The organism is Blastococcus sp. SYSU D00669, assembly GCF_054050715.1.
The window spans coordinates 1-57671 of record NZ_JBJGZV010000008.1; the positions used below are offsets into that span (position 1 = coordinate 1).

A 57671-nucleotide genomic window follows, 5' to 3' on the forward strand; every position below is an offset into this window, starting at 1 on the left:
GGCGGCGGCGGGGGGGGGGGGGGCGGCGGCCCGCGGGGGGGGGGCCCCGCCCCCCCCCCCCCCCCCCCCCCCCCCCCCCCCCCCCCCCCCCCCCCCCCCCCCCCCCCCCCCCCCCCTCGACCGCAGTAGCGGGGACAGGATTCGAACCTGCGACCTCTGGGTTATGAGCCCAGCGAGCTACCGAGCTGCTCCACCCCGCGTCGGTGAACACCACGGTACACGCCCTGTCGGGGAGGCGGCGGGCGGGCACCCGTGTGACTGCCGTGGCGCGGCGGTCCGCGGCGGCGCGCGCCTGCCGGGACGGCGTCCCGGGGCGACCTAGAGTCCCCGCCGTGACGGGGGACTCGGCGGCGCACTGGTTCGCCGGGGAACCCCAGCCGGTGGAGGTCTTCCACCGCGGCACCTGGTACTCCGGCGAGCTGCTGGGCTGGCGGTTCGCCGAGTCGGGGCTCGCCGTCGCGCGGGTCCGCTGCGTGGTCGACGGGCTGCGCCACAAGGCGTGGAAGCCGCTGACCGACCTCCGGCTGCCGCTGTCGGAGCCGCCGGTGGTCCTGTGGGCGCCGCTCCCCCGGCACGAGTCCGCCGCACCGGCCCGCACACTGCCGGCTGAGGACGACGAGACCCGCCCGCACGCGCTGCTGATCGGCTCCGAGCGGCCCCGCCGCCCGGCGGTCCCCCGCCCGCGCACCGCCGAGCAGCCGCGGTGGATGCCCGCTCACCGGTGGGCGCCCACGACCTCCCGCACCTGACGGCGGATCTCGAGGTCCTCGCGCGCGGTGACGACGACGGTGCGCACCGCGGCCCCGGCCGCGCTGACATCGCCGTCCCCGCTCGTCGCCGCGTTGCGGTCCGGGTCGACGGCGACGCCGAGGTACCCCAGCGCGGCGGCCGCGGCGGCGCGGACGGGGGCGGCGTGCTCCCCCACTCCCCCGGTCAGCACGAGCAGGTCCAGCCCGCCGGTGGCGGCGGTCATCGCGGCGATCTCGCGGCACAGGCGGTGCACGTAGACGTCGAAGGCCAGGACGCAGTCCGGATCGCCGTCCGCCCGGCCGGCGAGCACCTCCCGCAGGTCGCCCGACGTGCCGGACAGCCCCTTGAGCCCGGCCGAGTGCTCCAGCACGTCGGCCAGCTCGGGCTCCGGCACGCCGCCGTGCTCGAGCAGCCAGAGCAGCAGTCCGGGGTCGAGGGTGCCCGGGCGGGTGTTCATCACCAACCCGGCCAGCGGGGTGAAGCCCATCGTCGTGTCGACCGACCGGCCGTCCCGCACGGCGGCGAGGGAGGCACCGGCCCCGAGGTGGCAGGAGACGATGCGCAGCTCCCCGGCCGGCCGGCCGACGAGCTCCGCGCCGCGGCGGACCGCCCACGCGTGCGAGAGCCCGTGGAACCCGTAGCGGCGCAGCCCCCACCGCGCGTTCCAGTCGCGGGGCAGCGCGTAGGTCCGCGCGGCCGGCGGCAGCGACGCGTGGAACGTCGTGTCGAAGCAGGCCACCTGGACGACGCCGGGCAGCAGCTCCCGCGTCGCCCGGATCCCGGCCAGCGCCCGCGGGTTGTGCAGCGGGGCGAGGTGGGCGATCGACCGCAGGTAGCCGGTGAGCGCGTCGTCCACCACCGCCGGGCCGCCGTGCTCCGGCCCGCCGTGCACCACCCGGTGCCCGACGGCGTCGACCTCCCCGCAGCCGGCCAGGAACGCCCGCAGCGGGGCCAGGTCGCCCTCGCCCGTCCACCGCTGCACGGTGTCCGCCGCGGTCACCGCGCCGTCGCCGTCCAGGACCGACAGCTTCAGGCTGCTGGACCCGGCGTTGACGACCAGCAGCCTCACGCCGACTCCGGCTCCACCAGCGGACCGGGCGGGTGCGTGACCGGCCCGGCGCCGGCGCCCCACTGCCAGTGCCGGACCTCCGGCAGGTCCTCGCCGTGCGTGCGGACGTACCGCCGGTGCTCGATGAGCTGGTTGCGCAGCCGGTCGCGCAGGTGGGCGCCGCGCGCGCCCAGCCCGGGCACCCGGTCGATCACGTCGATGACGAGGTCGAAGCGGTCCAGCCGGTTCATCACGCACATGTCGAAGGGCGTGGTCGTCGTCCCCTCCTCGACGTAGCCGCGCACGTGGAAGTTCTCGTGGTTGGTGCGCCGGTAGGTCAGCCGGTGGATGAGCCACGGGTAGCCGTGGTAGGCGAAGATCACCGGCCGGTCGCGGGTGAAGTAGGAGTCGAACTCGGCGTCGGAGAGACCGTGCGGGTGCTCCCGGTCGTCCTGCAGCCGCATGAGGTCGACCACGTTGACCACCCGGACCTTCAGGTCGGGGAAGGCCTCGCGGAGGATCTCGGCGGCCGCCAGGACCTCCATCGTCGGGACGTCGCCGGCACAGCCCAGGACGACGTCGGGCTCGGCGCCGGCGTCGGTGCTGGCCCACTCCCAGATGCCGATGCCCTTGGTGCAGTGCTCGATCGCGGAGTCCATGTCGAGGTACTGGAGGGCCGGCTGCTTGCCGGCGACGACGACGTTGACGTACTGCCGGGTGCCCAAGCAGTGGTCGGCGACCGAGAGCAGGGTGTTGGCGTCCGGCGGCAGGTAGACCCGGATGACGTCGGCCTTCTTGTTGACCACGTGGTCGATGAACCCGGGGTCCTGGTGGCTGAAGCCGTTGTGGTCCTGGCGCCACACGTGCGAGGTCAGCAGGTAGTTCAGCGAGGCGATCGGCTGCCGCCAGGGGATGCCGTTCGTCGTCTTCAGCCACTTGGCGTGCTGGTTGAACATCGAGTCGACGATGTGGATGAACGCCTCGTAGCAGGAGAAGAACCCGTGCCGGCCGGTGAGCAGGTAGCCCTCCAGCCAGCCCTGGCACAGGTGCTCGGAGAGCACCTCCATGACCCGGCCGTCGGGGGCGAGGTGGTCGTCGTCGGGCTCCCGGCGGGCCAGCCACGTGCGGTCGGTCACCTCCAGCACCGCGCCCAGCCGGTTGGAGTTGTTCTCGTCCGGGGCGAACACCCGGAAGGTCGACGCGTTCTGCCGCATCACGTCGCGCAGGAACGTGCCCAGCACCCGGGTCGCCTCGACGGCGCCGGTGCCGGGCTCGGTCACGGGGACGGCGTAGTCGCGGAAGTCGGGCATCCGCAGCGGCTGCAGCAGGGTCCCGCCGTTGGCGTGCGGGTTGGCGCTCATCCGGCGCTGCCCGCGGGGGTGCAGGTCGCGGACGGCGGCCACCGGGGCGCCGTCGGCGTCGAAGAGCTCCTCCGGCCGGTAGCTGCGCAGCCACTCCTCGAGCACCTTGCGGTGGCCGTCGTCGCCGCGGGCGTTGGCGAAGGGCACCTGGTGCGAGCGCCAGGTGCCCTCGACCCGGAGGCCGTCGACCTCCTTCGGGCCGGTCCAGCCCTTGGGCGAGCGCAGCACGATCATCGGCCAGCGCGGCCGGGTGGTACCGCCGTCCTCCCGGGCCCGGCGCCGGATCGCGGCGATCTCGTCGAGGCAGGCGTCCAGCGCCGCGGCGAACTGCTGGTGCATGAGCGCCGGGTCGTCGCCGGCGACGACGTACGGGGTGTACCCGTAGCCGCGGAAGAGGTCGGTGAGCTCGTCGGGCTCGATCCGGGCCAGCACCGTGGGGTTGGCGATCTTGTAGCCGTTGAGGTGCAGGATCGGCAGGACGGCGCCGTCGCGGGCCGGGTCGAGGAACTTGTTGGCGTGCCAGCTGGTGGCCAGCGGTCCGGTCTCGGCCTCGCCGTCGCCGACGACGGCGGCGACCACCAGCTCGGGGTTGTCGAAGGCCGCGCCGTAGGCGTGCGCCAGCGCGTAGCCGAGCTCGCCGCCCTCGTGGATCGACCCCGGGGTCTCCGGCGCGACGTGGCTGGGGATCCCGCCGGGGAAGCTGAACTGGGTGAACAGCCGGCGCATCCCGGCCTCGTCGGCAGAGACCTCGGGGTAGACCTCGCTGTAGGTGCCCTCCAGCCAGGCCGCGGCGACCGGCCCGGGACCGCCGTGGCCCGGGCCCATCACGTAGATCATGTCGAGGTCGCGCGCCGCGATCGCGCGGTTGAGGTGCGCGTAGACGAAGTTCAGGCCCGGGGTGGTGCCCCAGTGGCCGAGCAGCCGCGGCTTCACGTGCTCGGCCTGCAGCGGTTCGCGCAGCAGCGGGTTGTCCATCAGGTAGATCTGGCCGACCGACAGGTAGTTCGCCGCGCGCCACCAGGCGTCGATCGCGGCGAGCTCCTCGTCGGCCAGCGGCCCGGCCGGGTCGGTCACCGGCCCCTCCCTCCGTCGTCGTTCCCGCGGACTCCCGCCCGCGCGGCCAGCTCCACCAGGACGGCGGCCGGCGCACCGATGGCGCCCGCGAGCAGCAGCGCCGTCGGCGACAGCTGCAGCAGGACGACGTCCTCGGCCAGCGACGGGATCGCCAGCACGAGGACGACGATGCCCACCATGGCCGACAGCAGCGCGACCTTCCAGACCCGCAGCGGCCGCGCGAGGATGAACAACGTCCACAGGGCCACGACCAGGACGACCAGCGTCGCCGTCGTGCGCGCGCCGGCCACCCCCGCGCCGGGGTCCATCGCGCGGGTGACGGCGTAGGCGGTGTACGCGGCTGCGCCGGTGATCACGCCGGTGGGGATCGAGAAGCGCAGCACCCGGGAGAGGAAGCCCGGCAGGTAGCGCCGCCGGTTGGGCCCGAGCGCGAGGAAGAAGCCGGGGATGCCGATCGTGACGGCCGAGATGAGCGTCAGCTGGACCGGCTCCAGGGGGTACGCCGCGGCGGTGACCACGGTGATCAGCGCGAGCACCAGCGAGTAGATGTTCTTGGTCAGGAAGAGGTTCGCGGCGCGCTCGATGTTGGCGATCACCCGGCGGCCCTCGGCCACGGCGTCCGGCAGGTGCGCGAAGCGGCCGTCGAGCAGCACCAGCTGCGCCACCGCCCGCGTGGCCGGCGAGCCGTTGCCCATGGCGACGCCGATGTCGGCGTCCTTGAGCGCCAGCGCGTCGTTGACGCCGTCCCCGGTCATCGCGACGACGTGGCCGCGTCGCCGGAGGGCGCGGACCATCGCCCGCTTCTGGTACGGCGTCACCCGCCCGAAGACGCTGGCGTCGTCCACCGCCGCGGCGAGCGCGTCCTCGTCCTCGGGCAGCGTGCGGGCGTCCACCGCCTCGGCTGCCCCGTGCACGCCGGGGACCCCCACGGCGGCGGCGACCGCGGCGACGGTGCGCGGGTTGTCGCCGGAGATGACCTTGAGCGCGACCCCCTGCTCGGTGAAGTACCGCAGCACCTCGGCGGCGTCGGCGCGGATCCGCTCGGCGAGCACCGCCAGCGCGACCGGCTCGAGCCCGGCCGGCAGCGCGGCGTCGTCGCCGTCGACGACCGGCGCGGCGGGTGAGCGGGCGAGCAGGAGCACCCGGCGGCCCTCGGCGGCGAGGGCGTCGGCGCGGCCCCGCGCGGCGGCCGCGCGGCCCGGCGCGGGGTCGGGCAGCACCATCTCCGGCGCCCCCAGCACCCAGGTCACCCCGTCGGCGGTGCGGGCCGCCGACCACTTGCGCGCGGAGGAGAACGGCACGACCTGGACCGGCGGGCGGCCGGGCGGGGGCGGGAACGCGGCCGCCAGCGCCGCCGCGGTCGCGTTGGCCTCGTCGGCGGCGGCCAGCAGGCCCAGCGCCTCCCCGGCGCCGTCCACCCCCGGGCCGAGCGGCTCCAGCCGGTCGAAGCGCACGTCACCGTGGGTCAGCGTCCCCGTCTTGTCCAGGCAGACGACGTCGACGCGGGCCAGCCCCTCGACCGCCGGCAGCTCCTGCACCAGCGTCTGCCGGCGGGCCAGCGTCAGCGTGGCGACCATGAACGCCAGCGTGGTGAGCAGGACCAGGCCCTCGGGGATCATCCCGACCAGAGCGGCCACGGTGCCGGTGACGGCGTCGCGCCAGTCGACGTTGTCGGAACTGCGGAACTGGCTCCACAGCACCAGCGGCCCGACGACGACCAGCACGACGGCGATCCACCGCAGCAGCCGGTTGGTCGCCGCGATCAGCTCGGAGAACGTCGTGGTGAACCGGCGGGCCTCGGTGGCCAGCCGGGCGGCGTAGGCGTCGTCCCCCACGGCGGTCGCCTGCACCCGGCCGGTGCCCGCCACCACGATCGAGCCCGACCAGACCGGGTCGCCCACGGCCTTCGCCACCGGCTCGGCCTCACCGGTGAGCAGCGACTCGTCGACCGCCAGGCCGCCGTCGGCCCGGACGACGCCGTCGGCCGGCACCTGGTCGCCGGCGGCGATGACCAGCAGGTCGTCGAGCACGACGTCGCCGACGGCGACCTCCCCCTCGGCACCGTCCCGCGCGACGCGGGCCCGTGGCGCGTTGAGCACGGCCAGCCGGTCGAGGGTCCGCTTGGCCCGGACCTCCTGGACGATGCCGATCGCGGCGTTCGCCACGACCACACCGCCGAACAGCGCGTTCTGCCAGCGGCCGGTCATCGCCGCGACCACCCACAGCGCGGCCAGCAGCCCGTTGAAGAAGGTGAAGACGTTGGCCCGGACGATCTCGCCGACCGTGCGGCTGGTGCGGACCGTCGAGGTGTTGGTCCGCCCGGCCGCGACCCGCTCGGCGACGGCGTCGGCCGTCAGCCCCGACGGCGGTGTCACCGGTCGGTCGTCGACCGGCACGAGGTGGGCCGGCACCGGCCGGGTCGCGACCTCCGCGGCAGCCCTGGACACGCCGTCCAGCACACTGCCCGGCCCCCGGCACCGGACAGGGACCTACGTCCTCTCCGAACACTCCCGGTGACCGACGCGCTGACGCGCGACCTCCGTTACGGGAACGTGACGTTCCGGAGGTGCTTCCCTTGCCACGATGCGGCCACGCGTAACGGGGTGACGCGCCGAGCAGGTCCGATGCCCAGGTGTCTGGGCTCTCCAGCACGGGAGTCCGGATGCCGACCCGACGCGCACGACTGTGGATCGCCCCTGGTGTCACCTCCGCCCTCCTGCTGGCGGGGTGCGCCCCCGGGAACAGCGGGTGGATGGCGACGGTCGCCTCGTCGACGGCGCCCCCCTCCCCGGCGGGCTGGATGGAGGAGGTGGCGTCGGCGCCGGCGACGGGATCCTCGGCCGGCTGGATCGAGGCGATGTCCGCACCGGCTCCCCCGCCGGCGCCGGTGGAGCCGTCCTCCGCGGCTCCACCGGCGGAGGGCGCGTCGCCCGCGCCCCCGCCTGCGGCCGTCGCCGGGGAGGAGGCCGAGGTCGTCGGGATCCCGCCACTGCTCGAACCCCCGTCGCTCGCAGGCCTCGTCCCGCACCACGAGAGCACCTCCGAGCCCCACGACCGGCGCGGGATCGCGACGGTGACCGTCCCGGGCGTGGACTCGTTCGACGAGGCGCTGGCCGGACTCGTGGACGCCGAGGTCGACCGCTACGAGGCCGGCCGCCGCGAGGGCGTCCCCAACGTGCTGGGCATCGGGTGGGGGCTGGTGCTGGCGACCGGCGACGTGCTGGGTGTGCAGGTGACGTCGCGGAGCTACACCGGCTCCCCCCTGGGGACGACCACGACGACGAGCACCCTGTACACCGACGTGGCCGACGCGACGACGTGGACGTCGGCGGACCTCGTCGCCGAGCCCCGGCAGCTCGCCCGATGGGTGTCCTCGGCGCTCGAGCGGGCCGACGTGACCCACGTCCTGCCCGCCGCCGACGTGGTCGGCACCGACGTGCGGTTCGGTGAGGACGGGTCGATCACCGTCGTCCTCGACCGGCACGAGGCGGGCCTGACGTCGCTCGACGCCGTCGCCGTCCGCATCCCGGCCGGTGATGCCGCCGACGTCCTCACCGAGCCGGGCCGGCGCATCCGGGACGCGGCCGTGGCGGCCGCCGCCTTCACCGGTGTCCCGGGACGGCCCGCCGGGTCCTCGGCCGCCCCCGCCGGGCCCTCGGCCGCTCCCGTCGGCCACCCGACCGGCCCGGAGGGCACGGCGGTCGACTGCGCGCGGGTGGCCTGCATCGCGCTCACCTTCGACGACGGGCCGGGCCCCTACACCGCCCAGCTGCTCCGCGAGCTGGCCGACGCCGACGTGGACGCCACGTTCTTCGTGGTCGGCGGCAACGCCGCGGCGATGCCCGACCTGGTCGGCCGCATGGCGGCGGAGGGCCACGCGGTGGGCAACCACACCTGGGACCACCCGCGCCTGCCGGCGCTCGCCCCGGAGCAGATCGCCGACGAGATCGACCGGACGACGTCGGCGCTCGCGGATGCCGGCGTCACCACCGACCTGCTGCGCCCGCCCTACGGCGAGACCGACGGCACCGTCGCCGCCGTGGCCGGCGCCCGTGGCTACGCGCAGGTGCTCTGGGACGTCGACACGCAGGACTGGCTCAACCGCGACGTCGCCACCACCACCCAGCGGGCGCTCGACGGCGCCTTCCCCGGGGCGATCGTGCTGCTGCACGACATCCACCCGACCACCGTGCAGGCCGTGCCCGGCATCATCGCCGGGCTGCGAGCCCGGGGCTACGTCTTCGTGACCGTTCCCGAGCTGGTGGGCACCGTCGAGCCGGGTGCCCGGTACGGCGGCCTCTGACCGGACGGCCCGGAGCGACTCAGTCCGGCCGGACGTTCTGGTTCAGCCGGAACACGTTGGCGGGGTCGTACGCGCGCTTCAGCGCACGCAGCCGTTCGTACTTCGCGTCCCCGTACGCCTCCCGGACGCGCTGCGCCCCCTCCTCCATGAGGAAGTTGACGTAGACGCTGGTGTGGAAGGGCTCGAGCGCCGTCCAGTAGTCGCGCGCCCACCGCCGCTGCTCGTCGAAGCCGTCGGCGGTGGCGGTGTTGCCGTTGATGTTGAAGGTGAAGCCGGCCCCGCGCCCGTTGAACGCCGTCTCGTCCTCGCCGACCCGCGCGACGGCGCCGCCCATCTGCCAGAGCGCGATGCTGCTCAGCGGCGAGCTGATCCGGCGCCCGTGCTCGACGACGACGTCGACGACCGCGTCGCTCAGCTCGGCGACGTCGCAGGAGCGGACGTAGTACGAGCAGCCGTGCCGGAACGACGGGTCGAACATCTGCTGGTGGGCCACGAACGGCTTGGGCGCGAAGAGGTCCAGCACCGGGGAGCCGAAGCCGCGCATCGGCCGCAGGACCCGCTCACCCTCCTCCACGTCGCCGGCGTAGCAGGCGGCCACCGCGATCACCGGCCGCCCGACCAGCTCGGCCGGCACGGCGGGGAGCGGCGGGGCCAGCCGCTGCACGACCAGGGTCATCAACTGGTCCGGGCATCCCCCGATCCAGTCCCGGTAGCGGCGCAGCACGGACGCCGCCTGGTCGATGGGCCAGAACACCGCCCCGGCCATGACCTGCGGCCCGAGCGGGACGACGCGGAACCGGAAGTCGGTGACGATCCCGAAGTTGCCTCCCCCGCCGCGGAGACCCCAGAACAGGTCGGCGTTCTCGTCCTCGGAGGCGCGCACGAAGCTGCCGTCGGCGGTCACCACGTCGGCCGACACCAGCGAGTCCACGGTGAGCCCGTGGGCACGCTGGATCCACCCGAGCCCCCCGCCGAGCGTGAGGCCGGCCAGTCCCGTGTGCGAGACGATGCCCGCCGGGACGGCCAGTCCGTGCGCCTGGGTGGCTGCGTCCAGTTCCCCCAGGAGGACCCCGGCCTGGACACCGGCCGTCCGGGCGTCGGGGTCGACACGGATCCCGTCCATCTGACGCAGGTCGATGACCAAGCCGTCGTCGCACGTGGACAGGCCGGGGAAGCTGTGACCGCCGCTCCGGACGGCGATCGGCAGCTGCTGGTCGCGTCCGAAGCGGAGGGCGGCACGGACGTCGTCGACCCCCCGGCACCGGGCGACGAGGGCCGGACGGCGGTCGATCGAGCCGTTCCAGACGCGGCGGTGCACGTCGTAGCCGTCGTCGGCCGGACCGATCACCTCCCCGGCGAGCGCGCGGCGCAGGCCGGCGACCGCGGTCGCGTCGAGCCGCCGCGTGGAGGTGGACCCCGCATTCCTCGTGATCGTCATGTCCGGCAGCGTGCGCTCACCGCCCGGACCTGGCAGGAACCGAGGTTCCACCCTGCTCCCGGCTGAGCCGGATGGGGTCGACGACGTCGATGTGGTCGGCGTACGTGCGGACCACGCCCTCCTCCCGCAGGTCGCGGAGCACCCGCACGACCACCTCGCGCACCGTGCCGACGGCCTCGGCGAGCTGCCTCTGGGTGACCGGCACCGTCAGCACGGGCAGCGCCTCCCCCGCCACCCGGGCCTCGTCGGCCGCCAGGTCCAGGAGGTGGCGCGCCACCCGTTGGCGGACGCTCGTGAACGCGCTCCCGGCGATCTCGTGGATGTAGCTGAGCGCCCGGTCGGCGAGCTCCCGCAGGAGGACGTCGGCGACGAGGGCGTCCTCGGCGACCATCCGGCGCACCACGTCGGGCGACAGCCGCAGCAGCTCGGCGTCCACGACGGCCGCGATGCCGGCGGGCATCCGGTACCCGGTCGCGTACATCGAGACCGCGCCGATGAGCGCTCCCCGCCGGCAGTAGCGCATGGTCAGGGTGCGGCCGTCGGGAGCGGTCACGAAGGCCCGCACGAGGCCGTCGACGACGAGCTCCAGGTGCTCGGCGGTCTCCCCTTCCCGATGGGTCACCGAGCCGGCCGGGATGCGGACCAGGCGGGCGCGCGTGAGCAACCGCTGGGTTGCCGGAACGGGCAGGCCGGCCAGGCTCGATGCGGCCAGCGCGGCCCGAAGGCCGTCGTCCACCGGGCAACCGTAGGGCCGTCCGCGCCCCGGCAGAGGGGTCGACGGCGCGGCCGGCGGCACGACCCGGGGGCGGGAACGACGACGGCCCCTCCGCCAGTGGCGGAGGGGCCGTCGTCGTGTCGTAGCGGGGGCAGGATTCGAACCTGCGACCTCTGGGTTATGAGCCCAGCGAGCTACCGAGCTGCTCCACCCCGCGTCGGTGGCACCACCCTACCAGGGTTCGCCGGGCGGGCGGCGGGGCGTCTCGCCGCCCGCCCGTGGATCAGCCGGTCGGCGAGGCCGCGGCCTGCGCCGCCTGGTAGGCCTCGACGGCGGCCTCCAGCTGCTCGAGCGCCTGCCCGGTGGCGGCGAAGTCGCCGCTCTGCAGGGCCTGCTGGTAGGCCTCCAGCGCCTCGTTCATCTCCTGGACCGCCGCGTCGAGGTCCGGGTTGCTGCCGGTGCCGCCGCTCCCGTCGTCCGGCGGTGTCGTGGTCGGGCTCGGCGACGTCGTCGGTGAGGACGGCGACGTCGGGCTCGACGTCCCCTCGTCGGCCGGCGGGGTCTCCTCGCCGTCCACCGCGGACTCGCCGGCCCCCTCGCCGAACACCTGGTCCAGCGCCTCGGCGAGGGTGTTGGCGTAGCCCACCTCGCCGCCGTAGTTGACGAGCACCTTCTGCAGCGTCGGGAAGGTGTTCTCGCCGCGGCCCTGCACGTACAGCGGTTCGACGTAGAGCAGGCCGTTCTCGCCGATCGGCAGGGTCAGCAGGTTGCCGAACACGGCCCTGGACTCCTGGCTGTTGAACAGCGTCAGGTCGGGTCTGACCTGGTTGTTCGTGATGAACGACTGCTGCACCTGCCGGGGCCCGCGGAACGGCGTGGTGCCCGGCAACCGCAGCACCTGGATCTCGCCGTAGCTGTCCGGGTCGCTGGACGCCGAGATGAACGCCGACAGGTTGTCCCGCCGGAAGGCGTTCAGCGCGCTGGTGAGCTGGAAGCTCGCCTGCTGGTCGCCGGGCCGCTGGGCCAGGATGTAGTACGGCGGCTGCGCGTCCTGGGTGTCCTGGGTCGGGTCGTCGGGCACCTGCCAGCGGTCGTTCTGGTTGTAGAAGTCCTGCGGGTCGGTCACGTGGTACCGGGTCAGGATGTCCCGCTGCAGCTTGAACAGGTCCTCGGGGTACCGGACGTGGCTGCGCAGCTCGTCGCTCATCTCGTCCTGCGACCGGATGGTGCCCGGGAAGGACTTCCGGTAGGTCTCCAGGACCGGGTCGTCCTCGTCCCAGGCGTAGAGGGTCACGGTGCCGTCGTAGGCGTCGACGGTCGCCTTGACCGAGTTGCGGATGTAGTTGAACTGCTCGTCCGGCAGCGCCGTGGTGCCGGCGCCGGTCAGGGAGTCCTGGGCGGCCTGGCCCAGCTCCATCAGCTCGGCGTACGGGTACGAGTCCGACGTCGTGTAGCCGTCGAGGATCCACACGATGCGACCGTCGATGACCGCCGGGTAGGGGTCGCCGTCCACCTCGAGGTAGGGCGCCACCTTCTCGACCCGCTGCCGCGGGTCGCGGACGTAGAGCACCCGCGACTCGTCGTTGACCGCGTCGGAGAGCAGGAAGTTCCGCTCGCGGTAGTAGATCGCGAAGGTCAGCTGGCGGAAGAAGCTGCCGATCGCGACCCCGCCCTCGCCGTCGTAGGTGTTGTTGATCTGCCCCTCGTCCGTGCCCTCCTGGGGCCGGTCGAACTCCCGCGGGTCGGTGCCCGCGGGTGCGCCCACGACCGAGTAGTCGTTGATCAGCTCGCCGTAGTAGATCCGGCTCTGGTCGACCTCGATGTTGCCCGTGGTCGGCAGGTCGCGGGTGGTGAAGTTCGGCTCGCCGCCCTCGGCCCCGGTGACCACCTCGTTGGCCGGGGCGGCCACGAACCCGTTGCCGTGGGTGTAGACGGTGTGCCGGTTGATCCAGCTGTCCTGGTTCTCCGACAGGCTGGCGCTGTCCAGTTCGCGGACGGCGACCACGTAGTCCCGCGTCTCGCCGTCGATCGTGTACCGGTCGATGTCGAGCTTCTCCGGGAAGCCGTAGACGTTGCGGATCTGCTGGCGCGCGGTGAACGTGTCGGAGAGGACGTTGGGGTCCAGCAGCCGCGCGTTCGGGATGGTCTCGGTGTCGTTGCGCAGCTCGGCCAGGGCGGCCTCGGTGTCGACCGAGTCGCCGGTGGTGTCGGTGGCGTAGTCGACGTAGTCGACGTCGGACAGGCCGTAGGCCTCCAGGGTCGACGCGATCGCCCGTTCGATGTAGGGCGCCTCGCGCTGGTCGGCGCTCGGCTTGACCACGAACTGCTGCACGATCGCCGGGTAGGCCACACCGATCACCAGGCTGGAGATCAGCAGCAGGACCAGCGCCGCCGCGGGCAGCAGGAAGTTGCGGACGACGATGTTGGCGAAGAACGCGATCGCGCAGACGACCGCGACGAACACCAGGATCGTCTTGGGCACCAGCAGCGCGTTGACGTCGGTGTAGCTGGCGCCGGTGAAGACCTCGCCGCGGTCGGAGTAGACCAGGCCGTAGCGGTCGAGCCAGTAGGCCACCGCCTTGAGCGCGACGAACAGGCCCAGCAGCACCGAGATCTGCACCCGCGCGGCGGCGGTGAGCTTCTGCCCCGGGGTCTGCAGCCGCAGCCCGCCGAAGACGTAGTGGGTGAGCAGCGAGCCGATCAGCGCCAGCAGCACGATCGCGAAGCCGAAGCCCAGGACCAGCCGCCAGAACGGGTAGTCGAAGACGAAGAAGGACAGGTCGATGCCGAACTCGGGGTCGACCTGCCCGAAGTCGGTGGAGTTGCGGAAGGTCAGCCAGGTCTCCCAGCTGCCCTGCGCGGTGAAGCCGGCGAACAGGCCGAGGACCACCGCGATCACGGACAGCACCAGGGTCCGGCGGGGCTCCAGCGACTGCCGGTAGCGCTCGAGGTTCTGCTGCTCGAGCGACATCGGCCGGAACGTGGGCCGGAACCGGTAGGCGAGGTACACGGCGAGCGCGACGAGGCCACCGGTGGCCACGCCCGCGACCGCGAACAGCAGCGCGCGGGTCTGCAGCTCGGTCCAGAAGACCTCGGTGTAGCCGGTCTCGTCGAACCACAGGTAGTCGACGTAGACGTTGGTCAACGTCCCGATGGCCGTGAACAGCACCAGCAGCACGGCGATGGCCCCGATGACCAGCTTCGCGCGCCGCGAGAGCGTGGGCACCGACACGGGGGGCCGCATGGCCACGAGCGGTCTCCTTCAGTTGCAGGGTGGCCGGGGCCACGGGTGGGGCTGGGAAGCCCCTGTGGTTCAGGTCAGAGTCATCTCAGGACAACGCACCGGGCGGTCCCGGGTTCCCGCGCCCGCCGGGGTTGGCCGACAGCTTCCTCCACGCGGGGCGGGACCGGTCGCACGGGGCTCAGCACGTCGGCGGGGTGCGGCCGGCACGGTGGTCGGCGAGCGCGTCGAGGGCGTCGTCGAGGGTCGCCACCTCGGCCAGCACCAGCCCCGGTTGAGGGGCCTGCAGCGCCTCGTCGCAGTTGCCCTCGGGGACGAGGAACAAGGTGGCGCCGATCTCGCGCGCGGACACCATCTTCAGCTGCACGCCGCCGATGGGCCCGACGGTGCCGTCGAGGTCGATCGTGCCCGTCCCGGCGATCACGTCGCCGGCGGTGAGGTCGTCCTCGCCGACCAGCGCCAGGATGCCCAGGGTCAGCATCAGGCCGGCCGAGGGGCCGCCGACCTCGCGGCCCCGGGCGTCCTTGACCGAGATGTCGACGTCGAACGGGGCCGACGGCTGCTCGCGGACGAGCACGCCCAGCAGCGAGCCCTCCCGGTCCTCGGCCGCCCGTGTCGTGACCGTCGTCGTCCCTGCCTCGCCCAGCCGCGTGTAGGCGACCTCGACCGCCGTCCCGCCGGGGATCGAGGTGAGGACCTCGTCCAGGGCGTCGGTGTCGGGGACCGGGCGGCCGTCGACCGACTCGATGGCGTCGCCCTCCTCCAGCCGGCCGTCGGACGGCGAGTCGTCCGACAGCCCCTGGACGACGACCTTGTCCGGGTACCCGAGGCGGTCCAGGGCGACGGTCTCGGCGGTCTCCTCGGAGGTCAGGAACGCCTCGCGGTTCTGCTGCCGGGTCTCCTCGGGGGACTGGTCCGGCGGGTACACCGACTCCTCCGGGACGACGGTGACCTCGTCGTCGAACCAGCCGCGGACCGCCTCGACCAGGCTCAGGCCCGCGCCGCTGACGCCCACCGTCGTGAGGTTGAGGTTGCCCTCGACGTCGTTGGCCTCGCGGCCCTCGACCGTGATGATCGGCGTGCCGTCGATGTCGCCGATGGTGTTGTAGGTCGGCCCGGGCACCTCCGCCACGTACGGCACCGGCACCGCAGCCCCCAGCAGCCCGAAGACCACCAGGAGGACGGCACCGACCAGGACGACGGCGCTCCGACGAGTCACGTCGCGCGAGGATAGGCGAAGGGCCCCCTGCCCCCCGCCACTCGCAGGCTCGCGGCGGGCCCCTGCCGGGGGCCGGCCTGTCCGCTGAGGGCGGACAGGGAGCTCCGCCGGCGGAAGATCACGCGTCTACCGTGGGGGCATGAGCGACCTGCCGTTCGGCTTCGGGCTCCCCGACCGCGACCCCGAGGGCAACGACCCGGCGAAGCGCAACCAGCCGCCGTCCGGGGCGGACCCCTTCGGCTTCGCCGCGCTCTTCGGCGGTGCCGGTGGCGCCGGTGGCGCCGGCTCGCCCGAGGACCTGCTCGGCAAGATGCCGCTGTTCGCCGAGCTGCAGAAGCTGATGAACTGGTCCGGCGGCCCGGTCAACTGGGACCTCGCCCGGCAGGGTGCGATCAGCCAGCTCGCCGCCGGGCACCAGCCGACGTCGGAGGCGGAGCGGGCGGCGGTGGCCGAGTCCCTGCGGCTGGCCGACCTCTGGCTGGACCAGGTGACCGACCTGCCCTCGGGCGTCGACCGGGCGCTGGCCTGGTCGCGGGTCGAGTGGGTGGAGCAGACGCTGCCGGCGTGGAGCGCCCTCATCGACCCGCTGGCCGAGCGCGTGGTGGCCGCGATGACCAGCGCGCTGCCCCAGGAGGCGGCCAGCATGCTCGGCCCGATCGCCGGGATCATGGGCCGGATGGGCGGCATGATGTTCGGCGCCCAGGTCGGCCAGGCCCTCGGCCGGCTCGCCGACGAGGTCGTCACCAGCACCGACGTCGGGCTGCCGCTGGCCCCGGCCGGCGCCGGGGTCCTCGTCCCGCAGAACGTCGCCGAGTTCGCCGCCGGCCTCGACCGGCCGGCCGACGAGGTGCGGCTGTTCCTCGCGCTGCGCGAGGCCGCGTCGCAGCGGCTGTTCGCGCACGTGCCGTGGCTGCGCCAGCAGCTCACCGACGCCGTCCACGCCTACGCGCGCGGCATCAAGGTCGACCGCGAGGCGATCGAGCGGGGCATCGCCGAGGCGATGGGCGGCATGGAGGGCGGCCTGGACCCCAGCGACCCCGAGGCGATCCAGCGGCTGCTGGGCAGCGGCGTGCTCGAGCCCGAGGAGACCCCCGAGCAGCAGATGGCCCTGCGCCGGCTGGAGACCCTGCTCGCCCTGGTCGAGGGGTGGGTCGACACCGTGGTCGCCGCCGCCGCGGGCGACCGGCTGCCCGGCCACCAGGCGCTGGCCGAGACGATGCGCCGGCGGCGGGCCTCCGGCGGTCCGGCCGAGCAGACGTTCGCCACCCTCGTGGGGCTGCAGCTGCGCCCGCGCCGGCTCCGCGACGCCGCCACCGTCTGGGCGGCGATGGGCGCGCAGCACGGCACCGACGCGCGCGACCGGCTGTGGTCGCACCCCGACCTGCTGCCGACGTCGGACGACCTGGACGAGCCGCTGGACTTCGTCGCCCGCCAGGGGCTGGACGACGAGCTCGCCGCGCTGACCGCCGACGACGCGCAGGAGCCGGCCGGCGAGGAGCCCGACGGCGGGCCGGCCGAGCGGGACGACCACGAGGACGGCCCGGCGACCGGCTGAGCCCTGGGGTCCCGACCGGCGGGACGGGTCACACCGTCTGGGCGGCCGATCGCACGGCGTCCCGCATGACGTCGAGGACCTGGTCCTGCTCGGCCGTGGCCGGCCGGCCGGCGGCCCGGGAGATGCCGTCGGTGTGCGCGATCAGCGGGATGTCGGGTTCGTCGGCCTCGTCCGAGACGCGCGCCATGGCCCAGCGGCCGAAGACCCGGCGCTCGACCGGCTCGGTCTGCAGGAGGCTGACCCGCTCGTGCCGGACGTCGCGCTCGATCCGGGCGTAGAGGGCCCGCACCGCGGCCTCGTCCCCTTCGAGGACCTGCACGAACCAGTCGCCGTGCACGGGCAGGGCGCCGGTGACCTGCCGCTCCTTGTTGTTCCGGCGCGCCTGGGTGAACAGGCCGCCCAGCTCCTGCTTGGGCACCGGCGCGGGGATGCGGTTGCGGCTGCGGTACATCAGCCGGAACACCGGTCCGGCGCCCTGCCCCTGAGCGATCTCTGGCATGACCGTCTCCCTCGGGCGTCGGCCGAGGACACGAGGACCGTGGTGCGGCCGCGCCGCAGGGAAGCCTGCCCACGGGTTCGCCGGTCGTGCTGTCTCGCTTCGCGACGGCGCGGACCTCAGTCGACGAGCTCGCCGTCGGCCATGTGGCCCGCGGCGTTGGCCAGCTCCACGCCCTCGAGGAAGCCGCGCGCCCGCTCGGCCTTGGGGTAGCGGGCGACCAGGGCCCAGAAGCGCTCGTCGTGACCGGGCTCGAGCAGGTGCACGAGCTCGTGCACCAGCACGTAGTCGACGACGTACTCGGGCATCGTGCGCAGCCGCGTCGACAGCCGGATGCTGCCGTCGGCAGGGGTGCACGACCCCCACCGGCGGTGCTGGTTGTCCACCCACCGGACGCTGGCCGGCTGGGGGATGCCGTCGAGGTGGGCGGCCGAGAGCGCCCGTGCCCGGGCCATGAGCTCCGTGTCGCCGCCCAGGGACCGGCGCCGCCGCTCCTCCCGCGTCTGCAGCTTGGCGACCATCTGGGCCACCCAGCGCCGCTCCTCCGCCGGGCTGAAGGCCGCCGGGATGAGCACGACGGTGCGGCCCAGCTCCCGGTAGGCGGTGACGGTCCGCCGACGGCGGGCGCTGCGCCGGACCTCGACGTCGGCCGGCAGCTCCTCGGTCGCGCCCCGGCTGCTCCGGGCAGCAGGCAGCGATCGGCCGCCCGAGCGGGCGGCCGAGGGACGAGAGCTGTCGGGAGCGTCGGGGATCGAGCCGGGCACGGCTGCACCGTATCCAGTGGCGACCCGTTCCGCGCGCACGACGTCCACCGGTCGGGGACGGTTCGTCCGACCGGTGGACACCGCCCGCGGCGGCACTCCCCCGATGGGCTGGCACCGATGTCGTTCCACAACCCCCCGAGGCCCCGTCCCCGCTGGTGAAGCCCCTGTTCGGGGCGGTCGACCGGGGTCGTGGTCGGCGCGTCGTGCGCAGGTTCCGCACAGGGACACGCCGGTGCGTCAACACCCCGTCCACATCGTTGTCCACAGGGTGGGGACGGCGCCGGCCGTCCGGCGGCCCCGGCCGCCCACCCCACCAGCGAGAACGTCGGGCCCGCTCCGAGTACCGTCCCCCGCAGCGGCGCCCCGACCGGCCAGTGGGACGCCTTGGACACCGAGGAGAGACCGTGGCGGAGAGCTACAACGGCTACTGCGTGAAGTGCAAGGAGAAGCGGGACTTCGACGGCGAGGTCAAGGTCAGCGAGTCCGGTCGCCGGATGGCCCAGGGCACCTGCCCCGTCTGCGGCACCAAGATGAACCGGATCCTCGGCAAGGCCTGAGACAGGACCGCACTGCCCCCGACGGCGGCGTCCCGCAGCAGCGGGACGCCGCCGTCGGCGTCTGCGGGGCCTGTGGACGGCGGCAGCACCGGCGCCCGCCCGCTGCGACGCTCGACCGCGTGACGCACCCGCTGCTCCCCTCCGCCGTCCCCGTGCTCCGCGACGGGCCCGACGCGGTGCGGGTCGGTGGCGTGGACTCCGCCGACGGGCTGCTGGTGGCGGCCGGCGGCGGCTGGGTGCGCGAGCTGCTGCGCTCGCTGGACGGGCGGCGGGCCCAGCGGGCGGTGCTGGCCGACGCCGCCCGCGACGGGCTCGACCCGGTCGCGGTCGGCGCACTGCTCGGCGGGCTGCGCTCGGCCGGCCTGCTGGTCGACCTCGACCCGGCCGACCTGCTCGCCGCCGACGCCGGTCCGGCCGCCGAGGCGCGCACCGCCACCGAGCTGCCGGCCGCGCTGGCCGGCGGCCCGCTGGGCTGGCGGTCGCGCCGGGCGGCGGCGGTGGTCGTCGACGGCGCCACACGCGTGGGCGTGCCGCTCGCCGCCGTGCTCGCGGCCAGCGGGGTCGGCCGGGTGAGCGTCCGCGACGACGCCCCCACCACGGCGGCCGACGCCGTGGTCGGCGGGCTCACCGCCGCCGACGAGGGGCGGCCGCGCTCCCTGGCCGCCGCCGACGCGGTGCGCCGCGCCAGCCCCCTGACCGACCTGCGGCCGATCGCGGGCGGCGCGGCCGACCTCGTCGTCCTGGCCCGGCCCTGGGCCGCCTCCGACCCGCTGGCCGCGGGCGTGCACCGGGCCGGCGTCCCGCACCTGGTGGCCACCGTCCGCGGTCAGACCGGCGTGGTCGGCCCCTTCGTGGTCCCCGGCGTGACGAGCTGCCTGCGCTGCGCCGACCTGCACCGCCGCGACGCCGACCCCCGCTGGCCCGGGCTGGCCGCGCAGCTGACCGCCGGCGAGGCCCCGGCCGCAGGCGCCACGGTCACCTGCCTGCTGACCGCGGTGGTGGCGGCGGTGCAGGTGCTCGCCTTCCTCGACGGCGCCGCGGCCCCGGTGGCGCTGGAGGCGACGGTGGAGCTCACCCCGCCCGATCTGCTCCCCCGCGTGCGGCGGTGGCCGGCCCACCCGGCGTGCGGCTGCCGCGCGGCACCGGCGGAGGCGGCCCGGCCCCTTTCGGATGAGCCTCCCGGGGCGCCCGTCGGCGCTCGCGCGGGACGGCAGGGACAATAGGACGGTGAGCGAGCTTGCGAGCTCACCCGAGGGCACAGCAGCGCCGCGAACGCGGCCGACGAGCGCCAGCGAGGAGCGCCACGTGAGCGAAGACGCACGGGGGATCCCGGGAGGTTCGATCTCGCGGACCGCCCGGCTGGCCTCGCTCCCGCTGGGCGCGGCGGGGCGGGCGACTCTCGGGATCGGCAAGCGGCTCTCGGGGCGCCCGGCCGAGGCGGTGCAGGCCGAGCTGCAGCAGCGCACGGCCGAGCAGCTCTTCGCCGTCCTCGGGCAGCTCAAGGGCGGGGCGATGAAGCTCGGCCAGACGCTGTCGGTGTTCGAGGCCGCGGTGCCCGAGGAGATCGCCGCCCCCTACCGCGAGGCGCTGGTCAAGCTGCAGGCCGAGGCGCCGCCGATGCCGGCCCGCACGGTGCACGCCGTGCTGGCCCAGCAGCTGGGCGGGCGCTGGCGCGAGCGCTTCAAGGACTTCGACGACGCCCCCGCCGCGGCGGCCAGCATCGGCCAGGTCCACCGGGCCACCTGGCGCGACGGCCGCGACGTCGCCGTCAAGATCCAGTACCCGGGCGCGGCCACGGCGCTGATCGCCGACCTCAACCAGCTCGCCCGCTTCGGCCGGCTGTTCGCCGCCCTGTTCCCCGGCATGGACGTCAAGCCGCTGATCGCCGAGCTCAAGGCGCGGGCGGTCGAGGAGCTCGACTACGGCCTGGAGGCCGACGCGCAGCGCGCGTTCGCCGCCGCCTACGCGGGCGACCCGCAGATCGCCGTCCCCCGGGTCGTGGCGAGCGCGCCCAAGGTGATCGTGTCCGAGTGGCTCGAGGGCACCCCGCTGTCGCGGATCATCAGCGGCGGCACCAGGGAGGAGCGCGACCACGCCGGCCACCTGCTGGCCGTGCTGCACTTCTCCGGCCCCGAGCGGGCCGGCCTGCTGCACGCCGACCCGCACCCCGGCAACTTCCGGCTGCTCGCCGACGGCCGCATGGGCGTCATCGACTTCGGCGCGACCGCCCGGCTGCCCGACGGCCACCCCGAGCCCATCGGACGGATGCTGCGCTGGGCGCTGGAGGACCGGGCCGAGGAGGTGCTCTCCGACCTGCGGGTCGAGGGGTTCGTCCGGCCGAACGTGGAGGTCGACGCCCACGCGGTGCTGGACTACCTGCGGCCGCTGCTGGCGCCCATCGAGGGCAACCACTTCCACTTCACCCGCGCCTGGATGCAGGAGCAGGCGGCACGGATCGCCGACCCGCGCAACGAGGCCAGCCGGCTGGGCCGCCAGCTGAACCTGCCGCCGGCCTACCTGCTCATCCACCGCGTGACGATGGGGTCGATCGGGGTGCTGTGCCAGCTCGACGCGGCCGGCGACTTCCGCGGCGTCCTCGAGGACTGGCTGCCCGGCTTCGTCGACGGCAACTAGCGCCCTCCCGGCGACCGTCACGGGTCGAGGCGGGCCTCCAGGGCGCGCACGTGGTGGCGGGCGCAGTCGGGGCACAGCGCCGTCGTCCGCGACTCCGCGTCCGTGCGCGGCCCGGTGCGACCGGTGGCGCGAGGCGGGCGGCTCAGCGACCAGCCGGTCGCGAGGGCGGCGGCGCCGGCGGTGTGCCCGCAACCGGCGCAGGTCAGCTCGTCGGGGACCACGGCCCCACTCTGCCCCGCCCCGGGGCCGGCGGGAAGGACGAGGACGAGGAGGGGCCGGGTCCGGACGCACCGGGAGCGTCCGGACCCGGCCCGGCGGGGTGCGGGGGAACTCGTCGTCACCCGCGGGGTGGTCGCCGTCAGCGGACGGCGGCGCTGGCCCGGGCGGCGCGCCGCGACGCGGACTCCGCGCGGCGGGCCCACCGACGGGCGGCACGCATCCGGCGCACGCGGGCCGCGGCGTCGGCGGAGGCCTGCAGGTCACGGATGTGGCTGCGGACCAGGTCCTGCTCGAGGAAGCTCATGATCGTTCCTTCGGTCTCGAAACTCCGGCCCCCGCCCGCCGGGCGGGGAATGTCCTGCGGATCGGTTCGGTGGGTCGCTGTCGCCTCACGCGGCCACCTCCTTGCGGGGACGACCCCGCGGGCGCTTGCGCGCGATGACGACGCCGCGCTCGAAGATCTCGCCGCCCCAGACGCCCCAGGGCTCGCCGCGGTCCAGGGCGCCGGCCAGGCAGGCCGCGCGCACGGGGCACTCGGCGCAGAAGACCTTGGCCTGCTCCAGCTGGGCCGGGCTCTCGGCGAACCACAGCTCCGGGTCCTCGACCCGGCACGGCAGGGGGCGCCGCACCGGTGCCGGGGACAGCGGCGACCGCGGTCGTCTCGGGGTGGGGCCACCTGACCGGGGGAGCCCGGTACGGCGGTGGGCGATCGTCTGCATCACTGCCGCTCTGCTCCTCGTGCTCGATGTGCGCCGGCCGGCGGGGGCCCGCCGACCGGTGGTCGGGGCCGGGAACCGCGGACATCGAAAAGGCCGCGGATCCCGGGTCTCGGGTTCCGCGGCCTCGGAGGAGGACCGGCGAGCGGCTAGCTCTTCGGTCTCCCCGGGGAGTGGATCCCGAGGGGGGTGGTGCCGTCGTTCGGGGTGGTGCCGTCGTTCGGGGTGGTGCCGTCGTGCTTCTGGATGGGCCGCAGGGCCTGCTCGAAGCCCATGACCGGGCCGCGGCGCCGCGTCGGGGCGACGGAGGGCACACCGGTCCCCTGCGCAGCGGCGAGGGCGCCGAGCAGGGACGGGCGGACGGCGGCGCAGGCGTACGGACGCGCGACGACGCTCCCCGTGCCGGGAACCCAGGCGGGAGCGAACGAGATGGTGGTGCTGATCATCGGTGCCCCCTCCTTCCCGGGGTCGGAGCGCGGCCCGCCGGCCGTCTCAGGTCTGGACGCCCCAGGGGTTCCCTCGAGCGCAGACAGGACAGTAGGGGGGTGCCGCTGTGACGGTCAACGCAATTAACGAAGAGTTCCCCGATGGGGTCGGGGAACCGGCTCCGGCCCGTCTCGCCGTCGCTCTGCGAGGTCAGCCGCTCACCGTGGCGAGCACGTCCTCGCCGTAGAGCTCCAGCTTCTTCGCACCGATGCCGGGCAGGTCGGAGAGCTCGCGCATGCTGGCCGGCCGGCTCTCGGCGATCGCCTGCAGCGTGGCGTCGCTGAACACCACGTAGGCGGGGACCGAGGCCGACTGCGCGGCCTGGCTGCGCCAGGCGCGCAGCTTCTCGAACAGCTCCCCCGCCTCGCCCTCGAGCACGACCTTCGGCTTCCTCGCGGTGCGCCGGGCCGGGGGTGCGGTCGGCGCGGACTCCGGCGCCAGCCCGGTGAGGAAGCGGCTGCGCGGCCGGGACCGCCGTCCCCCCGGGTTGCGCGACAGCGACCACGACAGCGTCAGCTGCTCCCGCGCCCGGGTGACCGCGACGTAGAGCAGCCGTCGCTCCTCCTCGACCGCGTCCGGGCGGGACAGGGACTGGGCGATCGGGAGGACGCCGTCGACCAGCCCGACGACGAAGACGACGTCCCACTCCAGGCCCTTGGCGGCGTGCATCGAGGCGAGCGTGACGCCCTGCACGGTCGGCGCGTGCTGGGCGTCGGCCCGCTCCGCCAGGTGCGCGACGAAGCCGGCGAGGTCGAGCGAGCGGTTCTCGGCGACCAGGTCGACGGCGAGGTCGACCAGCGCGGCCAGCGACTGCCAGCGGTCGCGGGCGGCCCCGCCGGGCGGCGGCCGGTGCTCGGCCCAGCCCATCGAGGCCAGCACGTCGCGCACCGCGGGCACGAGCATCCCCGGCTCGTTGCCCCCCGCGGCGGCCCCGCGGAGCAGCACGATCGCCTCGCGGACCTCCGGCCGCTCGAAGAAGCGCTCGCCGCCCTTGAGCACGTACGGGACGCCGGCGTCGGTGAGCGCGTTCTCGTAGACCTCCGACTGCGCGTTGATCCGGAACAGCACGGCGATCTCCGACGCCGGGGTGCCCGCGTCGATGAGCGCCCGGCAGCGGGCGGCCACGGCCGCCGCCTCGGCCGGCTCGTCGGGGTGCTCGCGGAACACCGGCTCGGGGCCCTCGGCGCGCTGACCGAGCAGCCGCAGCCCGGGCAGGCCGCGGCGCCGCGGCGCCTGGCCGATCAGCTTGTTGGCCAGTCCGACCACCTGGGGGGTGGAGCGGTAGTCGCGCTCGAGCTTGACCACCTCGGCGTCGGGATAGCGGTCGGCGAAGCCCAGCAGGTAGTCGGGGTCGGCGCCGGTGAAGGAGTAGATGGTCTGGTTCGGGTCGCCGACGACGCAGACCTCGGCCCGCCCGCCCAACCAGGCGTCGAGCAGCCGCTGCTGCAGCGGGTTGACGTCCTGGTACTCGTCGACGACGAAGTGCCGGTACTGCCCGCGCACCTGGCGGGCGACGTCGTCGTGCTCCTCCAGTGCGTAGGCGGTGACCAGCAGCAGGTCCTCGAAGTCGAGCACGCCCTCGCGCTGCTTGGCCGACTCGTAGCTCTCGTACACCCGGGCGACGGCGGCGGCCTCGAACGGCGGCTCCCGGCCGGCGGCCTGGGCGCGGGCCGGGTAGTCCTCGGCGGTGGCGAGCGTCGTCTTGGCCCACTCGATCTCGCTGGCCAGGTCGCGCAGGCTCGTGCGGTCGGTCGACAGCCGCGCCCGCGACGCGGCCGAGGCGACCAGCCGCAGCTTGTTCTCGACGAGGGAGGGCATCGGGCCGCCCAGCACGCGCGGCGCGAAGTACCGCAGCTGGCGCATGGCCGCCGCGTGGAAGGTGCGCGCCTGGACGCCGCCCACACCCAGGCCGGCCAGCCGGCCGCGCAGCTCCCCCGCGGCTCGCGCGGTGAAGGTGACGGCGAGCACCTGCTCGGGCACGAAGGCGCCGGTGTGCACGCCGTAGGCGATGCGGTGGGTGATGGTGCGGGTCTTGCCGGTGCCCGCACCGGCCAGGATGCAGACCGGCCCGGTGACCGCCTGCGCCGCGGTGCGCTGCTCGTCGTCCAGACCGGCCAGCACCGCCTCCGCGCCGGAGACCGTCCCCGTCGCCCCGCCGCTCCCCGGCATCCCGGCTCCCCTCTGCTCGCACCTGCCGGACCGATCCTCCCAGCCGCCGGGGACGTTCTCCGGGAAGCATCCCCAGGAGCCCCGCGTTCCCCTCGCGGACACACAGGGACACCCCCGGGGTGGACCTGCGCCGACGCATCGAGGAGGATCCCGACCGATGACTGCCGCTGCCGCTGCCGTGACCATGTACACCACCACGTGGTGCGGCTACTGCGTCCGGCTCAAGAAGCTGATGCAGCGCGAGGGCATCGAGTACGCGGAGGTCGACATCGAGCGCGACGAGCAGGCGGCGGACGTGGTGATGGCGGCGAACGGCGGCAACCGCACCGTGCCCACGCTCGTCTTCCCCGATGGCACCGCGCTCACCAACCCGAGCATCGACCAGGTCAAGAACGCTCTCGCTCAGTCATCGAGGTTGAACGGCGCGTGATCCCCGGACCACGGCCCCCCAGGGGGCATGATCGCCCCGTGGCGGGCCGTGACCGCGGCCGCGCCCCGGTCCGGCCGCTGCGGCCGGGTTCTCCCGCGGAGGTTCCCGGAGTGGGAGTGCGCAGCGAACGCACGGGCGCCCTTCCGCCACGCCCTGAAACGGTCCACCTCCCCGAGCTCGCGGGCGACGGCGAGGCGGTCGTGGCGGTCGTGCGCACCCCGCGCGGCTGGTCGGTGATCTGCCCCGGCGGCGCGGCCCCGGTGACCTCGCTCGTGGAGGGCCTCTCCCTCGCCGACCTGCTCGGCGAGGAGTTCGGCGTGCCCTGCGAGCCCGACCGCACCACGCGCCGGTCCGCCCGCGGCGCCGCCGACGGCGAGGCCGAGGACCCGCGCGACGCCCGCATCGCCGCGCTGGAGCGCACCGTGGCGCAGCTGGAGCACGCCCTCGCGGCCCGGGTCTCCACCGAGCGCGCGATCGGTGTGCTGGCCGAGCGCCAGGGGATCGACCCGCGGACGGCGTTCGAAGACCTGCGCCGCGCGGCCCGCTCCTCCGGCCGGCCCGTGCACGAGCTCGCCCGCGAGGTCCTCGACAGCCTGGAGGTCCGCGCCGCCGAGCCGGCCGACCGCCGTCCCGACGAGCAGCCGGCCGCCGTGGTGCGGACCGGTGCCCCGTCCGCTCCCCCGCGGCCGCGGCCGCCGTTCGGCCGCCGCGCGGAGCCCGCGCGCACCCGGTCCGGTGCCGCTCCCGGCGCCACCGGGGACGGCCGGTCCTGACCCGGCCGCACCCGCTCACCCCGGCCGCGCTGGCCGACCGCCTCGCCTCCGCCCTCGCCGGGCTCCCGCCCGAGCCCGGGGCGACCGCGCTGCGGGTCGCCGTCGACGGCCCTCCGGCCGCCGGCCCCACCGACCTCGCGCGGGCCGTCGCCGACCGGCTGCCGGCACTGGGCCGGGCGGCCGTGGTCGTCCCGGCCGACGGCTTCTACCGGCCGGCGTCGCTGCGCTTCGAGCACGGCCGCACCGATCCCGACGCCCGCTACACCGACTGGCTCGACACCGGGGCGCTGGCCCGGGAGGTGCTCGACCCGCTCGGCCCCGGGGGCAGCGGCGAGTACCTGCCGGTGCTGTGGGACCTCGCGCGCGACCGCGCGGCGCGGGCGGCCCGGGAGCCGATGCCGGCCGGCGGGGTCGTGCTCGTGCCGGGCGCGCTGCTGCAGGGCCTCGGCCTGGCCCTCGACGTCGTCGTCCACCTGCGGATGAGCCCGGCCGCGCGGCGCCGGCGCACCCCGGACGACCAGGCATGGGAGCTGCCGGCCTTCGACCGGTACGACGCCGAGGTCGACCCCGAGGCGCTCGCCGACGCCGTCGTGCTGGCCGACCACCCGGAGAAGCCCGCCCTCGTGCTGGCGGGCCGGCTGCTCGGCTGACGCGGTGCAGGCATCCGCCCGGTGACGTACCACGACCGTCCGCAGACGCCCTCTGCCGGCACCGGGCGGATGCAGGTCCTTCTCTACCGGAGCAGATCCGGGCGCAGAAGGGCGCGGCCTCACGCGTTCCCGCGGGAACGTCGTGGCGCGCCGCTCAGACCTGCCCCTCGACCCAGCGGTCGATGATGTGCCGGGCGATCGACACCGGCGGCGGCAGTGCCCGCGGGCCGCCGCCGGAGCGCAGCTCGTCCCGGGTGAACCAGCGGGCCTCCTCGATCTCGTCCTCGTCGAGGCGGATCGTGTCGTCGCCGTCCACCCGGGCGGTGAACCCGAGCATGAGCGACTGCGGGAACGGCCACGGCTGGCTGCTCACGTAGCGGATGTCGGTGACCTGCAGGCCGACCTCCTCGGCGACCTCCCGGGCCACCGCACCCTCGGCCGACTCCCCCGGCTCCACGAAGCCGGCCAGGATCGAGAAGCGCCCCGGCGGCCAGACCGCCTGCCGGCCGAGCAGGCACCGGTCGCCGCCGTCGTGCACGAGCATGATCACCGCGGGGTCGGTGCGGGGGAACAGCTCGGCGCCGGTCTCGGGGTCGCGCTGCACCCAGCCGGCCCGCTCGATGGTGGTGGCCGCGCCCGACAGGGGGCTGAACCGGTTGCGCTCGTGCCACTCGAGGATGCCGATGGCCTCGGCGAGCAGGCCGGCGTCGAGGTCGCCGAGGTCGGCGCCGATCTCGCGCAGCCCGGTCCAGGCGTCGACCGGGCGGCCGTTGACGGTCAGCGCCCGCTCGCCGCGGATCGCCGCGAACGGCACGCCGTCGGCCTCGCCCAGGTAGACCGCGCCCACCGGCAGCTCGGGCTGCTCGTCCCAGATCAGCTCCGGTCCGCCCGGGCCCTCGTGCACGGGGACGCTGCGCCGCTGGTCGACGGTGAGCACCCGCACCGGCCGGCCGCCGGTCGGGTTGTCGAGGTCGCGCTGCCGGTGCCCGCGGTCGTGCGCGGAGCGCGAGAGAACCGGGATGCTGCCCGTGGTGCCGCGCGTGCCGACCGGCCAGGCCCCCCGGTCGACCGGCGGGTTGTCGGCGGGGGTGCTCCCGGGAGCGGTCATGCCTCGACCGCCGCCACCTGCACCGCGCCCAGGGCGCGCAGCGGCTCGGCGACCACCCCGGCGTCGCCGACCACCACGGCCGTCAGCGCGGACGGCGCCAGGTAGCGGCGGGCCGCCTCCTGCACCTCGGCGACGGTGACCGCGGCCAGCGCCCGCTGGTGCTCGGCCAGCCAGTCGGCCGACAGCCCGGCGCCGACCAGCGCCGACAGGGTGCTCGCCAGCCCGGCGTGGGTCGCCGTCGCCAGCGCCATGCTGCCCAGCACGTAGCGGCGGGCCCCGTCGAGCTCGGCCTCGGTCACCGGCGTGAGCGCCATCCGGCCGAGCTCGTACCAGGTCTCCAGCAGCGCCGGCGCGGTCACCTCGGTGGCGACGTCGGCCTCGACGAGGAAGGACGACGCGGCCGCGAGGTGGTCGACCGAGCTGCGCGGGCTGTAGGTGTAGCCGCGCCGCTCACGGATGTTCTCGACCAGCCGCGAGGAGAAGTAGCCGCCGAAGACCATGTTGGCCAGCCGGACGGCGGCCAGGTCGGGGTCGGTGCGGCCGGGGGCGGGCCCGCCGAGCCGCAGGTTGGACTGCACGGCGCCGGGCCGGTCGACGATCTCCAGCACCCCGGGGTCGACGACCGGCGCGGGCGGCGCGCTGATCGCCTCACCGTCCCTCGACCACCTGGCCAGCGCGGTGCCGGCCGCGTCGGCCGCCGCCCGCGGGTCGAGGTCGCCGACCAGCACCAGCGTGCTGCCGGCGGGGACGACGCGGTCGCGGTGCAGCGTGCGCAGCGCGGTGCTGCGGACGGCCGAGACCAGCTCGGGCGTCGGCAGCTGCAGCGCGTACGGGTGGTTGCCGTAGCGGCGGGCCGCCAGCGCGGTGCGGGCGATGACCCCGGGCTGCGACCGGGCGATGCCGATGCGCTCGGCGACGCGGGCGCGCTCGCCCTCCACCCGGTCGTTCGGGTAGGTCGCCGCCGTCAGCACCTCGGCCAGCACGCCGAGGACGGCGGGCAGCCCCTCGGGCAGCAGCGTGGTGGAGAACAGCAGCCGGTCGGGATCGGCGCTCACCGACAGCTCGGCGCCGTGGCCCTGCAGCAGCTGGGCGATCTCGGTCTGGTCGTGCTGCGTCGTCCCCTGGAGGACGGCGCCGGACAGGACGGCGGCGCGGGCGGTGTGCGTGGCGGCGCTGCGCGCGCTGGAGGCCGCGAACGGCACCCGCAGCCGCAGCTCCACCAGCGGGACGCCGGGCCGCGGGACGACGACCACGCGCAGGCCGGTGGGCAGCACGGTCTCGGTGACCGGCGGCGCCGGCTGCGGACGCGGCTCGCCCAGCGGCGGGATCAGCGACAGGTCCAGGGTGGGGGCGCTCACGAGGCCTCCTCGCCGGTGCTCGTCGGCCGCGTCCGCGGCGCTGCTGCGTACATCGGTGAGCTCGCGAGCTCGCTCACTTGGCGCCTCCCGTCGCCCGCAGCTCCAGGACCGCGGCGGTGCCCGGGTCGAGGCCGCGGGCGGCGACCTGCACCTGCTCCGGCGTCACGGCGGCCAGCCGGGCGGCGAGCTCGCCGGCCAGCTCGGCGCGGCCGTGCACGAGCTCGGACGCGGCGAAGGCGAGCGTGCGGCCCAGGACCGAGTCGGCCTGGCGGAGCAGCTGCGCCTCGGTGCGGGCCTGCACGCGGGCGAGCTCCTCGGGGGCGACGCCGTCCTCGGCCACCCGGGCGACCTCCTCGTGGATGGCGCCGAGCACCTGCTCGACGTCGACCGCGGCCGGGTGGTGCACCTGGGTGGTGAGCAGCGTGGCGTCGCGGACGTCGAAGGGGTCGCCGAACAGGCCGACGTAGCTGCTCTGCGCGATGGCGATCCGGTCGTCGTGGATCAGCCGGCGCTCCAGCCGGGAGGCGTCGCCCTCGCTGAGCAGCTCGGCGAGCAGCACCGTGCCCAGGTAGGTGTCGAGGTCGCCGACCGGGTCGGGGACGCGCCAGCCGACCGCCACCGCCGGCGCCGGGGCGAGCGCGTCCTCGACGGTGCCGCGCCGCGGCGCCGTGGGCGACGGCTCGCCGGTCACCACCCGCGGCGGCACCTCGCGGCCCGGCACGGGGCCGAACCAGCGGCGCACCAGCTTCTCGGTCTCGGCGACGTCGAGGTCCCCGCCGATGCACAGGACGGCGTTGCCGGGCGCGTAGTACTTGTCGAAGAAGTCCGCCGCGTCGTCCACGGTCGAGGACTCGAGGTCGACGAACGAGCCGTAGCCGTCGTGGGTGTTGGCGAAGCTCTCGAAGGCGATCTGCGGCAGCTGCAGCCAGGGGAAGGCGCCGTAGGGCCGGTTGAGCACGTTGACCCGGATCTCCTCCTTGACCACGTCGATCTGGTTGCGGAGGTTCTCCTCGGTGATGGCCGGGGCCGCCATGCGGTCCGCCTCGAGGAACAGCGCGCGCTCGAGCGCCTCGGCCGGCAGCGCCTCGAAGTAGTTCGTGTAGTCCTGGTGCGTCGAGCCGTTGAACGTCCCGCCCGCGGCCTGGACCAGGCGCGCGTGCTCCATCTTGGGCACGTGCGCCGAGCCCTGGAACATCAGGTGCTCGAAGAGGTGGGCGAATCCGGTGCGGCCCTCGGGCTCGTTGCGCATGCCGACGTCGTAGAACACGCTCACCGCCACGACCGGCACGCTGCGGTCGGGGGCGAGGACGACGCGCAGCCCGTTCTCGAGCGAGAAGCGCTCCACCGGGTGCCGCAAGGTCAGTTCGGCCCCAGCTGCTGTCACGCGGACGACAGTAATCGCGGGTTCAGGTCCTCCGCCGTCCGGTCGCCGCCGCGGCGCCGAGCGGCGACCTGGGCAACGGCCTCACAGGACCTGCACGTCGTCGAGCACCTGGTCGATGACGCCGTAGAGCTCGGCGTGGGTGTTGGGGATGGAGATGTAGAGCAGCGCCGGCACGGCCCGGCCGACGTCCACGAGCAGCAGCGCGGCCCGCTCCCCCGTGGAGTCGTAGCCGGCGACGTCCCAGGACAGCTGGAACTCGTACAGGTGCGCCGCGTGCCCGTCGACCGTGCGCGCCTCGTCGCGCAGCACGGTCCGCTCGTTCGGTCCGGGGTAGTAGTTGCCCCGCACGCTGTCGGCCAGCTGCACCACGGTGCTCTGCAGCGTCGACGGCCCGGCCCACCCGTAGCCCTCCGAGAGCGGACCCGACGTGCACTGCGCGATGAAGATCCCGCCGTCGGGGACCTCCTCCTGGGTGGTGAAGTACTGCCCGGCGATGGCCGTCGTCTCGAACTGGTTGCCGAGGTCCCACTCGACCCAGTTCTCGCCCAGCCACGGGTAGGACAGCCCCGAGGCCTCGTCGATGATCCGCACGGTGCCCGGCGGGAACGGGGTCCCCGACGGCGCCGTCGTCGCCGGCGGCGGGGGGTCGGCCACGGTCGGGCCGTCACCGCCGGAGGTGCCGACCAGCACCCCGATCACCAGGACGGCGACCAGCGCGAGCACCGACAGCCCCACCACCCAGCCGGTGGGGAACGGGCGCGGCGACGACGGCGGCGGCACCGGCGAGGGCGTGCTCGGCCGCTCGGGTGCCGGCGGGGCCAGCACCGGTGAGCGCTGCACCGCCACGCCCGGGCCGGCCGGCGTCGTGACGTCCGACCAGCTGATGCCGTTCCACCAGCGCACGTAGCCCGGCGTGCCGTCCGGGTCCGGGTACCAGCCCGGAGCCGGCGCGGAGTCCCCAGGTCCGGTCACGGGAGCACTGTAGGTCGTGGACCCGCGCGAGCAGGAGAGGTCAACCGTCGAGGTCGGCGTGCGAGTCCCACCACGAGGCGAGCTGACCGAGGCCGTCCTCCCCGCCCCCGCGCACCTGCACCACGGCGAGCAGGCCGTCGTCCGACGCCGTCCAGCTGACGACGCTGTCGCCGTCCCCGTCGACGTAGCAGGCGAAGCGGCCGCCCGGCCGCGGCTCGTCGCCGAAGCCGTCGGTCTCCCAGGTGCCGGCCGCCGGTCCGTCCGAGGAGCAGTCGAAGTAGTCCTCGAACGACCCCAGCTGCCGGTCCCCCAGCTCCTGCTCGAAGGCCTGCTCGGCGGCGGTCCCGTCGGGGTGGAGGACGTACCGGGCCTCGGTCGGTCCGTCGTCGCTGCTGCTCGGCCCGCAGTCCAGGACGGTGAGCGCCGCGGCGGGCGGCTCTCCCGCGCTGCAGTCGGCGGCGGCGACGTCGTCGGGGAGGAACTCCGCGAGCAGGCGCTGCTCCGCCCGCTCCGCCGCGGCGCTGCCGTCGCCCACCCCGAGTCCCCACAGCGACCAGCCGACCAGGGCCGCGACCCCGAGCACGGCGGCGACGACCGGCCAGCCCCGCCAGGAGCCCCGCCGCTGCGGGACGGGTGCGAGCGGGGCCGGAGCGGGCGGCGCGTCCATGACCGGCTGCTGCAGCGTCGCCGACCGCTGCGGCTGCAGCGTGGTCTCCGGGGCGCGTCCGCGCGGCGGCGCCGGCACCGGGGCGGCGAGCGCGGCGCGCGCGGCCGCGGCGAGCTCGCCCGCGCCGGCCCACCTCTCCGCGGGGTCCTTGCGCAGCCCGCGCAGCACGACGTCGTCCAGCGCCGCCGGGCAGCCCGGGTGCAGGGTGCTGGGCCGCGGCGGCTCGAGCTGCAGGTGGGCGAACATCAGCGCGGCGCCGTCCGAGCCGGGGAACGGCGGGCGGCCGGTGAGCAGCTCGGCGAGCACGCAGGCCAGCGAGTAGACGTCGCTGCGGCGGTCGTAGGCGCCGGTGTAGCGCTCGGGGGCCATGTAGCCGGCGCTGCCGATGGCCAGCCCGGTCCCGGTCAGCTGGGCCGCCTGCTCGCCGGCGGTCGTGGCGGCGATGCCGAAGTCGACGAGGTAGGCGAAGACGGGGCTGCCCGCCCCGGCCTCGGCGCTGGTCAGCAGCACGTTCGACGGCTTCACGTCGCGGTGCACGAGGCCGTCGGCGTGCGCGGCGTCCAGGGCCGCCGCCACCTGCCCCACGACGTCGACCGCCGGCGCCGGGTCCAGCGCGCCGTCCCGTGCCAGCCGCGCCGAGAGGCTCTCCCCCTGCACCAGCCGCATGTCGAGGAAGAGCCGCCCGGCGATCTCGCCGTAGCGGTGGATCGGGACGACGTGCGGCTCGCGCAGCCGGGCGACCACGCGGGACTCGCGGCGGAACCGCTCGCGGAAGACCTCGTCGGCGGTCCAGGCGTCGGCCAGCACCTTGAGCGCGACCTCGCGGTCGTGCTCGTCGTCGTGGGCGTGCCACACCTGCCCCATGCCGCCCTGGCCGATGAGGCTCAGCAGGCGGTACGGCCCGAACGACCCGCCCGCCGCCAGCGGCCCCGCCGCGGCGGGCGGCTCAACCGCGCCGGACACCGGCCAGCTCGCGCCACAGGTGGGCCGCCGCCTCGGCCCCGCGGTGCAGCATCGGCAGCAGCACCCGCTCGTTCGGCGAGTGGATGCGGTCGGTGGGCAGGCCCGCGCCGAGGAAGACCAGCGGCGCGCCGAGCTGCTCGACCAGGTCGGCCTCCGGTCCGCTGCCGCCCTCCTTCATGAACAGCACCTGGTCGGGCTCGCTGTCCCAGGCCTGGGCGATCGCGCGCAGCAGGGCGTCCATCCACGGGGAGTCGAGGTCGCTCGCGCACGGGGCGACGCCCCCCGGCGGGGTGTGCACCTCGGCCTCGATGCCCTCGGGCAGGTTGGCCTCGACCCAGGCCCGCACCATCGCCCCGACGTCCTCCGGGCGCTGGTCGGCGACCAGCCGGAAGGTGATCTTGGCGTGCGCCTCGGCCGGGATGATCGTCTTGTGCCCGGGGCCGGTGTAGCCGCCCCACATGCCGTTCACCTCCGCGGTCGGCCGGGCGCCGATCCGCTCCTGCGTGGTGAACCCCGCCTCCCCGGTGGCCACCCGCGAGGCGGCCGGCCCGGCCAGCCACCCCGCCTCGTCGAAGGGCACCCGGCCCATGAGCTCGCGCTCGCGGTCGGACAGCGGCCGCACCTTGTCGTAGAACCCCGGCAGGGTGACCCGGCCCTGGTCGTCGTGCAGCCGGCTGACCAGCGTCGCCAGCGCGTGCAGCGGGTTGGGGACGCCGCCGCCGAACGAGCCGGAGTGCAGGTCGACGGCCGGGCCGCGGAGGGTGATCTCGGCGTCGGCCAGCCCGCGCATCGACGTCACCGCGCTGGGCAGGTGCGGCGCGGCCATGCCGGTGTCGCTGACCACGACGACGTCGCAGTCGAGCCGGTCGCGCCGCTCGCGCAGCAGGTCGGCGAAGTGCGGCGACCCGGACTCCTCCTCGCCCTCGATCAGCAGCTTGACCGTCACGGCGGGGGTGTCGCGGCCGGTGGCGGCCAGGTGGGCGCGCATGCCGAGCAGGTGGAAGGCGACGTTGCCCTTGTCGTCGATGGCACCGCGGGCGTGCAGCTCGGGCCCGTCCGGCCCCTCCACGCGGGTGGGCTCGAACGGCGGGTGCACCCACAGCTCCAGCGGGTCGACCGGCTGGACGTCGTGGTGCCCGTAGACCAGCGCGACCGGGGCGCCGGGGTCGGCCGAGGGCCACTCCGCGAAGACCGCCGGGGCGCCGGGGGTCGGCCAGACCTCGACGACCGGGAAGCCCGTGCGGCGCAGCGCCTCCGCCAGCCAGGCGGCGCTGCGGGCCACCTCGGGCGCGTGCGCGGGGTCGGCCGAGATCGACGGGATGCGCAGCCAGGCGTCGAGGTCGGCGTGCAGGTCGTCGAGGTGGGCGGTCACGAACTCGCGCTCGGGGCTGGTCACGGCCACCGACGGTAGCCGGGGGCTCCAGCGGCTACCGTCCGGGCATGCCCGGTGAGCTGATCAAGGCCGACGTCGGTGACCTCACGTTCGACGTCCGGGTCGACGGTCCCGACGACGGACGGCCGGTGCTGCTCCTGCACGGCTTCCCCGAGACGTCCGCGTGCTGGGCGCGGGTGACGCCGCTGCTCACCGCGGCCGGCCTGCGCACCTACGCGCCCGACCAGCTGGGCTACTCCCCCGGCGCCCGCCCGGCCGAGGTGGACGCCTACGCGACGACCAACCTGGCGCAGGTCACCGCCGACCTGATGACCGAGCTGGAGATCCCGGTCGCCGACGTCGTCGGGCACGACTGGGGCGCCAACGTGGCGTGGGCGCTGGCGGCCTGGCACCCCGACCGGGTGCGCTCGCTGACCGCCGTCTCGGTGCCGCACCCCGCGGCGTACACCGCCGCGTACCGCGGCGACCCGGAGCAGAAGGAGCGCTCGGGCTACATCCGGCTGTTCTGGCAGGCGGGCAAGGCCGAGGAGGTGCTGCTCGAGGACGACATGCGGCGGCTGCGCCGGATGCTCGGCACCGAGGCGGAGACCGGCATCCCGGCGGAGGCGGTCGAGGAGTACGTCGCCGTCCTGTCGGCGCCGGGGGCGCTGACCGCCGCGCTGAACTGGTACCGGGCGATGAGCTCGGCCACGCCGGTGGACGACGTCGCGGTGCCCACCACCTACGTGTGGAGCGACGGCGACGCCGCGATCGGCCGGACCGCCGCCGAGGGCTGCGCGAAGCACGTCACCGGCGACTACCGCTTCGTCGAGCTGCCCGGGGTGACGCACTGGATCCCCGAGCAGGCGCCACGGGAGCTGGCCACCGCGATCCTCGACCGCATCGCCTCCGTCTGAGGCGTCGGAGGCGTCACCCGCGCTTCGAGGCCGGGTCCAGAGGCTCGCCCCGAGCGTGCGAGGGGTGAGGAGGACGGGGCCTTCCTCAGTCCTCGGGCTCCGGCTCGTGCTCCTCGTCGTGGGCGGTGCCGGAGACGAGCGCGAGCAGGCCGGCCTCGTCGAGCAGGTCGACCGGGCGCAGGGTCCGGTTCGCCGCGACGTGGTGGAAGCCGGCGCTGACCCGCTCGACCGGCACGCCGGTCAGCCGCGACCAGCCCAGCCGGTAGGCGGCCAGCTGGACGCCCACGGCGGCGAGCTCGGCGCCCGACGGCGGCGGGCCGGTCTTCCAGTCGATGACCTCGTAGCCGCCGTCGGGGGTGGTGAACACCGCGTCGATGCGGCCGCGCAGGGTCAGCGGCCCCAGCGGCGTCTCGAACGGCACCTCCACCTCGATCGGCTGCCGGTCGGCCCAGACGCTGGCGAGGAACGCCTCCTGCAGCTCGGCCAGCGCACCGTCGGGCGCGGCCAGCTCGTCGCCGGAGCCGGGCAGCTCGTCGAGGTCGAGCAGCCGGGCCGAGCCGAACCGCTCCTCCAGCCAGGCGTGGAACGCGGTGCCGCGGCGGGCCTGCGGCGCCGGCGCGGCCGGCATCGGCCGGCGCAGCCGCCGGGCCAGCTCGGCGGGGTCGCGGCGCAGGGTCACCAGCGCCGACACCGACAGGTGCGCCGGCAGCGGGACGTCGACGGTCGGGCTGGCGTGCCGGGTCCGCTCGCGCAGCAGCAGGTCGGCGTCGCGCACCCACTGCTCCACCTCGTCGTCCGGCTCTCCGAGGCGGTCGGCGTCGAGCGGGTGCGGCACCGCCGCCCGGACCAGCTCCGCCGCCGCGGTCAGCGCCCGCCGGCGACCGGCCGAGAGCGGGTCGGCCGGCCAGATGCCGACCGGCCACTCCTCCAGCGCCGGGTTGGTGGCGTCGTCGGCCGGCGGCGGCGCCCAGTGCACGACCGCGCCGGCCCCGGCCTCGCAGGCGTCCTTCACGGTGAGCAGCAGGGACGACGGCCCGCACACGTTCTTGCCGTCGCGCCACCAGCTGCCCGAGCAGATCAGCAGCTCCCGCGCGCGGGTGACCGCGACGTACCCGAGCCGGACCTCCTCCTGGGTGCCGAAGTCCTTCCACGCCTGCACGTAGTCCTCGACCGCGGTCTTCACGTCGGCCTGGTCGCCCGAGCCGGGCGGCGGGAGCACGAGCGCGGGCAGCTCCGCGCGGTCGGTCAGCCGCAGGTCGGCCGGCAGCGCGCCCGGGTCCTTGATCCACGAGTCGCTCGTGTCGGTCTTCGCCGGGAACTGGTCGACGGTCAGGCCGGGGACGGCGACGACGTCCCACTCCAGGCCCTTCGCGGAGTGCCCGGTGAGCAGCTGCACGGCCTCGGGGTTGACCGCGACCTCGCCGGGCTCCAGGCCGCGCTCGCGCTCCTCGGCGTCACGCAGGTAGCCGAGGAAGGCCGGCAGCGACGGCAGCTCGGCGAGCTCGACGAACTCGGCGGCGACGGTGTGCAGGGCGTCGAGGTGGGTGCGGGCGCCGGCCGGGCTGACGTCGGGCGCGCTGGCCAGCTCGGTCTCCAGGCCGAGGGTGCGGGCCACCTCGTCGACCAGGTCGGGCAGCGACTCCCCGATCCGGCCGCGCAGGTGGGCCAGCTCGCCGGCCAGCCGGCGCATCCGCCGGTACCCGGGCATCGAGTACGCGTCGGCCGGACCGAGGTCGTCGAGCGCCTCGACGATGCTGCCGCGCTCCCGCGGGCCGTCGTCGTCGGCCGCCGCGTGGCGCTGGCGCACCAGGGCCCGCGCCCGGTCGTCGAGCGCGGCGAGGTCGCGCGGGCCGATCCGCCAGCGCGCGCCGGTGAGCAGCCGGCCGAGCGCGTCGCCGGCGGTCGGGTCGACCAGCACGGTCAGCGTCGCGATGACGTCGGACACCTCCGGGACGGCGAGCAGCCCGCCCAGGCCGACGACCTCGACCGGCACGCCGCGCTCGCGCAGCGCGGTGGCGATGCCGTGGAACTGCTTGCGCGCCCGGGCCAGCACCGCGATCGTCGGCCGCTCCGCGGCGTCGGTGTGCCAGCACCCGGCCAGCCGGTCGGCCAGCGCCTGCGTCTCCTCGGCCACGGTGTCGTAGAGGCCGACCTCGACCGTCCCGGCGCCCGCGGTGGGTGCGGCGGTGAGGTCGGGCAGCGGCTCGGCCGGCTCGGGCAGCATCCCGGCGACGGCGTTGGCCACCGCCAGCACCGCCCGGTCGTTGCGCCAGCTGGTGGCCAGCGTGAGCCGCTCGGCCCGGGCGCCGTCCCGGCCGGGGAAGGTGCGCGGGAACCGCTCGATGGTGCCGGCCGAGGCGCCGCGCCAGCCGTAGATCGACTGCCGCGGGTCGCCGACGGCGAGCACCGGGTGGCCCGTCGCCCCGCCGAACAGCGCCTCGAGCATGCGCAGCTGCCCGACGCTGGTGTCCTGGTACTCGTCGAGCAGCACCACCTGCCAGCGGGCCCGCTCCCGGCGGCCGACCTCGGGCGCGGCGACGGCGATCCGGGCCGCGTACGCGACCTGGTCGGCGTAGTCGATGGCGCCGGCGGCCCGCTTGCGCGCCTGGAAGCCCTCGACCAGCGGCAGCAGCGCGGCGCGTGCCCGCTGCCGCTCGATCACCTTCTGCACGTCGGCGTAGACGCCGCGCTTGCGCGGGGCGTCGGCGTACCCGCGCACCCGCCGCTCGAAGTGCTCGGTCCACGCCCGCAGCTGGGCCGGGGTGACGTCGTGCTCGCCCAGCTCGGCGGCCAGCGCCAGCACGTCCTCGACGGTGGCGAGCAGGCTGAGCGGGACGTCGGACATGTCGCCGGTGTAGGCGCCGGCGACCGCCGCGGCCTGCCCCCAGCACATGGCCGGTCCGAGCACCCCGGCGCCGGGCTCGATGCCGATGCGCAGGCCGTGCTCGGCGACCAGCGAGGCGGCGTAGCCGTGGTAGGTGGACACCGTCGGCAGCGCCAGCGCCAGCCGCTCGCGCAGGTCGGGCTCGGTGTCGGGGTGCCGGGCCAGCGCGCCCAGCCGCAGCCGCACCCGCTCGTTGAGCTCGCTGGCCGCCTTGCGGGTGAACGTGAGGCCGAGGATCGCCTCGGGCTCCACCACCCGGTTGGCCACCAGCCACGCGACCCGCGCGGCCATCGTCTCGGTCTTGCCCGACCCGGCGCCGGCGACCACGACCAGCGGCCGGTCGGCCGGCGCGGCGACCACGCGGGCCTGCTCGCCGGACGGCGCGTAGGACAGCCCGCACCGGGCGGCCACCTCGGCCGGGGTGAGCACCCGGCGCTCGGGCTCCGGCGGCTCCTCGGCGAAGAGGTCGTCGAACGACAGCTGATCGAGGCTCACCTGGTCACCTGGCCGCCGCGCTCGTGCAGCGGGCAGCTGCGCCGCGACGGGCAGCGGTCGCAGCCGCTGCCGGTGCGCACCTCGAAGGTGCCGGCCCCCATGCCCTCGCCGACGGTGGCCAGCAGCTCACCGGCCCACGTCTCGAGCACCGGGACGTCGGCCGGCAGCGGGTCCTGCGCCTGCTCCTTGGCGGCCCGGCCCGAGCCGATCTGCAGCAGCGCCGCGCCGCCGGCCTCGGTGCCGTGCTCGGCGAACGCGCCGGAGGCGATCGCCGCCTGGTAGGCGGCCAGCTGCCCGTGCTCGGCCAGCTCGTCGGCCGACGGCGTCGACCTGCCGGTCTTGAGGTCGACGACGAACAGCCGCCCTTCGGCGTCGCGCTCGAGCCGGTCGACCTGACCGCTGATCCGCGCCCGGCCGACCTGCACGGAGAAGTCGGCCTCGGCGGCCACCAGCTCGCGGGAGTTGCGGCCGTGCCAGGCGACGAACCGGTCGAGCATGTCGTGCGCGGTGGTCCGCTGCCGCTGGTCGGCCCACCCGGGCCCCAGGTCGAGCTCGTCGAGCTCGGCGTCGAGGGCGGCGCCGGCGTCCTCGGCCGGCAGGCCCTCGGCGACGCGCTGGGCCACCTCGTGCACCGCCGTGCCGACGGTGCGGTTGGTGTCGGGCGCGGGCTCGGCCCCGACCGCACCGAGCACCCAGCGCAGCGGGCACTTGCGGAACCCCTCGATCGCCGACGGGCGCACCCGCACCGGCTGGTCGGGGTCGACGAGCGGTGCGTCGTCGGACAGCGCGGCCAGGCCCCACCACGTCGACGGGTCGGCGCCCGGCACGCCCTCGTCGGCCAGCCGGCGCAGCACCGAGGCCGCGGTCGACCGGCGGGCGGCCGGCGTCCGCGGGTCGGCGAGCGCGCGGCGCAGGGTCGCGACCAGTGCGGGCAGGGTGAGCGAGCGCGGCAGCTCGGTGGGCGTGCGGCCCTCCTCCGGCGGCGGCTCGACCAGGTCGAGGAACCGCGAGGGGGCGGCGCCGGCGTCGGGGCCGTCGACGGCGCCCTGCACCGCGCTGACCACCAGCCGCCGGCGGGCGCGGGTGCAGGCGACGTAGAACAGCCGCCGCTCCTCGGCGAGGGCGAGCGTGCGCCGGTCGACCCGGGCGCCGTCGACGCCGGACGCGCGCTCGACGAGGTCCTCGGCGGCCAGCAGCGTCGTCCGGTCGCGCAGGTCGGGCCAGACGCCCTCCTGCACGCCGGCGACGCACACGAGGTCCCACTCCAGGCCCTTGGAGGCGTGCGCGGTGAGCAGCCGGACCGTCTCGGTCTGCACCGCTCGGGTCGCCCCGGTGTCGCCGGGCAGCTCCTGGGCGGAGAGGTGGTCGAGGAAGGCGCGGGGGTCGGCCGACGGCAGCCGGTCGACGAACCCGGCGGCCGCGTCGAACAGCGCCACGACGGCGTCGAGGTCGCGGTCGGCGACCGCGCCCGAGGTGCCGCCGGCGGCCGACGACCGCGCCCACCGGCCGGCCAGCCCGCTGCGCTGCCACATCGCCCACAGCACGTCCTCGACGGTGCCGCCGCCGGCCAGGGCGATGCGCCCCGCGGTGAGGACGGCGGAGACGCGCAGCGCCGGCCGGGCGACGTGCTCGGGCAGCTCGTCGAGCAGCGTGTCGTCGGCCAGCGCGGTGGGCAGCGGGGCGGCCCGCTCGGCCGGGGCGCCGCCCCGGGAGTTCCTCACAAAAAGCACCCCGCCCCGCGCCGCCCCCCCCCCCCCGCCCCCCGCCCCCCGCCCCCCCGCCCCCCCCCCCCCCGCCCCCCCCCCCCCCCCCCCCCCCCCCCCCCCCCTCGGCCGGGTCGACGCCGCGCGTGTTCAGCACGATCCGGACGGCGCGCCGCAGCCGGCGCAGGTCGAGCACGGTGGCCGCGCCCAGCGGCGAGGTGAGCAGCGCCTCGGCGGCCGTCTCGTCGAGGCCGACCGGCTCGGTGCCGCGGGGGGTGGCCGGCAGCAGCGCCGACACCGCGGAGAGGAAGGGCGCCACGGCCGGCTGCGCGGCCAGCGGCAGGTCGTCGGAGGACACCGCCACCGGCACGCCCGCCTGCGCCAGCGCCCGGCGCAGCGGGCCGAACGCGACGGCGCTGCGCACCACGACCGCCATCTCCGACCACGGCACGCCCTCGAGCAGGTGCGCCCGGCGCAGCCGGTCGGCCAGGTAGGCGGCCTCGACCGCGGCCGAGCCGAACACGTGCACCTCGGCCGACCCCGGCGGCGTGCCCTCCCCGGGGGCCAGCCGCCGGTGCTCCCACGGGCCGGGCAGGCCCTCGGCGACCCGGCGGCTGATCCGCAGCAGCTCCTCGCCCGAACGGCGGCAGACGCCGAGGGAGTGCCGCTCGGCGGGGCGGCCGTCGAGGTGGCGGAAGCGCTCCGGGAACTCGACGATGCCGCGCGGCTCGGCGCCGCGGAAGGCGTAGATCGCCTGGTCCGGGTCGCCCACGGCGACGAGGTTGCCGCCACCCCCGGCCAGCAGCTCGAGCAGCTCGACCTGCGCGGGGTCGGTGTCCTGGTACTCGTCGACGAACAGCCACCGGGCGCGCTCGCGCTCCTGCCGGAGCAGCTCGGGATCGCCGGCCAGCTCGTCGATGGCCGCCCGCACCAGCTCGGCCTGGTCGTAGCCCGAGGCGTCACCGCGGGCGACGGTGGCGAAGGAGGTGACCTGCTCGTACTGCTGCTGGAACGCCGCGGCGTGCGCCCAGTGCTCGTGACCGAGCTCCCGCCCCCACGCGACCAGCTGCGCGGCGTCGACCCCGCGCTCGGTGGCCCGGAGGAGGAACTCCCGCAGCTCGCTGCGGAACCCGTTGGTGGCCAGCGCCGGCGCCAGCTCGGCCGGCCAGCGGACGGCGCCCTCCTCCTCGACGTCGCCGCGCAGCAGCTCGGCGACGACCGCGTCCTGCTCGGCGGCGGTGAGCAGCCGCGGTGCCGGCTCGCCGCGCAGCACGGCGGCGCGGCGGAGCACCCCGTAGGCGTAGGAGTGGAAGGTGCGGGCCAGCGGCTCGCGGATCGTGCGCGCCACCCGGGCGGTCACCCGCGTGCGCAGCTCGGCGGCGGCCTTGCGGCTGAACGTCAGGACGAGGATCTGCTCGGGGTCGACGCCGTCCTCGATGCGGGTGGCGACCGCCTCGACGATCGTCGTGGTCTTGCCCGTGCCCGGGCCGGCGAGCACCAGCAGCGGGCCGCCCGGGTGGTCGACCACGGCCCGCTGCGTGGGGTCGAGCACCGGCGCCCCCGCGCGGACCGGCTCCCCCGTCACCAGCCGGTAGACCGGTGCGGCACCCCCGTGCGGCGCGGGGTCCGGGAGGTGTCCGCGCACTGCCACGCCTGCGATGGAAGCACGGCGCCCCGACACGACCGCGCAGCCTGTGACCGGTGTGGCGCAGGAGGCGGGCCCCGACGAAGGTCACGTTTCGGTCTCGGTGTCACCCGTCGGACCCCGCGGCGGGCGTGTTCGCCAGTGTCGGCACCGACGGGAGGGGGCGGCGTGCGGGACGACGACGCGACCTTCGAGGCGTTCGTCGCCGAGCGCTCGCCGGCGCTGCTGCGCACCGCGGTCCTGCTCACCCACGACCGCGGGCACGCCGAGGACCTGCTGCAGGCGGCCCTGGTCAAGACCTACCGGCACTGGCGGCGGGTGAGCGAGCGCGGCGACCCCTACGCCTACGTCCGGCGGGTGCTGGTCACCACGGCCGCCGGCTGGCGGCGGCGCCGCGTCGTCCAGGAGATCGTCGACCTGCCGCCCGGGGACCGGGCCGACGACCGGCCGTCGTCCGACCTGGCCGACCGCGACGAGCTCACCCGGGCGCTGGCGATGCTGCCGCCACGGATGCGGGCGGTGCTGGTGCTGCGCTTCTGGGAGGACCTGTCCGAGGCCGGCACCGCGGCCGCCCTCGGTTGCTCGGTGAACACGGTGAAGACCCAGACGGCGCGCGGCCTGGCCCGGCTGCGGGCGCTGCTCGGGGACCCGACGTACGCGAACGGAGGCCGCTGAGGCATGGACGTCGAGCAGCTGCTGCGCAGCAACTTCGCCGACCGCGCCGGCCGCGTCGACGGACCGCCGCCCGACCTGCACGCGACCGTCGTCGCCGGCGCGCGCCGCCGGCACCGCCGGGTGGTGGCCGGGGGGGTCGCGCTCGCCGTCGCCGTCGCCGTGGCGGTGTCGGTGCCCCTGCTGCGGGGCCCGTCGGGGGGGACGGCGACCCCGGAGGCCGCCGCGCCGACGGCCGCCGGCTCCCTGGGCGCGACGCGCGGGTCGCTGGCCGGCGACCTGGCCCTGCTCGAGGAGATCCGCCGGCTGAGCTGGGACACGGGGATGCCGTCCGACCCCGGCGCGCCGGTCGACCCGCCGCTGCCCTCGCGACGGGTGCTGTTCGCCGGCGAGGTGCCGGACGGGCAGGTGTGGGCGCTCGTGCAGGGGACGTTCCGGGACCGCCCGTACGTGGCGTGGTTCGGCGACCCGGAGCCCTCGGACGGCCTGGAGTTCACGCTGCTGGACGGCCCGGACGTGCTGCGGCCCGACACCGCGGTGGCCCTGCTGGACCGCGCCGGGAACGCCGGACCGCTGGTGGCCGTCGCCCGGGACGGCGACGAGCTGCGGGTCGGCGTCGTCCCGCCCGGGACGCCGGACGACGAGCCGGTCACGTCCTGGGAGCTGCCGACCCAGGACGGCGTCGGCATGGCCCGGATCGACCGCCAGGGCGGCGACGGCCTGCTCCGCCTGGAGGTGCACCGGGACGGCGCGCTCGCCCACGCGGTCCCGGTGGACGAGTTCGACTCCTCGACGCTCGAGGAGCAGGACCTCGACGGCGACTGAGGGACGTCAGACGGGCAGGGACTCCAGCAGCGCCGCCTCGCGCATCAGGTCGGCGGCCGTGGTGAGCCAGCCGGCGACGAGGAGCAGCGGGAAGGCTCTCTCCACGTCCAGGGACGCCGTCCCGGCGGAGAGCCCCGCCTGGGCCACCGCCCTGCACGCCATGGTGTTCATGTCCCTAGCGTCGGCAAACCGGCCGCCGATCTGAAGGTCGTGGGACGAAGGTTTCCGCGGTGGTAACACGGTTCAGTCGGGCCAGCCCACCGCGCGCAGGTCCACGCGCCCGTCGGGGGCGGGCACGCCCTCGGCGGCCAGCAGCTCCAGCTGGCGGGCGCGCACCGGCTCGGCGGCGGTGCCGTCGGCGCGCAGCACCCGCCACCACGGCACCGCCCCGCCGCCGGCCGACAGCGCCCGCGCCACCCGGCGCGGACCGACGCCGACCAGCCGGCCGACTGCCCCGTAGGTGCTCACCCGGCCGGGCGGGATCCGCTCGACGACGTCGAACACCGCCTCGTCGACGTCTAGCCCGGCCGCGTCCACCGCCGCTACAGCGGCCGGCGGCCGAACCGGGCGAGCAGGCGCTGCTGCGGCGACGCGGTGGCGGAGACGTCCAGCGGCGGGTCGAACAGGCCGGGGACGCCGTCCTCGGGGATGGCCTCCCCGATCAGCAGCGCCGCGGTGACCAGCTGGCCGTCGAGGTCGGTGTCGCCGTCGGTCGCCCGCGCCAGGTCCCAGGCGTGCACGGTCAGGTCGGCGATCAGCTCGAGGATGTACTGCGTGGCCGGCGTGGGCCCGCGCTCGAGGTGGACGGTGCGCACCAGGGCGTCGTCCTCGGCGAACGCCGACAGGGCGTTGTCGGCCGCCGACTCCCAGCCGGTCATCGGGTCGTCGCCGAGCAGGTCGCTCGTCGCGTCGGGGAAGCGGCCCTCGGCGTACGGCTCGCCGGCCACCAGCGGCGGCACCCACAGCATCTCGGTGACCAGGTGCGCCACGAGGTCCGCGACGGTCCACTCGGGCAGCGCCTCGTCCTCCCACTGGTCGGGATCGACGGCGTCCACCCGGTCGGTGAAGGACGCCTGGGCGCGCTGGAAGAGTTCGAGCAGCTCGGTGGGTGCGATCTCGGCCATGGGCGCCAGTACACAACGCGAGGGCCCGGCCCGCCTCCGCTGGGGGAGGCGGGCCGGGCCCGGGGAGGTGCTGGAACGGCCTCGTCCCCGGGCCCCGCGGCGCGTGCCGGGGGGAGGGACGAGGTCCTCTCAGTAGGTGGGGAGCGTCTTGTCGATGCGCGTCGCCCAGGCGGTCACGCCGCCCTGCACGTGCACGGCGTCCTTGAAGCCGGCGTTCTTCACCGCGGCGAGCACCTCGGCGGAGCGGACACCGGTCTTGCAGTGCAGCACGATCGGCTTGTCGTTCGGCAGCTGCGCGAGCGCCCGGCCGGAGAGGATCTCGTCCTTGGGGATGAGCGTCGCGCCCGGGATGGAGACGATCTCGTACTCGTTCTTCTCCCGGACGTCGATCAGCTCGAAGTCCTTGCCGGCGTCCATCATGTCCTTGAGCTCGTCGACGGTGATCGTCGAGCCGGCGGCCGCCTCCTGGGCCTCCACCGACACGACGCCGCAGAACGCCTCGTAGTCGATGAGGCCGGTGATCGGCTCCGCCTCGGGGTCCTTGCGCACCTTGATCGTGCGGAAGGTCATCTCCAGGGCGTCGTAGACCATGAGCCGGCCGAGCAGGGTCTCGCCGATGCCGGTGATGAGCTTGACCGCCTCGGTGGCCTGGATCGCGCCGATCGTCGCGCAGAGCACGCCGAGCACGCCGCCCTCGGCGCAGCTGGGGACCATCCCGGGCGGCGGGGGCACCGGGTAGAGGTCGCGGTAGTTCGGCCCGTGGTCGTTCCAGAAGACCGAGACCTGCCCGTCGAAGCGGTAGATCGACCCCCAGACGTAGGGCTTGCCGAGCAGCACGCAGGCGTCGTTGACCAGGTAGCGCGTGGCGAAGTTGTCGGTGCCGTCGACGACGAGGTCGTACTGGCTGAAGATCTCCAGCACGTTGTCGCTGTCCAGCCGCGTCTCGTGCAGCCGGACGTCGACGAGCGGGTTGATCTCCTTGATGGAGTCCCGCGCGCTCTCCGCCTTGGACCGGCCGACGTCGGACTGGCCGTGGATGATCTGGCGCTGCAGGTTCGACTCGTCGACCACGTCGAACTCGACGATGCCGAGCGTGCCCACGCCCGCGGCGGCCAGGTACATGAGCACCGGGGAACCCAGCCCGCCCGCACCGACGGCCAGCACCTTGGCGTTCTTCAGGCGCTTCTGCCCGTCCATCCCGACGTCCGGGATGATCAGGTGGCGGCTGTACCGGCGGACCTCGTCGATCGACAGATCGGCGGCGGGCTCCACCAGGGGTGGCAGGGACACGATCGCTCCTCGGGTTCGCGGACAGCGGCTCGCGGCCGCGTGTTCGTGCGCATAACAGCGTGGCACGCGCGCCTGTTCCCCCCGCACGGACGTGGTGGAGCTCTCAGCCGCGCAGGTCCCGGCGGGCGTACCCGGCCAGGCCGACGGCGGCGAGCAGCACCGCGACGGCGCACGTGCCGACGGCGCCGGCGAGGTCCGCCGGGACCGCCGGGACCGGGGCCACGTGGGCGAAGGGCGACCACCAGCGCACGGCGTCAGGCCAGTCGAAGGTGTCGGCCAGGACCAGCAGCAGGTAGCCGCCGGCGGCGGGCAGCGTGCCGAGGGGCAGCACCGCCGCCGGCGCCCAGCCGAGCGCGGTCAGCGCGGCGCCCAGGCAGAGCAGGGCGATCGGGACGACGTTGAGGGCGCCGGCCAGCGCGCTGCCCAGCCCCAGCCCGGCGCCGACCGCCGTCGCGCCGAGGAAGGCGGCCAGGCCGGCGACCGAGGCGAGCAGGACGACGGCCACCGCGACCGCCACCGCCTCGGTCACCGCCCACCGCGTGCGCGGGACGGGCCGGCTGAACAGCAGCGCGAACCGCCCCGCGGTCTCGTCGTGGGCGGTCGCCGCCACCCGGGCCGCGGCGAACGCGCCCACCGGCACGGCGAGCAGGGTGAACAGCGCCGAGACGTAGCCCTCCACCGAACCGAGCTGGGGGAACCCGGCCTGCGCGGCGAGCCGGGCGAACAGCGGGTTGTCCCGCAGGAAGTCGACCATCGCCGTCGTCAGGACGCCGATGAGCACGAAGTAGGCCCCGACGCCGGCGCCCCAGCCGAGCAGTGCCCGGCGGGTGCGGTGCACGGCCAGGCCCGGCAGCGAGCGCAGCAGCCGGCTCGGCGCGACGCGGCGGTCCCGGCCGCGCGATCGGCCGCTGCCGACGTCCCGCCCGTGGGCCAGCACGCCGGCGGCCAGCACGGACAGCGCCACCAGGGCCGCGAGGGCGGCGAGCCCCAGTGGGTCGTCCTCGGCGAACGGGGCGACCTCCTCCAGCAGCCCGAAGGGGGTGAGCCACCGCAGCCACAGCAGCGCCGGGACGCCGTCGGCGACCATCCGCGCGAGCAGGCCGCCGAGCAGGACCGCCACGGCCAGGCCGGAGGCCGACCGGCGGTCGGCGAACAGCTGGGCGGCGAGGACGCCGAGGGCGGCGCCCGTCGCGCCGGTGCCCCCGACGACGGCGCCGAAGAGCACCGCGCCGAGGGTGCCGGCACCGGTGACCAGCAGCCCGAGGGCGGCGGTGGCCCCCGGCACCGCGGCGGCGACGACGAGGACGGCGAGCTGGCGGCTCCCGAACGTGCGCAGCGTGAGGCGGCCGGCGAGCAGCAGGTCCGCCCGTCCCGCCTCCTCCTCGCCGCGGGTGACCCGGGTCGCGGTGAGCGCGGCCCAGATCCCGACGAGGACGCAGAGCACGGTGCCGGTGCGCCAGACGGTGAACCAGCCGGGGTCGTCGAGCGCGACGGGCGACCCGAACAGGGTGCGGATCGCCGGGTTCGCGGCGAGGGCGGCCACCGAGTCGCCGGTCAGAGCGCCGGCGACCCCGCGGTACTGCACCACCACGATCGCGGGCAGGACACCCGTGAGGACGGCGACGACCGCCGTCCCCCGGCGGACCTGCCGGACGACCGCACGGGAGACCGGGCCGCCGGCCGGCCGCAGCGGCCGGTCGGTCGCCGGGCGGACGGTCGTCGCGGTCACGCCGGCACCTCGCCGTAGTAGTCGAGGAAGATCTCCTCGAGCGAGGGCTCGCGGATGTCGATGCGCTGCACGTCGGCCTCCCCCAGCGCGCGCAGCACCGGACCGGGCGGCCCGGTCAGCGACAGCGCCAGCCGGCGGTCGGAGAGGCGGCGGAGGTCGGTGACCCCGGGCAGCTCGGCCAGGCGTGCGAGCTCCCCCGCCGGCGAGGCGAGGTCGACGACCACCTCCGACCGGCGCAGCCGGCGCAGGTCCTCCAGGCCGGCCACCTCGGCGAGCCGGCCGCTGCGCACGATCCCCACGCGGGTGCAGACCGCCTCCACCTCGGCCAGGTGGTGCGAGCTGAGGAACACCGTCCGGCCCTGCTCGGCGGCCTCGGCGATGCAGCGCCGGAACTCGCGCTCCACCAGCGGGTCGAGCCCGCTGGTCGGCTCGTCGAGGACGAGCAGCGGGGCGCGGGTGGCGAAGGCGGCGACGAGCGCGACCTTCTGCCGGTTGCCGGTGGAGTAGGTGCGGGCCCGGCGTCCCGGGTCGAGGTCGAAGCGCTGCACCAGCTCGTCCCGATGCGTCAGGTCGGTGCCCGGGCCGACGCCGGCGAGCAGGTCGAGGCACTCCTGGCCGGTCATCGCCGGCCAGAGCGCGACGTCCGCCGGCACGTAGGCGAGGTGCCGGTGCGCGCGCTCCACGTCGGCCGCCGGCACGTCGAAGATCCGGGCGGTGCCGCGGGTGGGCCGCAGCAGGCCGAGCAGCAGGCGGATCGTCGTCGACTTCCCGGCCCCGTTGGGTCCGAGAAAGCCGAACACCTCACCCGCCGGGACGGTCAGGGACAGGTCCTCCAGCGCCACCGTGGCGCCGAAGTGCTTCGTCAGCCCCTCGGCGCGCAGCGCGGGGACGGCAGGCGGGACGGTGGCCATGGCGGCAGCCCTTCGATCGCAGTCCGGTTCCGACTGCCGACCAGGCTTCCCGGCGCACCTGGGGAGACCGTAGCGCCGGACGCCCCGTCCCGGGAGAGGTTTCAGGGGTACGGCCAGGCGTTGCGGACGCAGCCGTCGAGGCCGAGCGTCTGCTGCTGCATGACCGGCGCGACCGCGCCCGGGCCGGGGCACTCCTCGTGCCCGTGGCCGAGGGCGTGGCCGACCTCGTGGTTGACCACGTACTGCCGGTAGGTCGCGATGTCGCCCTCGTAGTGGGGGACGGCGGTGGCCCAGCGGGCGAGGTTGATGACGGCGCGCTCGCCGTAGCGGCAGGAGGTGTAGCCGCCGGTGCCGACGCCCGGGCAGTAGCGCTCCATGTTGCCGGGGCTGACGAGCGTCACCTTGAACTCGTACTGGCCGGCCGCGGCGTCGGCGGCGCCGACCCGCTGGAACGCCATCCGCCCGCCGCTGCCCCACGACCGGGGGTCACCGAGCGTGGCCTCGACCGCCTGGGCGAACTGGACGCCGTCGACGCCGATGCCGTCCTCGACCTCGACGACGAAGCGCTGCACCGGGCCGGTGCCGTAGACCTGCGACGACCCGTCGACGATCGTCACGGTGCCGGCGCCCTGCTCCACGTAGGTCGCCGCCGCCGGGGCCGGGACGGTCTCGGTCGGCCCGGCGTCACCGGCGGCCGGCGGCGTCTCCGCCACCGGCGCCGTCGGCTCCGCGGTCGCGGACGGCGCGGCGGAACCGGACGCGGACCCCGACGCGGACCCCGAGGCGGACGCCACCGGCGCGCCGGACGACGCGGTCGTCGACGTCCCCGTCAGCACGATGTCGACCAGCGTGGCCAGGGTCGCGATCGTGAGCAGCGGGATCGCGTAGGCGCGCCAGCCCCAGCGCGCGACGAAGCGGCGCACCCGCCCCGGCGGCGGCGCCGGCCGCTCGCGGACCGGCCCACGGCGGGTCCGCGGCGGCGGGGCCGGACGCTCCCGCCGGACCGCGGGGACGGCGGGGCTGGTCGTGGGGCCGGCCGGCCGGGCCGCCGACGGCGGGACCGGTGGGCGACCGCGGGGCGCGGCGCGCGGCACCGGCGGCGGGGGCGCACCGGGCCGGCGTCTGGGGGCCGACGGACGGCCCGGAGGGGCGTCCGCCGGAGTCACCCGGCCAGAATGTCACGCAGCGTGGTGCTCGTGCGACAGGTCGACACGTCGGCACGCCGCCGGTCACGCCCGATCGGCGACCTCCTCCACCAGCCCCAGCACCGCCCGCGCGGTCGGTTCCGGCGCCTCCAGCATCGCCACGTGGCCGACGCCCTCGAGCACCAGCAGCCGCGCGTCGGGCAGCGTCGTCGCCAGCCTCGGCGCGAGCCGCGGGTCGACCAGCCGGTCGCGGTCGCCCCACACGACCAGCGTCGGCGTGGTCAGCCGGGCGGCGACCCGCCAGGCGGCGTTGACCCGCAGGTAGGAGGTGATCAGCCCGCGCATGCTGCGCACCAGGGCCCGGTCAGCCCACGGCTGGCCGGCGCGGTCGCGCATCTCCCGGACCGCCTCGTCGATCCGCTCGCGCGGCACCCGCTTCGGGTCGCCGAAGCACATCTCGACCATCCCGCGCACCTGCTGCTCGGGCGCGATGCCGGCCATCCGCTTCTCGGCCAGCCCGGCGACGCCGGGCACCAGCAGGAGCAGCAGCTGCTTGCTGAAGGCCGGCGGGACCCGGTAGACGGGCATGGCCGGGGAGACCAGCGTCAGCGAGGCGACCAGGTCGGGACGGCGGGCGGCGACCAGCAGCGCCACCAGCCCACCCAGGGAGTTGCCGAGCAGGTGCACCGGCCGCCCCTGCCCTTCCCCCGGCCGGGCGACGATGTGCTCGAGCAGCTCGACGACGGCGCGCACGTGGCCCCGCACGGTGTAGCGGTGCCGCCGCGGCGGCTGCGAGCGCCCGAAGCCCGGCAGGTCGAGGGCCCAGCCGTCGAACCGGACCCGCAGCAGCGCGGCCAGGTCGGTCCAGTTGGTCGAGGCGCCGCCGAGGCCGTGCACGTACAGCGCCCGCTCGCGCGGCGCCCCCTCGGCCGGCCCCTCGACGGGCCCGCTCCACGGGGTGTGGCGGACGAACAGCCCACCGATCTCCTCCCCCGGCCACGGCGGCGGGACGGCGTCGATGGACGGCAGCGGCACCTTGGAGGGGGACACGGGCAGGGGCGCGGGCACCCGATCGACGGTAGAGCGACCGAACTGCCTTCCGCCCGTCCGGCCCGCCCCCTAGCCTTCGCGCAATTTCGACGCGAGGCAGGGCGCATGGCGTTCCAGCACGGGGGGCGGGCCGGGGGCGGTCCGCAGACCGACCTCGGGATCCCCGGGCTCGGCCCGGGGGTCGCCGATGGCGCCACCACGGCCGGGGCGGTGTTCCGCGCCACCACGGCGGAGGGGCGGCCGGTGCGCGTCACGGTCGGTGCGGCCGGCCTCGACGACGTCGCCGTGCTGCGGTTCCGGTCCGACGCGCGGACCCTGGAGCAGCTCGGCCACCCCGCCCTCGCCCGCCTGGTGAGCTCGGGGCTGACCGCAGACCGCCGTCCCTACCTGGTCGCGACGAGCACCGGGAGCGCCACCGTCGCCGAGACGGTGACCGCGGCCGGCCCCGCCCCGTGGGCCCAGGCGCTCGTCCTGGGCGTCCACCTGGCGGACGCGCTCGCCGCGCTGCACGACGCCGGCCTGGTCCACGGGGCGTTCGGCCCGCACTGCGTCGAGCTGCCGTCCGCGGAGCGGCCGCTCGTGTTCGGCGTGGCGCTGCCGCGGGCGGCGGACGGGAGCGCGGCACCCGCCCCGACGGCGCTGGAGGAGCCGCACGTGCCCCCGGAGCGCCTCGACGGCGCCGCTCCCGCGCCGGCCGCCGACGTCTGGGCGCTCGGCTCGACGCTGTTCCTGCTGCTCACCGGCCGGGCGCCGTTCGAGGGGCCGGGCGGCCGCGGCGGGCTCGTCCGCCGCCTGCTCACCGAGCCGGTCCCCGATCTGCGCCGAGCCGGGGTCCCCGACGAGATCGCGGTCGTGGTCGGCGCCGCGACCGCGCGACCGCCGGGCGACCGGCCGACCGCCGCCGACCTCGCCCGCCGCCTGCAGGAGGTGCAGCGCCGGCTGGGGGTGCCGGTCACGCCCCTCGGCACCGGAGGGCCACCCGGCGGCGGCGACGAACCGGAGCCCGTCCGGCCCCGCACCGGCCGGCGCCGGGTGGTGGTCGCCGCCGTCGCCGCGGTCGTGGTCGCCCTCGCCGCCGCGGCGCTGGTGGTCCTGCTCCCCGGCGGCGGGAGCAGCGACGCGACGACCGGCTCGAGCACCTCGACCAGCAGCGAGCCGCTCCCCTCGGCGGCCGACTACGCGGCGGCCGACCTGCAGGGCACGTGGCAGGACACCGACACCCCGCTGCTGAGCTGCCGCAACGTGGCCGACGGCTGCGCCTCCTCCGGGCAGCGCGTCCTCGAGTTCAGCGTGCTCTGCGACGACGCCGACTGCTACCTGGCCGTCTACCCCGACGCCGACTGGAGCCCGGCCCCGCTCGTCCGGGAGGGCCGCCGGAGCTCGGCGACCGGCACCGTCCCGGAGCAGTCGGCGCACACCTGCGCGGGAGCGCCGGTCGCGACCACCTGGCAGGTGGAGTTCTCGGTCGTCGGCGTCGAGCCGCAGGACGACGGCTGGGTGGCCACCTCGCTCCGGGGCTCCTACTCCGAGACGAGCCCCGCCGGGGCGTGCGCCGGGGTCTCCGTCGAGTACGAGGTGGTGGCCAGCCGTGGCTGAGGCGACGGGGCGGCCGGCGCACCGGGCCGAGCGGTTCGGCCCCTACCGGCTCCAGCAGCTGCTCGGCCGGGGCGGCATGGGCGAGGTCTACCGCGCCTACGACACCGAGCACGACCGGGTCGTCGCCCTCAAGCTGCTCTCGCCGCTGCTGGCCGGCGACGACGGCTACCGGGAGCGGTTCCGCCGCGAGGCGCACATGGCCGCGCGGCTGTCCGAGCCGCACGTCGTGCCGATCCACCGGTTCGGAGAGTTCGAGGGCCGGCTGTACCTGGACATGCGCCTGGTGGAGGGCGACGACCTCGGCGCGGTCCTGGCCCGCGACGGCGCCCTGCCACCCGAACGCGCCGTCGCCGTCGTCGAGCAGGTCGCCGGCGCGCTCGACGCCGCCCACGCCGCCGGCCTCGTGCACCGCGACGTCAAGCCCTCGAACATCCTGCTCACCGGCTCGGGCAGCATCCCGTTCGCCTACCTGGTCGACTTCGGCATCGCCCGCTCGACCACCGACCAGACGGGTCCGGCGCTCACCTCCGTGGGCGCGGCCGTGGGGTCGTTCGACTACATGGCCCCCGAGCGCTTCCGCGAGGAGCCGGCCGACGGCCGGGTGGACGTGTACGCGCTCGCCTGCGTGCTCTTCGAGTGCCTGACCGGGCAGCGCCCGTTCCGCGGCGACGGGCTGGCGCCGCTCATGTACGCCCACCTGCACCTGCCGCCGCCGGCGCCGAGCCGGCAGCGCCCGGACGTGCCACCGGCGATGGACGAGGTCGTCGCCCGCGGCCTGGCCAAGGACCGGGACCAGCGCTACCCCACGGCCGGGGCGCTCGCCGCGGCGGCGCGCACGACGCTCGAGGAGCCGCGGCCGGGGGTGCGCACCACCGATCCGGGCGGGGGTGCGGACCGGCCGCGCGCCGGCACGACCGTCGTCCGCCGGCCGGCCGCGGGCGGCGCGAGGCACGAGACCCCCGTCGGACCGCCCCCGGAGATCCCGCCTCGGGTCCCGCCGGCGGTCCCTCCCCCGCCCCGGACCCCGCGGACGGGCGGACGGCGGCGCCGCACGGCGGTGGTGCTGTCCCTCGCCGCCGCGGTCGTCCTCGGCGCACTGCTGACCGGCTTCCTGGTGCTCCGCGACGACGACCCGGGGACGACGCAGGCCACGGAGCCCACGCGGACCACCGACGCGGGGCCGCCGACGGGCCGCGTCGCGCCGATCACCCCGGCGGCGGGCCTGGCGCAGGGGCTCCCGGCGGACTTCGCCCGGTCGGTCGTGCTGTCCCGCAGCTGGTCGCAGGACGCGGCACCGATCACCGCCTGCGAGAACTTCACCGACGGCTGCGCGCAGGCGCAGACGGCGTCGGTCTGGTTCCAGGTCACCTGCGCGAGCGCCTGCTCGGTCGAGCCCTTCCCCGGCAACGGCTACGGCGTGGCCACGCTCGGCGGGGACGGGACCACCTTCACCGCCTCCGGCACGACGCCGCCGCAGTACGCCTTCCTCTGCGACGGCCAGCCGGTGCCGACGACGTGGCAGCTGTCCTTCAGCGTCACCGAGGCCGAGTGGGACCCGGGCACGCGCGACCACCTGCCCACGCACGTGGTGGGGACCTGGCGGGAGACGGCCCCGGAGGGCGCCTGCCTCCCCCTGACCACCGCCTACGCCTTCGACATCACCTCCTGACCGGAACGAGGCTCCCCATGGACGATCCGCGGCACACGGGCCCGATCTCCGGCGGCCCGCCGGCCGTCCCCGGTGTCTCCGGGGCGGTGCCGCTCCGGCGGACCGGCTGGGGCGTCGTGCACCGGGGCACCCTCACCGCCGACGGGCGCCCGGTCGACGCGACCGTCTCCGACGCGCCGTTGTCGGGAGGCACCGCGGACGCGTTCGGCGTCGCGATCGCCCTGCTGCGGGTGGCGGGGCCGCACCCGGCGCTGCCGCCCCTCCTCGCCGGCGGGCTCACCCCCGACCGGCACGGTTACCTCGTGGTGCCCGCCGCGACGGGCATCGACCTGCGGCAGTGGATCCGGGAGCGGGGCCCGCTGCCCGTGCGGGACGCCGTGACCACGGCCGTGGCGGTCGCCGGAGCGCTGGGAGCGGCGCACGCGCGCGGGCTGGTGCACGGCGCGGTCGGTCCCGACGCCGTCCGCATCGACGGCGGTCCCGCGGGCCCGGGGGCGGTGCGGCTGGAGGACTTCGCCGTCCTGCCGGCCACGGCCGACACCCCCGAGGCCGGTGCCCGGCTCGACGAGCGGCTGGACTTCCAGGCACCCGAGCTCTTCTACGACGACCGGCCGACGACCGCGGCCGACGTCTTCGCCCTCGGCAGCACGCTCTTCCTCGCCCTCACCGGCCGCGGCCCCTTCACCGCCGGCGACGGCATGTCGGCCGCCATGCGGCGGCTGCTCGCCGACCCCGTGCCGGACCTGCGGCGCGAGGGGGTGCCCGGACCGGTCGCCGAGGCCGTCGAGCAGCTCACCGCCAAGCGGCCCGAGGCGCGGCCGACCGCGGGACGGGCCGAGCAGCTGCTGCGCCAGCTGCTCGCGCCGCCCGCGGCACCGGCCGGCACGACCCGCGAGGTGCGGCTGCCCGCGCTGCCGCCACCGCCGACGACGGCGGCGTCCGCCCCCGTCCCGGCCGCCGCGGCGGCGCCCCCCGCCGCGCCCCCACCGGTGCCCCCACCGGTGCCGCCGCCGGTGCCTCCGCCGGTGCCCACGGGCCCGACGTGGGGCGCCGCTCCCCCGTCCTTCCCGATGCCGGTGCCCCCGATGCCCCCGGTGCCGGCCGCCCCGCCGAGACGGACGGGCCGGGTCGTCGCCGTCGTGGCGTCGGCGGTGCTCGCCGTCGTCCTGGCCGTCGCGCTGGTCGCCTACGTCGCGCTCCAGGACGACGGGCCGGCCGCGGGGACGGCGGCCGCCACGACCACGGCCACGAGCACGGCCGCCACTCCCACCGAGCGGACGACGACCCCCCGGACCACGACCTCCAGGAGCACGGCGACCTCGACCTCCACCTCGACGTCGGCCGCCCCGCCACCCGTCGACCCGGCGCTGCAGGGCCGGTGGGCGGGCACGGGCACGCTGACCGCCTGCGACGGCTTCTCGAACGCCTGCCCGCCGACGCTGCCCCTGGACATGTCGATCACCTGCCAGGCGACGCAGTGCACGATCGCCGCGGTCGCCGGCTACAACCCGGCGGCGCTGCTGGGCGACCCGGCGGGGTACCGGTCCCGCGGCACGGTGCCGATCGGGTTGTCGCCGACGTGCGACGGGCGGCCGCTGTTCGCCGACTGGACGGTGACGTTCACGAGGCAGGGGGAGACCCTCGTGGGGACGTACACGGAGCTGACCCGGCAGTCCTTCGACTGCGGGCCCACCACGCAGGCCTGGGCCTTCACCCTGGGCCGTGCCTAGACCCGGCCCCGGTCCGGACCGCGCGGTCCCGGTGACCCGCCGGTAACATCTGCCGCGCCATGCAGAACCCCCGACAGGCGCCCGCCCCCGCCCGCCGCACGTCCCGCCTCCCCCGCGGCGCGCGGCGCATGCAGCTGCTCCAGGCCGCGCAGGACGTCTTCGTCGCGCAGGGTTTCCACGCCGCGGCGATGGACGACATCGCCGACCGGGCCGGCGTCAGCAAGCCGGTGCTCTACCAGCACTTCCCCGGCAAGCGGGAGCTGTACCTGGCGCTGCTGGAGACGCACGTCGACGAGCTGACCGAGCGCGTGGCCCAGGCCATGGCCGACACCGAGGACAACCGGGCCCGGGTCGACGGCGCCGTCGGTGCCTACTTCGACTTCATCGACGCCGAGGGCGAGGCCTTCCGCCTCGTCTTCGAGTCCGACCTGCGCAACGATGACGACGTCCGCGCGGTGGTCGACCGCGGCACCCGGGCCTGCGTCGAGGCGATCGCCGAGGTGATCGCCGGCGACACCGGGTCCGACCCCGAGCGCGCGCTGCTGCTGGCCTCGGGGCTCACCGGCCTGGCCGAGACCAGTGCCCGCTGGTGGCTGCCCCGCAAGGGCACCGTCTCCCGCGACGAGGCCGTGGCGCTCATGTCCGCGCTGGCGTGGCGCGGCATCTCCGGCTTCCCGCGGGTCGACGGCCAATGAAGGCCCCTCCTGCTCCCCACCGCTCGCACGCTCGCGGCGGGACCCTGCAGGAGGGCCGACCTCGTTCGCTCTCGGCGCACCTCGGCGGCACGTCCTCGCCGCCGTGGCTGGGCTAGCGTGAGGACAGCCGCGCTACTCGAGGAGGCATCCGCCCCGTGGAAGTCAAGATCGGTGTCCAGCACTCCCCCCGGGAGCTGGTCGTCGACAGTCCGAAGACCCCCGACGAGATCGAGGCCGAGGTGTCGGCGGCCATGTCCGGCTCGACCAAGAACGGCCTGCTGACGCTGGTCGACGAGCGCGGGCGCCGCGTCGTCGTCCCGGTCGACCGCATCGCCTACGTCGAGATCGCCCAGGCCGACCAGCGGCGCGTGGGCTTCATCGCCGGCGCCTGATCGACCCCTCCCGTGCCCTCCGGCGCGGAGGCCGCAGGCCTCCTGCCGGAGGGCACGGTCGTCACGTGACGTCGACGACGGTGCGCCACCGGTCGCGCGGACCGGCGGTCTCGGCGACCAGCTCGGCGTAGAGGCCGGCGATCCGCTCCGCCGGGATGTCGCGGTCCGGCCCCACGAACCCCCGCACCGTCGCCGTCGCGACGTGCACGCCCCCCGGGGCCAGCGCCTCGGTCAGCGCCAGCGCGAGCGCCCGGACCGCCGCCTTCTGCACGCCGAGGCCCGCGGCCTCCGCGTGCGGCCGGTCGGCCGCGCCGCCCCCGGTGACGAGCACCGTGCCCGTCCCCCGTTCGCGCATCCCGGGCAGCACCGCGCGCACCGCCGTCTGCAGCCCGACGACGCCGATCGCGAGGTCGGCGGCCAGGTCCTCCGGCGCCAGCTCGGGTGCCCGGACGCGGCGCCGGCCGACGGCGTTGTAGAGCAGGACGTCCACCGGCCCGGCGTGCCGGACGAACCGGCCGATCACCTCGGTGAGCGCGGCCGGGTCGCCGGCGTCGGCGGGCGCCCAACCGGCGGTGACCCCCTCGGCCTGCAGCGACTCCCCGAGCGCGGTCAGCCGCTGACCGTCGCGGGCGACGAGCGCGACGTCGTAGCCGTCCGCCCCGAACCGGCGGGCCGTCGCGGCGCCGATCCCGGGTCCCGCGCCGACGACGACCAGGTGCGGCATGCCGACCTCCTCAGGGGTTGAGGCCGAGGTTCTTCATCCGCGCGGTGTGCGCC

General features: G+C 76.1%; 50 protein-coding genes, 2 tRNA genes and 1 pseudogene (1 of these 53 running past the window's edge). 18 read left to right on the forward strand and 35 right to left on the reverse strand.

Annotated elements, in window-relative coordinates; all coding sequences use genetic code 11:
• Positions 1–126: 126 nt before the first annotated feature.
• Positions 127–200: transfer RNA gene (locus ACI8AF_RS07655), tRNA-Met, on the reverse strand.
• A 132-nt stretch (positions 201–332) separates the two neighbouring features.
• On the opposite strand from ACI8AF_RS07655, the gene ACI8AF_RS07660 reads away from it, so the two are divergent.
• A complete protein-coding gene (locus ACI8AF_RS07660) occupies positions 333–749 on the forward strand; it encodes a hypothetical protein (protein ID WP_456539091.1) in 417 nt (138 codons plus the stop codon).
• On the opposite strand, the gene ACI8AF_RS07665 is transcribed toward ACI8AF_RS07660, so the two are convergent.
• The 3 genes from ACI8AF_RS07665 to ACI8AF_RS07675 are packed head-to-tail and all read right to left on the reverse strand — an operon-like array spanning position 716 to position 6680.
• Positions 716–1819, reverse strand: a complete 1104-nt coding sequence (locus ACI8AF_RS07665) for an acetate/propionate family kinase (protein ID WP_456539092.1) — start codon at positions 1817–1819, stop codon at positions 716–718. The two genes, ACI8AF_RS07660 and ACI8AF_RS07665, sit on opposite strands and share 34 nt — an antisense overlap.
• The gene (locus ACI8AF_RS07670) at positions 1816–4233 is read right to left on the reverse strand and encodes a phosphoketolase family protein (RefSeq protein ID WP_456539093.1); all 2418 of its coding nucleotides are present in this window, start codon (positions 4231–4233) and stop codon (positions 1816–1818) included. The genes ACI8AF_RS07665 and ACI8AF_RS07670 overlap by 4 nt, the downstream gene beginning before the upstream one ends.
• A complete protein-coding gene (locus ACI8AF_RS07675; RefSeq protein ID WP_456539094.1) occupies positions 4230–6680 on the reverse strand; it encodes an HAD-IC family P-type ATPase in 2451 nt (816 codons plus the stop codon). Before ACI8AF_RS07675 ends, ACI8AF_RS07670 begins: the two co-directional genes overlap by 4 nt.
• Before the next feature lie 641 nt (positions 6681–7321).
• Here ACI8AF_RS07675 and ACI8AF_RS07680 point away from each other — a divergent pair.
• A complete protein-coding gene (locus ACI8AF_RS07680; RefSeq protein WP_456539095.1) occupies positions 7322–8536 on the forward strand; it encodes a polysaccharide deacetylase family protein in 1215 nt (404 codons plus the stop codon).
• A gap of 19 nt (positions 8537–8555) precedes the next feature.
• On the opposite strand, the gene ACI8AF_RS07685 is transcribed toward ACI8AF_RS07680, so the two are convergent.
• From ACI8AF_RS07685 to ACI8AF_RS07705, 5 genes are all read right to left on the reverse strand, one after another.
• Positions 8556–9974, reverse strand: a complete 1419-nt coding sequence (locus tag ACI8AF_RS07685) for an FAD-binding oxidoreductase (RefSeq protein WP_456539096.1) — start codon at positions 9972–9974, stop codon at positions 8556–8558.
• A gap of 16 nt (positions 9975–9990) precedes the next feature.
• Positions 9991–10710, reverse strand: a complete 720-nt coding sequence (locus ACI8AF_RS07690; protein ID WP_456539097.1) for a Crp/Fnr family transcriptional regulator — start codon at positions 10708–10710, stop codon at positions 9991–9993.
• A gap of 122 nt (positions 10711–10832) precedes the next feature.
• Positions 10833–10906 (reverse strand) — tRNA-Met (locus ACI8AF_RS07695).
• A 66-nt stretch (positions 10907–10972) separates the two neighbouring features.
• On the reverse strand, positions 10973–13933 hold the full coding sequence (locus ACI8AF_RS07700) for a UPF0182 family membrane protein (RefSeq protein WP_456539221.1): 2961 nt from the start codon (positions 13931–13933) through the stop codon (positions 10973–10975).
• A 178-nt stretch (positions 13934–14111) separates the two neighbouring features.
• Positions 14112–15149: a YlbL family protein gene (locus ACI8AF_RS07705; RefSeq protein ID WP_456539098.1), complete on the reverse strand. Its 1038-nt coding sequence runs from the start codon at positions 15147–15149 to the stop codon at positions 14112–14114.
• Positions 15150–15288: 139 nt separating this feature from the next.
• On the opposite strand from ACI8AF_RS07705, the gene ACI8AF_RS07710 reads away from it, so the two are divergent.
• Positions 15289–16704 carry a zinc-dependent metalloprotease gene (locus ACI8AF_RS07710; RefSeq protein ID WP_456539099.1) on the forward strand — a complete coding sequence of 472 codons (1416 nt, stop codon included), beginning with the start codon at positions 15289–15291 and terminating at the stop codon, positions 16702–16704.
• 28 nt (positions 16705–16732) lie between these two features.
• Here the strand turns inward: ACI8AF_RS07710 and ACI8AF_RS07715 are convergent, their stop codons facing one another.
• Together ACI8AF_RS07715 and ACI8AF_RS07720 are read right to left on the reverse strand one after the other, a co-directional pair.
• Positions 16733–17203, reverse strand: coding sequence for a BLUF domain-containing protein (locus ACI8AF_RS07715; protein WP_456539100.1), 471 nt, complete (start codon positions 17201–17203; stop codon positions 16733–16735).
• Between the two features lie 116 nt (positions 17204–17319).
• The gene (locus ACI8AF_RS07720; RefSeq protein WP_456539101.1) at positions 17320–17964 is read right to left on the reverse strand and encodes a M48 metallopeptidase family protein; all 645 of its coding nucleotides are present in this window, start codon (positions 17962–17964) and stop codon (positions 17320–17322) included.
• Between the two features lie 404 nt (positions 17965–18368).
• Here ACI8AF_RS07720 and ACI8AF_RS07725 point away from each other — a divergent pair, with 404 nt between their 5' ends.
• From ACI8AF_RS07725 to ACI8AF_RS07735, 3 genes are all read left to right on the forward strand, one after another.
• A complete protein-coding gene (locus ACI8AF_RS07725) occupies positions 18369–18521 on the forward strand; it encodes a DUF5679 domain-containing protein (RefSeq protein WP_012950213.1) in 153 nt (50 codons plus the stop codon).
• A gap of 119 nt (positions 18522–18640) precedes the next feature.
• Entirely contained in the window at positions 18641–19744 is a 1104-nt protein-coding gene (locus ACI8AF_RS07730) for a ThiF family adenylyltransferase (RefSeq protein WP_456539102.1), read from the forward strand.
• 82 nt (positions 19745–19826) lie between these two features.
• On the forward strand, positions 19827–21155 hold the full coding sequence (locus tag ACI8AF_RS07735; RefSeq protein WP_456539103.1) for an ABC1 kinase family protein: 1329 nt from the start codon (positions 19827–19829) through the stop codon (positions 21153–21155).
• A gap of 17 nt (positions 21156–21172) precedes the next feature.
• Here ACI8AF_RS07735 and ACI8AF_RS07740 read toward each other — a convergent pair whose 3' ends face one another.
• The 5 genes from ACI8AF_RS07740 to ACI8AF_RS07760 form a co-directional block, all read right to left on the reverse strand.
• Positions 21173–21376 (reverse strand): hypothetical protein, encoded by a 204-nt coding sequence (locus ACI8AF_RS07740; RefSeq protein ID WP_456539104.1) that lies wholly within the window; start codon positions 21374–21376, stop codon positions 21173–21175.
• A gap of 137 nt (positions 21377–21513) precedes the next feature.
• Complete coding sequence (locus ACI8AF_RS07745) at positions 21514–21678, reverse strand: hypothetical protein (RefSeq protein ID WP_456539105.1); 165 nt, start codon at positions 21676–21678, stop codon at positions 21514–21516.
• A gap of 85 nt (positions 21679–21763) precedes the next feature.
• Positions 21764–22003: a WhiB family transcriptional regulator gene (locus ACI8AF_RS07750; protein ID WP_456539106.1), complete on the reverse strand. Its 240-nt coding sequence runs from the start codon at positions 22001–22003 to the stop codon at positions 21764–21766.
• 236 nt (positions 22004–22239) lie between these two features.
• Positions 22240–22536 (reverse strand): hypothetical protein, encoded by a 297-nt coding sequence (locus tag ACI8AF_RS07755; protein ID WP_456539107.1) that lies wholly within the window; start codon positions 22534–22536, stop codon positions 22240–22242.
• A 190-nt stretch (positions 22537–22726) separates the two neighbouring features.
• Positions 22727–24745 carry an ATP-dependent helicase gene (locus ACI8AF_RS07760; protein ID WP_456539108.1) on the reverse strand — a complete coding sequence of 673 codons (2019 nt, stop codon included), beginning with the start codon at positions 24743–24745 and terminating at the stop codon, positions 22727–22729.
• Between the two features lie 157 nt (positions 24746–24902).
• On the opposite strand from ACI8AF_RS07760, the gene ACI8AF_RS07765 reads away from it, so the two are divergent.
• The 3 genes from ACI8AF_RS07765 (at position 24903) to ACI8AF_RS07775 (ending at position 26598) form a co-directional block, all read left to right on the forward strand.
• Positions 24903–25175 carry a mycoredoxin gene (locus ACI8AF_RS07765; protein WP_456539109.1) on the forward strand — a complete coding sequence of 91 codons (273 nt, stop codon included), beginning with the start codon at positions 24903–24905 and terminating at the stop codon, positions 25173–25175.
• Positions 25176–25375: 200 nt separating this feature from the next.
• Entirely contained in the window at positions 25376–25948 is a 573-nt protein-coding gene (locus ACI8AF_RS07770; protein ID WP_456539110.1) for an ANTAR domain-containing protein, read from the forward strand.
• A gap of 182 nt (positions 25949–26130) precedes the next feature.
• Positions 26131–26598, forward strand: coding sequence for a uridine kinase (locus ACI8AF_RS07775; RefSeq protein WP_456539111.1), 468 nt, complete (start codon positions 26131–26133; stop codon positions 26596–26598).
• A 154-nt stretch (positions 26599–26752) separates the two neighbouring features.
• Here the strand turns inward: ACI8AF_RS07775 and nudC are convergent, their stop codons facing one another.
• The 6 genes from nudC to ACI8AF_RS07805 all read right to left on the reverse strand — a co-directional run bounded on the left by nudC (position 26753) and on the right by ACI8AF_RS07805 (position 34446).
• Positions 26753–27706, reverse strand: coding sequence for an NAD(+) diphosphatase (gene nudC, locus ACI8AF_RS07780; RefSeq protein WP_456539112.1), 954 nt, complete (start codon positions 27704–27706; stop codon positions 26753–26755).
• On the reverse strand, positions 27703–29064 hold the full coding sequence (locus ACI8AF_RS07785) for a M16 family metallopeptidase (protein ID WP_456539113.1): 1362 nt from the start codon (positions 29062–29064) through the stop codon (positions 27703–27705). Before ACI8AF_RS07785 ends, nudC begins: the two co-directional genes overlap by 4 nt.
• A 73-nt stretch (positions 29065–29137) precedes the next feature.
• On the reverse strand, positions 29138–30448 hold the full coding sequence (locus tag ACI8AF_RS07790; RefSeq protein WP_456539114.1) for a M16 family metallopeptidase: 1311 nt from the start codon (positions 30446–30448) through the stop codon (positions 29138–29140).
• Positions 30449–30529: 81 nt separating this feature from the next.
• Positions 30530–31420: a DUF2510 domain-containing protein gene (locus ACI8AF_RS07795; RefSeq protein WP_456539115.1), complete on the reverse strand. Its 891-nt coding sequence runs from the start codon at positions 31418–31420 to the stop codon at positions 30530–30532.
• A 40-nt stretch (positions 31421–31460) separates the two neighbouring features.
• Positions 31461–33050, reverse strand: coding sequence for a protein kinase domain-containing protein (locus ACI8AF_RS07800; protein ID WP_456539116.1), 1590 nt, complete (start codon positions 33048–33050; stop codon positions 31461–31463).
• Positions 33034–34446 carry a M20/M25/M40 family metallo-hydrolase gene (locus ACI8AF_RS07805; protein ID WP_456539117.1) on the reverse strand — a complete coding sequence of 471 codons (1413 nt, stop codon included), beginning with the start codon at positions 34444–34446 and terminating at the stop codon, positions 33034–33036. The genes ACI8AF_RS07800 and ACI8AF_RS07805 overlap by 17 nt, the downstream gene beginning before the upstream one ends.
• 44 nt (positions 34447–34490) lie before the next feature.
• Between ACI8AF_RS07805 and ACI8AF_RS07810 the strand changes: the two genes are divergently transcribed.
• Positions 34491–35339 carry an alpha/beta fold hydrolase gene (locus ACI8AF_RS07810; RefSeq protein ID WP_456539118.1) on the forward strand — a complete coding sequence of 283 codons (849 nt, stop codon included), beginning with the start codon at positions 34491–34493 and terminating at the stop codon, positions 35337–35339.
• A gap of 85 nt (positions 35340–35424) precedes the next feature.
• Here ACI8AF_RS07810 and ACI8AF_RS07815 read toward each other — a convergent pair whose 3' ends face one another.
• Both ACI8AF_RS07815 and ACI8AF_RS07820 read right to left on the reverse strand, forming a co-directional pair.
• Complete coding sequence (locus ACI8AF_RS07815; RefSeq protein ID WP_456539119.1) at positions 35425–38718, reverse strand: ATP-dependent helicase; 3294 nt, start codon at positions 38716–38718, stop codon at positions 35425–35427.
• A complete protein-coding gene (locus tag ACI8AF_RS07820; RefSeq protein WP_456539120.1) occupies positions 38715–40439 on the reverse strand; it encodes a PD-(D/E)XK nuclease family protein in 1725 nt (574 codons plus the stop codon). Before ACI8AF_RS07820 ends, ACI8AF_RS07815 begins: the two co-directional genes overlap by 4 nt.
• A gap of 128 nt (positions 40440–40567) precedes the next feature.
• Between ACI8AF_RS07820 and ACI8AF_RS07825 the strand changes: the two genes are divergently transcribed.
• Positions 40568–40915: a hypothetical protein gene (locus ACI8AF_RS07825; protein WP_456539121.1), complete on the forward strand. Its 348-nt coding sequence runs from the start codon at positions 40568–40570 to the stop codon at positions 40913–40915.
• Between the two features lie 260 nt (positions 40916–41175).
• On the opposite strand, the pseudogene ACI8AF_RS07830 reads toward ACI8AF_RS07825, so the two are convergent.
• Positions 41176–42102: pseudogene (locus tag ACI8AF_RS07830) on the reverse strand (UvrD-helicase domain-containing protein); the annotation flags it as partial.
• Between the two features lie 132 nt (positions 42103–42234).
• Between ACI8AF_RS07830 and ACI8AF_RS07835 the strand changes: the two are divergent.
• Both ACI8AF_RS07835 and ACI8AF_RS07840 read left to right on the forward strand, forming a co-directional pair.
• Positions 42235–42741 (forward strand): SigE family RNA polymerase sigma factor, encoded by a 507-nt coding sequence (locus ACI8AF_RS07835; RefSeq protein WP_456539122.1) that lies wholly within the window; start codon positions 42235–42237, stop codon positions 42739–42741.
• Positions 42742–42744: 3 nt separating this feature from the next.
• Positions 42745–43563, forward strand: a complete 819-nt coding sequence (locus tag ACI8AF_RS07840; RefSeq protein WP_456539123.1) for a hypothetical protein — start codon at positions 42745–42747, stop codon at positions 43561–43563.
• Between the two features lie 6 nt (positions 43564–43569).
• Here ACI8AF_RS07840 and ACI8AF_RS07845 read toward each other — a convergent pair whose 3' ends face one another.
• From ACI8AF_RS07845 to ACI8AF_RS07880, 8 genes are all read right to left on the reverse strand, one after another.
• Positions 43570–43734, reverse strand: coding sequence for a hypothetical protein (locus tag ACI8AF_RS07845; protein WP_456539124.1), 165 nt, complete (start codon positions 43732–43734; stop codon positions 43570–43572).
• Positions 43735–43806: 72 nt separating this feature from the next.
• A complete protein-coding gene (locus ACI8AF_RS07850) occupies positions 43807–44100 on the reverse strand; it encodes an MGMT family protein (RefSeq protein ID WP_456539125.1) in 294 nt (97 codons plus the stop codon).
• A gap of 5 nt (positions 44101–44105) precedes the next feature.
• Complete coding sequence (locus ACI8AF_RS07855) at positions 44106–44687, reverse strand: TIGR03086 family metal-binding protein (RefSeq protein WP_456539126.1); 582 nt, start codon at positions 44685–44687, stop codon at positions 44106–44108.
• A gap of 129 nt (positions 44688–44816) precedes the next feature.
• Positions 44817–45977 carry an adenylyltransferase/sulfurtransferase MoeZ gene (gene moeZ, locus ACI8AF_RS07860; protein ID WP_456539127.1) on the reverse strand — a complete coding sequence of 387 codons (1161 nt, stop codon included), beginning with the start codon at positions 45975–45977 and terminating at the stop codon, positions 44817–44819.
• 103 nt (positions 45978–46080) lie between these two features.
• Positions 46081–47706, reverse strand: a complete 1626-nt coding sequence (locus ACI8AF_RS07865; protein WP_456539128.1) for a hypothetical protein — start codon at positions 47704–47706, stop codon at positions 46081–46083.
• Positions 47703–48617: an ATP-binding cassette domain-containing protein gene (locus tag ACI8AF_RS07870; protein ID WP_456539129.1), complete on the reverse strand. Its 915-nt coding sequence runs from the start codon at positions 48615–48617 to the stop codon at positions 47703–47705. The genes ACI8AF_RS07865 and ACI8AF_RS07870 overlap by 4 nt, the downstream gene beginning before the upstream one ends.
• Before the next feature lie 101 nt (positions 48618–48718).
• Positions 48719–49540 (reverse strand): DUF3152 domain-containing protein, encoded by an 822-nt coding sequence (locus tag ACI8AF_RS07875; RefSeq protein ID WP_456539130.1) that lies wholly within the window; start codon positions 49538–49540, stop codon positions 48719–48721.
• Between the two features lie 306 nt (positions 49541–49846).
• On the reverse strand, positions 49847–50830 hold the full coding sequence (locus tag ACI8AF_RS07880; RefSeq protein ID WP_456539131.1) for an alpha/beta fold hydrolase: 984 nt from the start codon (positions 50828–50830) through the stop codon (positions 49847–49849).
• 87 nt (positions 50831–50917) lie between these two features.
• Here ACI8AF_RS07880 and ACI8AF_RS07885 point away from each other — a divergent pair, with 87 nt between their 5' ends.
• From ACI8AF_RS07885 to ACI8AF_RS07905, 5 genes are all read left to right on the forward strand, one after another.
• Positions 50918–52408 carry a protein kinase gene (locus ACI8AF_RS07885; protein ID WP_456539132.1) on the forward strand — a complete coding sequence of 497 codons (1491 nt, stop codon included), beginning with the start codon at positions 50918–50920 and terminating at the stop codon, positions 52406–52408.
• The gene (locus tag ACI8AF_RS07890; RefSeq protein ID WP_456539133.1) at positions 52401–54077 is read left to right on the forward strand and encodes a serine/threonine-protein kinase; all 1677 of its coding nucleotides are present in this window, start codon (positions 52401–52403) and stop codon (positions 54075–54077) included. Before ACI8AF_RS07885 ends, ACI8AF_RS07890 begins: the two co-directional genes overlap by 8 nt.
• A gap of 17 nt (positions 54078–54094) precedes the next feature.
• Entirely contained in the window at positions 54095–55807 is a 1713-nt protein-coding gene (locus tag ACI8AF_RS07895; RefSeq protein ID WP_456539134.1) for a protein kinase domain-containing protein, read from the forward strand.
• A gap of 59 nt (positions 55808–55866) precedes the next feature.
• Positions 55867–56502 (forward strand): TetR/AcrR family transcriptional regulator, encoded by a 636-nt coding sequence (locus ACI8AF_RS07900; protein ID WP_456539135.1) that lies wholly within the window; start codon positions 55867–55869, stop codon positions 56500–56502.
• Positions 56503–56657: 155 nt separating this feature from the next.
• Entirely contained in the window at positions 56658–56894 is a 237-nt protein-coding gene (locus ACI8AF_RS07905; protein ID WP_456539136.1) for a DUF3107 domain-containing protein, read from the forward strand.
• A 61-nt stretch (positions 56895–56955) separates the two neighbouring features.
• Here the strand turns inward: ACI8AF_RS07905 and ACI8AF_RS07910 are convergent, their stop codons facing one another.
• Entirely contained in the window at positions 56956–57618 is a 663-nt protein-coding gene (locus ACI8AF_RS07910) for an SDR family oxidoreductase (protein WP_456539137.1), read from the reverse strand.
• A gap of 10 nt (positions 57619–57628) precedes the next feature.
• Positions 57629–57671: the 3' end of a ferritin-like fold-containing protein gene (locus tag ACI8AF_RS07915; RefSeq protein WP_456539138.1), read on the reverse strand. 608 nt of this gene lie beyond the right edge of the window; 43 of the gene's 651 nt are visible here — the last part of the coding sequence; its start codon lies beyond the right edge, outside the window; its stop codon occupies positions 57629–57631.

Coding starts and splice junctions, on each gene's coding strand:
- ACI8AF_RS07685 (WP_456539096.1), bottom strand. CDS start 9,974: ATGACGATCACGAGGAATGCGGGGTCCACCTCCACGCGGCGGCTCGAC.
- ACI8AF_RS07700 (WP_456539221.1), bottom strand. CDS start 13,933: ATGCGGCCCCCCGTGTCGGTGCCCACGCTCTCGCGGCGCGCGAAGCTG.
- ACI8AF_RS07710 (WP_456539099.1), top strand. CDS start 15,289: ATGAGCGACCTGCCGTTCGGCTTCGGGCTCCCCGACCGCGACCCCGAG.
- ACI8AF_RS07715 (WP_456539100.1), bottom strand. CDS start 17,203: ATGCCAGAGATCGCTCAGGGGCAGGGCGCCGGACCGGTGTTCCGGCTG.
- ACI8AF_RS07745 (WP_456539105.1), bottom strand. CDS start 21,678: ATGAGCTTCCTCGAGCAGGACCTGGTCCGCAGCCACATCCGTGACCTG.
- ACI8AF_RS07755 (WP_456539107.1), bottom strand. CDS start 22,536: ATGATCAGCACCACCATCTCGTTCGCTCCCGCCTGGGTTCCCGGCACG.
- ACI8AF_RS07760 (WP_456539108.1), bottom strand. CDS start 24,745: ATGCCGGGGAGCGGCGGGGCGACGGGGACGGTCTCCGGCGCGGAGGCG.
- ACI8AF_RS07765 (WP_456539109.1), top strand. CDS start 24,903: ATGACTGCCGCTGCCGCTGCCGTGACCATGTACACCACCACGTGGTGC.
- nudC (WP_456539112.1), bottom strand. CDS start 27,706: ATGACCGCTCCCGGGAGCACCCCCGCCGACAACCCGCCGGTCGACCGG.
- ACI8AF_RS07810 (WP_456539118.1), top strand. CDS start 34,491: ATGCCCGGTGAGCTGATCAAGGCCGACGTCGGTGACCTCACGTTCGAC.
- ACI8AF_RS07840 (WP_456539123.1), top strand. CDS start 42,745: ATGGACGTCGAGCAGCTGCTGCGCAGCAACTTCGCCGACCGCGCCGGC.
- ACI8AF_RS07845 (WP_456539124.1), bottom strand. CDS start 43,734: ATGAACACCATGGCGTGCAGGGCGGTGGCCCAGGCGGGGCTCTCCGCC.
- ACI8AF_RS07855 (WP_456539126.1), bottom strand. CDS start 44,687: ATGGCCGAGATCGCACCCACCGAGCTGCTCGAACTCTTCCAGCGCGCC.
- ACI8AF_RS07870 (WP_456539129.1), bottom strand. CDS start 48,617: ATGGCCACCGTCCCGCCTGCCGTCCCCGCGCTGCGCGCCGAGGGGCTG.
- ACI8AF_RS07885 (WP_456539132.1), top strand. CDS start 50,918: ATGGCGTTCCAGCACGGGGGGCGGGCCGGGGGCGGTCCGCAGACCGAC.
- ACI8AF_RS07895 (WP_456539134.1), top strand. CDS start 54,095: ATGGACGATCCGCGGCACACGGGCCCGATCTCCGGCGGCCCGCCGGCC.
- ACI8AF_RS07900 (WP_456539135.1), top strand. CDS start 55,867: ATGCAGAACCCCCGACAGGCGCCCGCCCCCGCCCGCCGCACGTCCCGC.
- ACI8AF_RS07910 (WP_456539137.1), bottom strand. CDS start 57,618: ATGCCGCACCTGGTCGTCGTCGGCGCGGGACCCGGGATCGGCGCCGCG.